This window comes from Microcoleus sp. LAD1_D3, assembly GCF_036702135.1.
Lineage (GTDB): Bacteria > Cyanobacteriota > Cyanobacteriia > Cyanobacteriales > Microcoleaceae > Microcoleus.
The window spans coordinates 1-49700 of the sequence record NZ_JAUBSB010000046.1; the positions used below are offsets into that span (position 1 = coordinate 1).

Annotated in this window: 28 protein-coding genes, 1 tRNA gene and 3 pseudogenes; 15 read left to right on the forward strand and 17 right to left on the reverse strand. The window is 45.5% G+C overall.

What is annotated here, in order from left to right; genetic code table 11:
- Window positions 1–137: 137 nt before the first annotated feature.
- Window positions 138–665 (reverse strand): annotated as a pseudogene (locus QUA74_RS21715) (winged helix-turn-helix domain-containing protein); the annotation flags it as partial.
- 136 nt (window positions 666–801) lie between these two features.
- On the opposite strand from QUA74_RS21715, the pseudogene QUA74_RS21720 reads away from it, so the two are divergent.
- A pseudogene (locus QUA74_RS21720) lies at window positions 802–1479 on the forward strand (Uma2 family endonuclease).
- Window positions 1480–1729: 250 nt separating this feature from the next.
- Here the strand turns inward: QUA74_RS21720 and QUA74_RS21725 are convergent.
- Together QUA74_RS21725 and QUA74_RS21730 are read right to left on the reverse strand one after the other, a co-directional pair.
- A complete protein-coding gene (locus QUA74_RS21725) occupies window positions 1730–2800 on the reverse strand; it encodes an ABC transporter permease (protein WP_333333377.1) in 1071 nt (356 codons plus the stop codon).
- 154 nt (window positions 2801–2954) lie between these two features.
- A complete protein-coding gene (locus tag QUA74_RS21730) occupies window positions 2955–4088 on the reverse strand; it encodes an AI-2E family transporter (RefSeq protein ID WP_333333379.1) in 1134 nt (377 codons plus the stop codon).
- A 413-nt stretch (window positions 4089–4501) separates the two neighbouring features.
- Between QUA74_RS21730 and QUA74_RS21735 the strand changes: the two genes are divergently transcribed.
- Window positions 4502–6289, forward strand: a complete 1788-nt coding sequence (locus tag QUA74_RS21735) for an efflux RND transporter periplasmic adaptor subunit (protein WP_333333381.1) — start codon at window positions 4502–4504, stop codon at window positions 6287–6289.
- Between the two features lie 340 nt (window positions 6290–6629).
- On the opposite strand, the gene QUA74_RS21740 is transcribed toward QUA74_RS21735, so the two are convergent.
- On the reverse strand, window positions 6630–10403 hold the full coding sequence (locus tag QUA74_RS21740; RefSeq protein WP_333333383.1) for a chemotaxis protein CheB: 3774 nt from the start codon (window positions 10401–10403) through the stop codon (window positions 6630–6632).
- A gap of 840 nt (window positions 10404–11243) precedes the next feature.
- On the opposite strand from QUA74_RS21740, the gene QUA74_RS21745 reads away from it, so the two are divergent.
- The 5 genes from QUA74_RS21745 (at window position 11244) to dpdE (ending at window position 17148) form a co-directional block, all read left to right on the forward strand.
- Window positions 11244–11579: a HEAT repeat domain-containing protein gene (locus QUA74_RS21745; RefSeq protein ID WP_333333385.1), complete on the forward strand. Its 336-nt coding sequence runs from the start codon at window positions 11244–11246 to the stop codon at window positions 11577–11579.
- Window positions 11580–11660: 81 nt separating this feature from the next.
- Window positions 11661–11732 (forward strand) — tRNA-Gly (locus QUA74_RS21750).
- 54 nt (window positions 11733–11786) lie between these two features.
- On the forward strand, window positions 11787–12734 hold the full coding sequence (gene trhO, locus QUA74_RS21755; protein WP_333333387.1) for an oxygen-dependent tRNA uridine(34) hydroxylase TrhO: 948 nt from the start codon (window positions 11787–11789) through the stop codon (window positions 12732–12734).
- A gap of 123 nt (window positions 12735–12857) precedes the next feature.
- On the forward strand, window positions 12858–13514 hold the full coding sequence (locus tag QUA74_RS21760) for a glutathione S-transferase (RefSeq protein WP_333333389.1): 657 nt from the start codon (window positions 12858–12860) through the stop codon (window positions 13512–13514).
- Window positions 13515–13812: 298 nt separating this feature from the next.
- Entirely contained in the window at window positions 13813–17148 is a 3336-nt protein-coding gene (dpdE, locus tag QUA74_RS21765; protein ID WP_333333391.1) for a protein DpdE, read from the forward strand.
- Window positions 17149–17411: 263 nt separating this feature from the next.
- Here the strand turns inward: dpdE and QUA74_RS21770 are convergent, their stop codons facing one another.
- The 7 genes from QUA74_RS21770 to gatB all read right to left on the reverse strand — a co-directional run bounded on the left by QUA74_RS21770 (window position 17412) and on the right by gatB (window position 23872).
- Window positions 17412–17750, reverse strand: coding sequence for a type II toxin-antitoxin system PemK/MazF family toxin (locus tag QUA74_RS21770; RefSeq protein WP_333333393.1), 339 nt, complete (start codon window positions 17748–17750; stop codon window positions 17412–17414).
- The gene (locus tag QUA74_RS21775; RefSeq protein ID WP_333185262.1) at window positions 17737–17961 is read right to left on the reverse strand and encodes a CopG family transcriptional regulator; all 225 of its coding nucleotides are present in this window, start codon (window positions 17959–17961) and stop codon (window positions 17737–17739) included. The genes QUA74_RS21770 and QUA74_RS21775 overlap by 14 nt, the downstream gene beginning before the upstream one ends.
- A gap of 135 nt (window positions 17962–18096) precedes the next feature.
- On the reverse strand, window positions 18097–19329 hold the full coding sequence (locus QUA74_RS21780; protein WP_333333395.1) for a pentapeptide repeat-containing protein: 1233 nt from the start codon (window positions 19327–19329) through the stop codon (window positions 18097–18099).
- Window positions 19330–19437: 108 nt separating this feature from the next.
- Window positions 19438–20076 carry a Uma2 family endonuclease gene (locus tag QUA74_RS21785; protein ID WP_333333397.1) on the reverse strand — a complete coding sequence of 213 codons (639 nt, stop codon included), beginning with the start codon at window positions 20074–20076 and terminating at the stop codon, window positions 19438–19440.
- A gap of 132 nt (window positions 20077–20208) precedes the next feature.
- Window positions 20209–20796, reverse strand: a complete 588-nt coding sequence (locus QUA74_RS21790; RefSeq protein WP_333333399.1) for a Uma2 family endonuclease — start codon at window positions 20794–20796, stop codon at window positions 20209–20211.
- Between the two features lie 43 nt (window positions 20797–20839).
- Entirely contained in the window at window positions 20840–22006 is a 1167-nt protein-coding gene (locus QUA74_RS21795; protein ID WP_333333401.1) for a pentapeptide repeat-containing protein, read from the reverse strand.
- A 363-nt stretch (window positions 22007–22369) separates the two neighbouring features.
- Window positions 22370–23872 carry an Asp-tRNA(Asn)/Glu-tRNA(Gln) amidotransferase subunit GatB gene (gene gatB, locus QUA74_RS21800; RefSeq protein ID WP_333333403.1) on the reverse strand — a complete coding sequence of 501 codons (1503 nt, stop codon included), beginning with the start codon at window positions 23870–23872 and terminating at the stop codon, window positions 22370–22372.
- Between the two features lie 178 nt (window positions 23873–24050).
- Here gatB and QUA74_RS21805 point away from each other — a divergent pair, with 178 nt between their 5' ends.
- From QUA74_RS21805 to QUA74_RS21820, 4 genes are all read left to right on the forward strand, one after another.
- Window positions 24051–24212, forward strand: a complete 162-nt coding sequence (locus QUA74_RS21805) for a hypothetical protein (RefSeq protein ID WP_333333404.1) — start codon at window positions 24051–24053, stop codon at window positions 24210–24212.
- 296 nt (window positions 24213–24508) lie between these two features.
- Window positions 24509–27784 (forward strand): PAS domain S-box protein, encoded by a 3276-nt coding sequence (locus tag QUA74_RS21810; RefSeq protein ID WP_333333406.1) that lies wholly within the window; start codon window positions 24509–24511, stop codon window positions 27782–27784.
- 371 nt (window positions 27785–28155) lie between these two features.
- The gene (locus QUA74_RS21815; RefSeq protein ID WP_333333408.1) at window positions 28156–31365 is read left to right on the forward strand and encodes an EAL domain-containing protein; all 3210 of its coding nucleotides are present in this window, start codon (window positions 28156–28158) and stop codon (window positions 31363–31365) included.
- A gap of 541 nt (window positions 31366–31906) precedes the next feature.
- Window positions 31907–33496: a glycoside hydrolase family 57 protein gene (locus QUA74_RS21820; RefSeq protein WP_333333410.1), complete on the forward strand. Its 1590-nt coding sequence runs from the start codon at window positions 31907–31909 to the stop codon at window positions 33494–33496.
- A 98-nt stretch (window positions 33497–33594) separates the two neighbouring features.
- Here QUA74_RS21820 and QUA74_RS21825 read toward each other — a convergent pair.
- Window positions 33595–33813 (reverse strand): annotated as a pseudogene (locus QUA74_RS21825) (hypothetical protein); the annotation flags it as partial.
- A gap of 348 nt (window positions 33814–34161) precedes the next feature.
- Between QUA74_RS21825 and QUA74_RS21830 the strand changes: the two are divergent.
- The 3 genes from QUA74_RS21830 (at window position 34162) to QUA74_RS21840 (ending at window position 36873) form a co-directional block, all read left to right on the forward strand.
- Window positions 34162–34956 (forward strand): ABC transporter permease, encoded by a 795-nt coding sequence (locus QUA74_RS21830; RefSeq protein ID WP_333333412.1) that lies wholly within the window; start codon window positions 34162–34164, stop codon window positions 34954–34956.
- 224 nt (window positions 34957–35180) lie between these two features.
- Window positions 35181–36044, forward strand: a complete 864-nt coding sequence (locus QUA74_RS21835) for an aldo/keto reductase (protein ID WP_333333413.1) — start codon at window positions 35181–35183, stop codon at window positions 36042–36044.
- Window positions 36045–36195: 151 nt separating this feature from the next.
- Window positions 36196–36873, forward strand: a complete 678-nt coding sequence (locus QUA74_RS21840; protein ID WP_333333415.1) for a GIY-YIG nuclease family protein — start codon at window positions 36196–36198, stop codon at window positions 36871–36873.
- 100 nt (window positions 36874–36973) lie between these two features.
- Here QUA74_RS21840 and QUA74_RS21845 read toward each other — a convergent pair whose 3' ends face one another.
- A complete protein-coding gene (locus QUA74_RS21845; protein WP_333333417.1) occupies window positions 36974–37822 on the reverse strand; it encodes a DUF3598 family protein in 849 nt (282 codons plus the stop codon).
- 18 nt (window positions 37823–37840) lie between these two features.
- Between QUA74_RS21845 and QUA74_RS21850 the strand changes: the two genes are divergently transcribed.
- Window positions 37841–38650 carry an SAM-dependent chlorinase/fluorinase gene (locus QUA74_RS21850; RefSeq protein ID WP_333333419.1) on the forward strand — a complete coding sequence of 270 codons (810 nt, stop codon included), beginning with the start codon at window positions 37841–37843 and terminating at the stop codon, window positions 38648–38650.
- A gap of 54 nt (window positions 38651–38704) precedes the next feature.
- Here QUA74_RS21850 and QUA74_RS21855 read toward each other — a convergent pair whose 3' ends face one another.
- The 4 genes from QUA74_RS21855 to QUA74_RS21870 all read right to left on the reverse strand — a co-directional run bounded on the left by QUA74_RS21855 (window position 38705) and on the right by QUA74_RS21870 (window position 49541).
- A complete protein-coding gene (locus QUA74_RS21855; RefSeq protein ID WP_333333421.1) occupies window positions 38705–40198 on the reverse strand; it encodes an IS5 family transposase in 1494 nt (497 codons plus the stop codon).
- Window positions 40199–40527: 329 nt separating this feature from the next.
- The gene (leuS, locus tag QUA74_RS21860; RefSeq protein WP_333333423.1) at window positions 40528–43086 is read right to left on the reverse strand and encodes a leucine--tRNA ligase; all 2559 of its coding nucleotides are present in this window, start codon (window positions 43084–43086) and stop codon (window positions 40528–40530) included.
- Between the two features lie 641 nt (window positions 43087–43727).
- Window positions 43728–48329, reverse strand: coding sequence for a HEAT repeat domain-containing protein (locus tag QUA74_RS21865; protein ID WP_333333425.1), 4602 nt, complete (start codon window positions 48327–48329; stop codon window positions 43728–43730).
- Window positions 48330–48626: 297 nt separating this feature from the next.
- Window positions 48627–49541 carry a hypothetical protein gene (locus QUA74_RS21870; RefSeq protein WP_333333427.1) on the reverse strand — a complete coding sequence of 305 codons (915 nt, stop codon included), beginning with the start codon at window positions 49539–49541 and terminating at the stop codon, window positions 48627–48629.
- Window positions 49542–49700 lie beyond the last annotated feature (159 nt).

Consider the following 49700-nt stretch of genomic DNA (forward strand, 5'->3'; position numbering starts at 1 on the left):
TGTCAGAAATATCCTTAATCTAGCGCCCATATATTGAGTTACCTTGGTAGACGTATTCCCTGTCTTTACTTATTTTAACATAGTTTGGTTTTTTCGCACCGACTTACTCAAGAAGTTTGTTTTTATCTGTGATTCACGCCTGGGTATTTCTCTTCTCTCGTTGCGCCTTCCCCAAAGATAGCCACACACATCTCCAAGCGAGTAGATGACACTCATCAATCAAATACACCACAAGCTTTCTCAATTCTATAGCTTCTCGGTGTTCTTCAAGAATCTCACAGATTTCTTGGTGCTTTTTTTGACGAGTTCTTCATCACGTTTTGGATTCTTTTTTTGAGATTTTTTCCAGATAAGCTAATCCCCGCTGAAGTGAAAAATTGGTAGTAGCTAGCTTTTGATTGAAATTCAATCTGATATCGCTCTGCTATATGATTTGATAATTCCGATAAATCCCAGTGGTTTTTATTGGTTAACCCTTGGATAATTTCGGCTCGTTCTTCAGGCTTAAGTTGTCCCCTCGAACCCTGATGATTTAAGAGCAACCCTTCACTTCCATGCAACGCATAATTGATTTTCCACTTACTGATAAATCGAGATGATACTCCCAAAATCTTTTGAATGGTTTCGCGGCAGACCCCTTCAATTAACATGCGGATAGAAGCTGAATCTTATAACAGTCCTGGACGCACAGTGTCCGTATATGGTGTTTTCTAGGGGCAATCCCCCCGCTTAAAAGCTCCTACACCTGGGTATAGTGCATAAGTCCTATTATAATAGGAATTAGTTTTGAGGAAAGCAGCAATGTTACAGTACAACTTGCCGAGGAACTTGCCCTCCGCCGATGAACTACCAGACTCAGATGGAACGCCTGTGGAGAACGAACTGCAATAACTAATACCAGGGTTGTTAAAAGCAATCTTGCTTATACTTTGGTCAGAACGCATGGACTGGTTTTTTGGGATAGATATGGGTATTTATCATCACCCCGACGAACCACCCATTGTCCCAGATGCTTTTTTAAGTTTAGGAGTAGAACGGTTTTATGATGAAGAATTGCGTCCCAGTTACGTGCTGTGGGATGAAAATGTTTTGCCGACTTTTGTGCTGGAAGTTGTTTCCCCAACTTATCGCAAGGAATACAGCACAAAACTAGAGAGTTATCAAGATTTAGGCGTACTTTATTACGTCATTTATTCTTCCCGCCGCCGCCGTAAGCCTCATTTGGAAGTACACAAGTTAGTCAATGGGAAGTACGATTTACAGTCAGGAAATCCAGTTTGGATGCCAGAAATAGGTTTGGGAATTGGTTGTGAAAGGGGAAATTATTCTGGGGTGACAAGGGAATGGTTGTATTGGTATGACGGCGATGGGAAACGCTATCTGACACCTGAAGAACAGGTGAAAGAATCAGCCCAGCGCGCCCAACAATTAGCTCAACGATTGCGGGAGTTGGGGGTAGATCCAGATAGTGTGAACTAATTGCAGTCAGTAATTCGCTTTTTGTGATGAGCTTCAGTTGCCCAAATCCACTTTAGTTCTTCTTTTGTTGGGCAGTGCGTGAGTCTCTGTTTTTAAGTGCGAAATCCGGGATTTTTCTCTCATATCCTGTCCGGTTGAATAGTTGTCATTCGCAAAGAAGTGAAGAATCTGGCCATTTCGGCTCTCACGACGACGTGAGAGCTTGACTCATGACAACCAAGCTTTATGGCAAATATTTTGAGAGTATTGTTTAATTCCTTTGAATGCTTCTCGGATCGAGAGCATCGCGCAACCCATCCCCCAATAAATTAAACGCCAAAACAGTCAAAATAATCAGTGTCGCGGGAGGCCAAACCAACCAAGGCTGCAATACTAAAATTGAAGCATTAGTAGACAGAGATAGCAAATTTCCCCAAGAAGGATCGGGCTGTTGAATTCCCAAGCCAATTAAACTCAAAACCGACTCCGCCACAATAAAACCCGGAACCGCCAATGTAGCCGAAATAATTACATAAGTAGCAGTTTGTGGCAAAACGTGGCGGACAATAATATAAATTGGATTGGCCCCCATTGCCCGCGCCGCTTGCACGAATTCTCGCTGTTTAATTGACAGTACCTGACCGCGAATCACCCGCGCTAAACCCGCCCAACTGATAAATGAAGTAATCAGCACAATCAATATAAATCGCTGAGCACTTGTCAATCCCGGTGGCAACACTGCTGCTAGCGCTACTAATAAATAAAGACCGGGAATCGTCATCAAGACTTCGGCGAATCGCATTAAAATACTGTCAATCCAACTGCCGAAATAACCAGATATTCCTCCAATTAACAATCCCAATGGAAAAGAAATTGCTATGCCAACTAAACCGATACTGAGGCTAATGCGGCTGCCATGTACTAAGCGACTGAATTGATCGCGAGCTTGTTCATCCGTACCTAAAAGGTTAATTTGACCTTCTCCTGTAGTACCAAAAAGGTGCCTATTTAATGGCAAAACTCCTAAAAATTTATAGGGGGAAGCTTTGACAAAGAAACCGAGAACAGAGGGTTTTTGCCAGTCTACAATTACCTCGCGAGCGCCCGTATTCGCATCTACTGGGCCCTGAGTAGTCGGATAAACGTGGGGCCCGATAAAGCGCCCGTCTGGGGTGCTTAAATAAATCTGAGTCGGCGGCAGCAATGAACCGTTTAATTGAGAGTCATAGGGGTCGTAAGGTGCCACAAATTCGGCAAAAAGTGCGACTGTATAAAAAATTAACAGTAGCACGGCTCCCAACCGAGCTAGAGGATTTTTTCTAAGATTTCGCCACCATTTCATAAGTTTTTAGGTTTGAGATTTTAAGTGGATTAGTAATAAAGACTAAAGTTCTTTGTAGGGACTTTAGTCTTTTCGTAAATGGACTCAGCCGCCAAAAGTTAATTCCTGACTTATAAAAGTTTTCATAACTGAATTACTTACTACAAAAATTAGACTACTTTTGTTCATCTGCAACCAAGATTATTCTACTTTCATCTTCTGGTATTTTTCCCAACTCCTCGCCGCTAAAAGGATTGTAGAAAAACGAGCCTGTTTGGGGTGGCAATTTGGGATTGAGTACAATTTCTACTATACTTTTTACAACCCCAGTGAGCGGAATTGCCAGGATAACTCCCAACAATCCTCCGACTCTACCTCCTAAAAGCAAAGCTGTGAAAATAACTACCGGGCTCAATCCGGTGAGATTCCCCATGATTCGGGGAGCTACTAAATTATCCTTGATTTGCTGGAGACCGATCGCCACTGCTAAGACTTGCAGCGCTAGCCACCAATCAATAAACGCTACAATTATACTAACAGTGCCAATTCCCAGCGTCGCTCCGATAAACGGAATTATTTCCGTCAATCCTATAAACACGGCAAACAACAGAAAAAACGGAACTTGCAGCCACCAAAAAGCCAGAGTCAGCGAGATCGCCATAAATAGTCCCAGCAATAACTGTCCCGATACAAACCGCTGGAGGTTTCGCTGCAAAGTCTCTGTTAAAACATAGCGAATGTCTGGGGAAAAAATGCTGGTCAAACCCTGCCACACTCTTTGCCCGTCTAGGAGCATATAAAAGGAAATCACCACAATAAAAATTAAGTCCAAGAACCAGTTAACAGTACCTACAACTAAGCCTAAACCCGTACCGGCGATCGCCTGGACTTCTCCCTGAACTCTAGCTGACAGTTGCTGCTCCAATATTTGCACGTCAAACGGTAAATTGCGATCGGCACTCCAGGCTTGAAATTCACCTAGCTGCAGGCGCCCCGACTCCAGCAATTCCGGGAACCTCACCCCCAACTGCCTCGCTTGGCTGAACACCGGCGGCACAATAGTTAAACCGATTACTACTACTACCACACCCGCAGTTAAATAAACCAGCCCCGCAGCTACTCCCCGGGGCAAAAATACTTGCAGTCTTTTTACTGCATAATTTAATAAAAATGCAATGAGTCCCGCGGTTACTAAAATGCTGACCAGTTCCCCAACATAACTGACAGCAGTCAGGGTAAACCATCCCGTCACTAGCACTAGCAGCCAAGTAATTAGAAACTGTTGGAGGGGAGAAAAGAGACTATTCATTTTGATTTTTTTTAAATAAAGTGGCACAACTTTTTCAGCAGATGTGCCGTATTATACAATAAACACATGAGAGTATAGATTAGGAATAATCAGTTCAAGATTAGACTGACTTTTGTGAGCATTGACAGATAGGTGACGGCCAAGCCACTTGGGGAGAGACAGTGCCAGCCCGATCGACCCCACGATCGGGAATCACGCTAATATTCAGTATGCCCCAGAGACCGATCAAATTAAATGTCGATCGCACAAACTTTGATCAAATATCGCCCTTCTCAGGTAAAAAGGCGCCACACTCACCCAAAAGGGGGACGCGGAACTGCTGACACCATCCGCTAAAATGAATCAAATATAAAAACCGCAATCTTTCTTTACAATAAAAAAACCAAAGGCTAATAGCGGCGAGAGGAACTACCGTGACCAATCAAATTTTTTCAGAAGCGGAAGAAAAGCAACCCCTTCCCCCCGTGCAGAGCGGACGCGACAAGAACTCAGCAGTGGATGTATCTGAAAGTGGAGTCTCAGAAAACTCTCGCTGGCAATTCTCCGGTGATGAAGATGAACGAGAAGTTCCCCTAGAAGCTCCTGAAATGGAGGGGGAACAGGTTTGGGAACCAGAAGTAACTGAAGTTGGGCCCCGCAAAGAAATCAGGTGGCCTGCCTTGTTGGCGGGCGCAGGGGTTGGCGTGGCTGCAACGCTGCTAGCAGTAAACTTGACTGGGGGCAAGCAGAGTTCACCTCCGGCAGTTCCAATTCCATCGGTAAACCAGCAGGCAATGCCTCCGACGGTGAAAGTGGCCTCTGTGGAATCTGCCCAGGTGGGTGAAACTTTGGAAGCGACGGGCACCGTGGCAGCCTATGACTTACTGCCGGTGCTGCCACAAGCCAACGGTTTGCAAATCAAGCAGGTGTTGGTGAATGAAGGGGATGCGGTAGAAAAAGGTCAGACGATGGCGGTTTTGGACGATTCGGTGCTACGATCGCAAATTGCCGAAGCGCTGGCGGGAGTACAATCGGCTAATTCTACGGTAGAACAAGCCGAAGCTCAGGTGCAGCAAGCTCAGTCAGCCCAACAAGAAGCCCAAGCCGGCGTTGCTCAAGCTCAAGCTGGCGTTGAAAAAGCCATCGCTGACGCAGCGCAAGCCAAAACAGGCGTCGGGCAGGCAAGGGCCGGTGTGGAACAAGCTAAAGCCGGTGTCACTCAAGCTAAAGCCGGCATTGCCTCCGCTCAGGCTAAATTAGATCAAGCTCAAAGAGAAGTAAATCGCACCCAAGATTTGGCGACTCAGGGAGTGATTAGTCGGCAAGATTTGGAAAGGCGAAAGACAGAGCGACAGACTGCTGTTCAAGATTTGAACAAAGCTAAAGCTGACTTGAATACAGCTTTGCAAGAACAGAATAAAGCAGCGGAAGAAGTGCAATCTTCTCTTGCTAGAGTAGCTACTGCTGAAGCTAATATCAGTACGGCTAGAGCAGCCCTCAGCAGCGCTCGTGCTAAAGTGAATACGGCCGGAGCGAGTGTCAGCAGTGCCAGAGCAAATGTCGGAAATAACGCAGCAAGTGTCCGCAGCAATGATGCACAAGTCAAACAGTTACAAACTCAACTAGAACAAACAATTGTTCGAGCGCCGGATAGTGGCACTGTGGCTGAAAGAATTGGTCGAGTTGGCGATGTTTCTTCGGGAAGTCAAAAACTATTTTCGATTATTCGGGGAAACAAGCTGGAACTACAATTGAAAGTACCGGAAACTCAGGTTTCGCAAGTGCGGCCGGGAACCGCAGTGCAAATTACTTCGGATTCTGACAAGCGGATTAAGTTGTCAGGAACTGTGCGAGAGATTTCGCCAGTAGTTGACCCGCAAAATCGGCAAGCTACGGTGAAGATTGATTTGCCGGCAAGCGAGTTTTTGCGATCGGGAATGTTTTTGCGCGCATCCATTTCGACGACAACGGCTCAAGGTTTGAAAGTCCCCGCTAAAGCTATTTTGCCGCAACCTGACGGCAGTTCTATTGTTTATAAACTTGTCGGCCAGGACAAGGTGCAGGCTCAACCGGTGGAAGTAGGGGAAATTTCCGGGGGTGCTGTGGGCGATTTGACTGCTGCTAAGGTGGTGGTTAAAAAGGGTTTGAAGGCGGGCGATCGAGTGGTTGTTACTGGGGCTGGTTTTCTTAAGGATGGCGCTGAGGTTAAGGTTAGTAAATAGTTATATCGATTCCGGTTGCACTCCTTATCATTGTTGACTGTTGACTGTTGACTGTTGACTGTTGACTCGATTTTATTATTGTGATGGAACCCGAATGATTGTTGACTGTTGACTGTAGAAGGAGGGGTGGAAAAACTCAATGGTTGAGTGTTAAATGTTGACTCGATTTTATTATTGTGATTCAACCGGAAACGATATCATATCAGGAGATAAGATTAGAAATAATATCAATCCCGGTTGCGGCGGAAGGATATCAAATCCGCGCTTCATCGTCCTGATAAAGTCGAATCAAGCTGCCAACAATAGCGCAATTTTCATTTTTTTGACTTACAGTCAACAGTCAACAGTCAACAGTCAACAATGATGGGATATCGGTTCGTAGCGGCAACCTCACGGTAAAGGTTGCCCCTTGTCCCTCACCCGCACTTGTTGCATAAACTGTACCGCCGTGGAGTTCTACTAAATGACGGACGATCGACAGTCCTAGCCCCAATCCAGAGTCTCTGCGAGAGTAGCTACTGTCCGCCTGACGGAAGCGATCGAACACATAGGGGAGAAAATCAGGGTGAATGCCTTTACCAGTATCGCTAACTTGGATTTGAGCCATGCCATCAATGTAGTCTAATGCGATGTCAATTCTTCCTCCGGCTGGGGTGAATTTAATCGCGTTTGAAAGTAGATTCCACAGCACCTGTTGTAAGCGACTTGTATCGCCCAAAATCTTTGGTTGTAAAGGACTTAGCCTGGATTCAATTTGAATATTTTTGGCTTCTGCTGCGAAACGAATTACCCCGATCGCATTTTCAACCAGTGGATTGATCTCAATTTCAGAAGCATTGATCCGAAATTGGCCTGTGGTAATCCGCGAAACGTCTAAGATGTCATCGATGAGCTGGTTTTGTGCTTTGGCCGCGCGCTCGATCGTTTTTAGCGCCTCCTGGGTTTTAGCCTCGTCAAATTTTTTCAGGCGCAGCAACTGTGCCCAGCCAATCATCGCATTGAGCGGCGTCCGCAGTTCGTGAGAGAGGACGGACAAAAACTCATCTTTGATGCGGTTGGCATCCTCAGCAGCCGCACGAGCCGATTGTTCTTGAATCCGAAGGCTGCGTTCTGTCTCCAACTGTTTTTGCTCCGTGATATCCTCGATCGCCAACAGAACCATCTGTGTATCGCCCATCGGAGGCATTTTGCGCCCATTGAGTCGCATTATTTTATGCCCGATCTGCTCAAAGTCATGCTCGACCTCAAAATTTTGAAACTGGGGATTGCCTGCCAGAATTTCTTTGAGGAGCGATCGCAACTTGGGAATATTCCACTGTCCATTACCGAGATCGAACACTGAGCGGTGCTCAGTTTGGCTCGGCCTCACGTGAAACGTCTCGTAGAAAGAACGATTGGCAGTGAGCGCCTGCAGGTTGAGATCTAACACTAGCAACGGTTGCACCACGGTTTCCACGATCGTTTCGGCGTAATTTTTCGCTTCCATCAAATGCTGGGCGCTCACTTTTAGAGCGTTGATATCCACCAACATCAGCACAGCCCCATCAATCTTGTGGTCGATCGTCCGGTAGGGTCGAATGTGCATATCGTACCAATGACCGTCTCGATCTTGAATCTCCTGAACTTTCAAATTGAGCGTGCGGATCACGTCTAAAATCAGTTGCTCTAAGTCCGGTACTATCAACTTGTGAGTGATGTCGCTCAAAGACCGCCCGACATCGCTAGAAATCAAGCTGAAGATACCTTCGATTGCGGGAGTAAACCGGCGGATTCGCAGGTCGCCTCCCAGCATCAGGATCGGAATATTGATGCTGGCCAGCAGATTCTCTAAATCGTTGCTCACCTGAGTCGATTCAACATTGCGCCGCTGCAATTCGTCATTAATCGTGTTGAGTTCTTCATTGGTTGCCTGAATCTCTTCTTTCGCCGTTTCGAGTTCCTCATTCATGCTTTGCAACTCTTCGTTGCTTGACAAAATCTCTTCGTTGGCGGCTCTCAAATCTTGATTAGCGGCTTGATGTTCTTGGACGATCGCTCCGAGATGTTGTTTAGCGGTTTTCAGTTCCTCTAGCAGCCTTGCAATCTCCAGACTTTCACCCTGTGAAGGATTAGAGTTGACTCTACCATTGTCAGCAGCAGGCAGTGCACATATCGTCGGGGACTCCTCTTGAAACAACACTAAAAAATAGTTTTTTGCCACACCGCCGGCTTGGAATGGAATCACCTTAATTCCGACCTGCCGGATGATCTCGCCCTCTTTAAGTTGCAAGCCTGCCCGTGCGATCGGCTGCTTCTGCTGTGAGGCTTCTTGAATTGCAGTTCGCAGTTCCACGCGCAATCCTTCTTTTGCCATTCTCAGCAAGTTAAAGCTCGCTTTACCGGGAGCCGGTTCTAGGTAGGCATTCGTCTGTCCTCGAAATTGCAGAATCTCGCTGGCTGTGTTAATCACGACCCCGACAGGGGCATAGTGATTCAAAACTATGCGATCGGCCTCTTTCTCCATTGCGATTTCGTCCAATCTTTCCGTCTGCAGCGGTGGAGGGTTGGGGGGTGTCAGAGGATAGTTGCTAGCATTTAAATCCATGCTGAGGGAATGCGATAGCAGTTTTTTAGTATAAATTTTATTCTTTTTGTCGAGTAGTGCAAACAATTCTGAAAACTCACCAACCGTTTCCGAAGTGCCTAACAGCAAAAAGCCCGCGGGCCGAAGCCCATAGTGGAACATTGGCAGCAGTTTTTTCTGCAACTCGCGTCCCAGATAGATCAGCACGTTCCGGCAGGTAATCAAATCCATCTGGGAAAATGGCGGATCGCTGATCAGGTTTTGTCTAGCAAAGACGCAGACTTCGCGCACGGGCTTAGCGATTTGGTATCCGCCCTCGACTTGGACAAAGAACCGATTTAGGCGTTCGGGTGAAATATCCGCGACTTGGGCCCGGGTATAAAAGCCAGTGCGGGCGATCGTGATCGCACTTTCGCTGATGTCTGTGGCATAAATCTGAATCGGCAGGTTAGTAGATCGAGATCCTAAAAACTCTAGCAAGCAGATGGCCATCGAGTAAGCTTCTTCACCGGTTGAACAGCCCGCAATCCAAATTCGGATCGGTTTTTTCGGCGATTTATTTTTGACGATTGCGGGAAAAACATTCCTGCTTAAGGCATCAAAGCTTTCGGGGTCGCGGAAAAAGCTGGTGACATGAATTAAGACATCGTGATACAGCGCCGTTACTTCTGCCGGGGTGTTTTGGAGATATTCGGCATAATCTTCGATCCGTTCCAGCTTGTAGAGCAACATCCGCCGATGTATCCGCCGGTTCAAGGTGGTTTGCTTGTAGTAAGTAAAGTCAACTCCTGTAGCCGTCCGCAGCAAACTGTAGATAATGGCGATCGCATCTTTACTTTCGATCGCACCTTCACTTTCGATCGCATCTTCGCTGTTGGTCAATTCTGTCGAAAGCCGATCGGCAATGTAGGGATGACCGCTGATCTCTGCTATTTTCTGGGCAATTTTTTCCGGTGTCAAGATAAAGTCTACCTGACTCGTAGCTGCGGCAGTATGCGGCATACTGCTGACTTGTGCCGATTCTTCAGATTGGGCAAAAGTAATACCGCCCGCGGCCTTAATCGCTTTTAACCCTAGGGCACCATCGCCGTCGCCCCCGGACAAAATGACGCCCATGGCTTTGTTCCCCCGTTCTTCGGCGAGGGACAACAGAAAAATATCGACGGACATAAATACCCCGTGTCCTCTGCCGCGAGGCGTTAGCTTCAGCACCGATTGCTTGATGGTGATGCTCACATTCGGCGGGATAACGTAGACTTGATTCGGTGCTATGAGCATCCCATCTGTCACCTCATGCACGGGCATCAGGGTCGATCGAGCCAGAATCACGCTCAACATACTTTCCTGAGCCGGCAACATATGCTGAATTATTACAAACGCCATGCCGGTATCGATCGGCAAATGGCTCAGTAATTCCATAAATGCTTCCAATCCACCTGCAGATGCTCCTATTCCGACTACAGGAAATAAGTCGTTTTGATTGTTCTTCTTTTGAGCAGTTTTGATACCAGCTTTAGGTTGAGATTTCTTGGAATACTTATTCTGACTCATTTTTTCTACCAGATATGTTGCTGGCGGCGTATGATAGTTATCAGGCGTTTATATTTCATATATATATATATATATATATATATATCAAAATGAATAATGAGTCATCTACCTGCCGATATAATCTCTACGCGAACTCGGCCGATGCGTTCCAGCGATTTTAAAATCCTTATTTGGGAGTTCCCCCTTTCCTAGCGGGGGACAAGATTGAAACGGGAAATCCCTTAAAAATTATACTAATTGAACTGTGAAGAGTGGAGAATCAGTTAACTTTGCAGATTCTGCGATCGTAGCAATTCTATGGATGTTTGCGATCGAGTGGAGTTCCCTAAATGCCCTAACTCATCAATAAACTTCCAACCGGAATCTTTTGGGTTCTTCTCAAGCAAGAGAACACCCTACAGAACCGTAATTAATCTCGTTTTTATGCAGGTTTTGGGGATTAAGAGCGGGATAGCTTCGCTTCACGCAAATTCGCTAGCGCCCCGTCGATATAAACTATCTCTGGATTATTTCTTTAACTGCTTCATAACTTCTTGCTGGGGCGTTTTTACCTTGTGATTCCTTTCGAGAGCATCGTGGATTAGCGGTTGCCAATATTGATCAAATTCAGCAATTACTTTCTGAACTTCTTCTGGTGTTGGAGTTTGAGGCTGTTAATAGGCAGACACAATCTAATAACTAAACTTGTTATTTTCCCACAATCCGGCACTTTTTGCTAAAAGATTAAAGAAAAGTAACAAAAATCTATTTTAATTGACTTAGAGAAATTAGGGAAATCCAAGCAGCGCTGCAAAGTTCGGATTCTCAAGACAGGCTACCGGGGGTAACGGCGGTGAGAAAGTGCGATGCTGCGGTGGCGCTACGGATGTTGCTGAGGAAAGTGAAGGATGGGGAGTTTATGGTGCGATGTTCGTGGCGATGGGATGCCGGCAGACTCAAACTGCGGAAGCTTTGGCGGCGCTGTTAAAAATGATGCAGTTCGATCGCGATCCGAATGTGCCTGCAGAAGCCGCTAACTCTTTGTCAATGTTCGGAAGCGAGGCGATTGCTGATTTAGTGGCAGCTTTTCGTGGCGATGACAATTTGCTCGTCCGCCGCAGTATCATGGCTCCGTTGTGCGATCGGCGATCGGCCAAAATTGATTGTCAAAATGCTATACTCAAAATCCGAAAATAGTTGTACAATGTTTTTCTAGTCGTTTTTTACCGCTGCGCCTCCAAAGTGAAAGCAGGTGAAAGCAAGTAAAAAACACTAAGCGCGGGCGTAATTCAGTGGTAGAATGTCAGCTTCCCATGCTGAACGTCGTGGGTTCGAGTCCCACCGTCCGCTTTGACTGAATTTTCATATAATTATGAAAATTAATTAGTGCTATAAATTCAATCTATGGCTTATTTCTTAACCGCTGCTTTATATAAGTTCGTTGAACTACCTGATTTTGCTGAGCTGAAAGCACCGCTACTCGATTGTTGCAACAACAACAACGTCAAAGGCACTATCTTGCTGGCCCAAGAAGGCATTAATGGCACGATTGCTGGCTCGTCTGAGGGCGTACACGCAGTGCTGGGATTCTTGCGTAGTGACCCGCGTTTTGCGGATCTGGTACACAAGGAATCTTTCTCGGAAAAAGCACCTTTTTACCGCCTGAAAATACGCTTGAAGCGCGAAATCGTCACGATGGGGGTACCGGACATTAATCCCCGCCTCATGGCTGGCAAATATGTTAAGCCTGATGAGTGGAATAAGCTGCTTGACGATCCCGATGTTGTCGTAGTTGATGTTCGTAACGACTTCGAGGTATCTATGGGTACTTTTGAAGGCGCTATTAATCCAAAAACAAAAAGCTTTTCCGAGTTACCTGAATGGGTGCTGCGGGAAACGGCTTTACGCAATAAACCCAAGGTGGCAATGTTTTGCACGGGTGGTATTCGCTGCGAGAAATCGACTGCTTTTTTGCGGAGTCAAGGTTTTGAGGAAGTCTATCATCTCGAAGGCGGAATTTTAAAATATTTGGAAACGGTACCGGAAGCAGAAAGTCGTTGGGAAGGTGAATGCTTTGTCTTTGATGAACGGGTTTCTGTTGGTCAGGACTTAAAGCCGGGAAACTATGAACTTTGTCGCGGTTGTCGTCACCCGATTAGTCAGGAAGATAAGGCTTCTGAATTATTTGTGCTTGGTGTGAGTTGTCCTCATTGTCATGACTCAAAAACTGAAACCAAAAAACAAGCCTTATCTGAACGTCAACGTCAGATTGAGCTTGCTAAGGGGCGCAACCAAGTACATATAGGCGCGCGCTACGATGCGAAAGAAAAAGTAGATGGTGCGATCGACTAATATTATTATTCACTAAGTTTAAAGAAACCCCGTTTCTACGAAAAATCTTGTTTAGCGACAAGAAATCTACGAATAAACGGGGTTTCTGACCCGAAAAACCCGATCGTGCGATCGACTAATTATATGTCAGCAACATACCCGATTTTGTATTCCTTCCGCCGCTGTCCCTATGCTATGCGCGCGCGCTTGGCCTTGATGGTTAGCAATCGGGTGTGTGAGTTGCGGGAAGTTGTTTTGCGAGACAAACCACCAGAGATGTTGGAAGTATCTGCCAAAGGTACAGTACCAATATTGATTGATGTTGACGGGCGCGTACTGGATCAAAGTATCGATATCATGTTGTGGGCATTGAGACAACACGATCCTGAAAAATGGTTGATGCCACAGCAAGGTTCTCTTACAGAAATGCTGGAACTAATCGCTCTATTTGATGATAGGTTTAAATATCATCTTGACCGTTATAAGTACCCCGATCGCTATCCAGATGTTGATGCCCAAGTACATCGTTATGAAGGTTCTTTATTGCTGGATCAACTCAACTCACAGTTAAGCACCACTAAATACTTATTTGGTAACAATGTAGCATTGGCTGAAATGGCGATCGCACCTTTTGTTCGTCAATTCGCTCATACCGATCCAGCTTGGTTCAACGAACAGCCTTGGCCTCCGCTACAAGCTTGGTTAGCAGGGTTTACAGACTCGGAAATTTATAGCAGTGTTATGCAGAAATATCCGAAATGGGAATCCGGTAATCTAGGCGTTATTTTTCCTTCTTCGTAATTAGTTATTCAGGACTTACGCACTCAAGGGCTTTGAATCAAGGGTTTGAGATTGTTTCACTACGTTCTCTTCGGACAGAAAATCGTAGTACGTGCCTAAGTCATATTATACTTATTCGCTGTCAGCATATTTATTCAATGCCCAAAATTTTAGTTATCATGCTAAACTTATTTTTTTCAGAATACAAGATTGACTGTCATTTGACTAGAAAAGTGACACAGGCAAAAATCGCATTTTGCTAAAAGTTTTAACTGGAAAGAATTGATTGTAATCTAGTAAGTATTGTCAGGTTGTAATTATGATTGATGTTGGTTCGTTAGTTCGATCGCCCAGAAACGATTTGGGCGTCGGAAAAGTTGTCGAGGTATCGCGTACCGATGCCGTAGTTGAATATTTTTGCTCAGTAAAAAACCGCATCCGCAAAACTGTGCCCTTAAGTCTACTGCAAGAAGCCATACTTCAGCGCCAAACCCGCTGCTACCTCTGGAGTACAAGTCACGAAAGGTGGATTATCGGTCGAGTTTATGACTGGGATGAAGATAAATTAGAGTACGAAATTGACCTCCCCGACAGCCAAAGTTTGCAAGCTGTCGAAACCGAACTTTATGTCCGCTGCAATATCCCGATCGCCGATCCGATCGACATTTTAGCAGTCAAAGGTCAAGAAACGCCGTATTTTCACGATCGCCGATTGGCATTCGTTCAATCTGCGATCGAACAGCGGGCCGTCAGCCGCGGCATGACGGGTTTAATTTCTGCTAACATAGACCTCTATCCGCACCAAGTTGAAGTCGTGCGGCGCGTCCTAGAAGACCCGATCGTGCGCTATTTATTGGCAGACGAACCAGGACTCGGAAAAACAGTAGAAGCCGGGACAATTCTCCGCCAATTTCTGCTAGATGAACCCAACGGACGCGCTGTGGTACTGGTTCCCAAATACCTGCTCGAACAGTGGCGGCAGGAGTTGGAAAATAAATTCTATTTGTCTCATTTTGCTGACAGAGTGCAGCTTGCTGCTGTTAGCGACATCAATCAAATTAGCCGCAACGCTAACCTGGATTTTCTGATTATTGATGAAGCGCATGATGTGGCAGCAATGGCAAATTCGAGCGATCGCGCTCAGCAGCAGTCGTTTGAACTCTGTCAGAAACTAGCTCAAAAAAGCAAAAATGTATTGTTATTATCTGCAACGCCAGTTCTAGGCCACGAGCAAGATTTTCTAACGATGCTGCACTTGCTAGATCCCACAACTTACCGTCTTGATGACCTGGAAAATTTCAAAGAACAGGTGCAAAACCGTCAAGAAATCGGTCGCGCTTTGCTAAATTTTCGAGAAAATGCCAAGCCTGCTGTTTTGCAAACAAAACTCGCTCAACTTCGCACTATTTTTGCCAAAGATGATTATTTAATCGGATTAGCAACTGAGTTAGAAAGTTGTTTGAAAACGGAAGAAACCGCAGAACAGGCTCGGCTTGTCCGAACTATTCGCACTCACGTTAGCGATACCTACCGCCTGCATCGTCGCATTCTTCGCAACCGCCGCGATGCGGTGGAAGATGTGATTTTCGATCGAGATGCTGTCCCCAAAACTGAGTACGATCTGAATGATGAACAGTGGTCGGAAATTCAAACCGTACTCGATAAATGGCGCACAGTCGCTCCCAAGTCGAGCGAATATCAGAGAATTTTTCTGCTGTTTTTCCGCGCTTCTGGTACTTGGCTGAATGTTTTAGAACGGGTTGTCAAAGCTCGCTTGGAGAAAAAATCGACTCCTGAACTCGATCGCGAATTTGGACAAAATGACACGGCGGTTTTGACCAAAACTGCGCTATTTCCAGAAGAAAAGGAAATACTGGAAACCTTGCTCAACACCCTAGAAAAGCCCCAGGAAGGACTCGATCGACTGAGTTTGTTACGAATCGCCATTCTCCGATTTCTGGCAGTGGCTTTGAAGGTTCCGCGCGAGTATCACAGCAAACCTCGCGATTTGCTGTCGAGAATCCAACAGCAAATTAAACGGCCGATTCCGGGCGAGCGTTTCCCGAAAATTGTGATTTTTACCAGTTTTACGGCAACTTGTAAAGAGATTGCGGAAAATTTAGCGAAAATCTTTGGTAAAAATGCGATCGCCAGCCATGACACGAGCAAATCGGCTGATGATGTTGAGGCTAGTCTCAAGCGGTTTAAGACTGAACCACATTGTTTTATCTTAGTGTGCGATCGATCGGCGGAAGCAGGGGTAAATCTGCAATTGACAGATTGGTTAGTTCACTTCGATTTGCCGTGGTTTCCCAACCAGTTAGAACAAAGACTCGGCAGAGTCGATCGCATTGGCAGCAAAATGGGAGTGCAATTTTGTTTGTTTGCAGGCCCGGATTTGCCAGAGAGTCCCCACGAAGCTTGGTTTCAAGTTTTAAAAGATGGGTTTGATATCTTCAACAAATCTATTGCCAGCCTTCAGTTTTATGCTGAGGACAAAATTCTCAAACTTGAAGAAAAGTTGTTTGCTGAGGGAGGCAAGGGCTTATCCAGCGAAATTGAAGCGATTAAAACTGAAATGGAACAAGAGAAAATCAAAATTGACGAACAGTACGTTCTCGATGAAATTGATACTCTTGATGACAGCGCATCTCAGTATTTTGAACCTCTCGACAACTGTGACGCTAAGCATAAAGAAATGCAGCGGGCTACTGAAGGTTGGTTGTGTCAAGCTCTTCACTTCAAACAAATCGAACATCCGAGTATATCGGGGTTGATGCGCTATAAACCTACTCAAAAAACGTTAATTCCCTCGAAAGATTTGATGACCAGATTGGTTCCTTATTGCCAGCAATATGGTAGTTACAATCGCCGCATAGCTTATCAGAATGCTGATGTCGCTCTTTACCGAATTGGTGAGGGATTGATCGATGCACTTGGCTCTTATATTCGCTGGGACGATCGCGGTCAAGCTTTTGCAATGTGGCGGCATGATGAAAGTTGGGATGCTGCGCCTGGGAAGGAGTGGTTTGGCTTTCAGTTTAATTATTCAATCCAGACTGATGTGCAGCCTGCTGACAAAGTTTTGCAGGCACAAAACATCGAAAATTACAACTTGAAAGCTTTGCAGCGCCGCGCTGATGCTCTGTTTCTCCCAACTTTTGAAACTGTGTTTGTAGATGCTCGCAGCGAAGAAATTTCACTGGTGGAAGATGCGGAACTTCTGGCGATTTTGCAGCGGGCTTATAAGGGGAAAGGCGGGCCGAATCGGGATTACAATTTGTCGAAAAATCGCACGTCGCTGATTGACAGTTTTGTCGATCCGCTAGAATGGGATGATTTTTGTCAAAAGGGACGGGTGGTATCGGAGGAATTGCTGCGCGGGCGATCGGCTTTTGTGGAAATGTGCGATCGATCTGCTGTCAGTGCAGCAATCCAACTCGAAAACCGGGTGAATCAATTGCAGTTGCGCTTGAATCGACTTTCTAAATCGGAACAAGCTTTAGCATCGGTTTTAGCTGATGAAATCAGTACGGAAAGTTTGTTGAGTCAAGCGGTTTTAGCTGGTATTCGCCGCCCGCACATGACTCTTGAGTCTGTGGGATTCATTGTGATTTCTGGGCGTCCTCCTGTAAAGTCGGAGGATGAAGGATAATTTGTTTGGGAGGGCGATCGCTCTTTTTGACCCGATTCGGAAGCACAGGCGAGACGCCCGTGCCACGATGGACGGATATGGATAAAAGGGCGATCGCGCTGGGCGTTGCTGAATAACGGTATGATTTCCGGCAGATCCCCCACTTCTGAATCAAATTCAGTCACTGAAAATCCCAGTGGCAAGAAAGAAGTAGGGGATCTGGTTTGTGTTTTCATACTTCGGATCAGCAACGCCGAAAAAGTTATGTTGCGGATATATGACACTTAATCAACCTCTAAATGCAGTTTGAGAGCAGCATTTACCAACTGCATGATTTCCTCACTCAAACTTCCTACTGCATCGCTGCTGATTCGCTGTTTAGAAATTGTCCGTACTTGCTGTGCTTGCACTTTAGAAGGTTTGGGCAAACCGCTATCCTCTGGATTTAGCAACACCTCGAAAGGGTAGACACGGGTTATATTAGAGGTAATTGGTAGAATTGTAACTGTATTGGCAGCACGGTTATTAGCGTCATTGCTCACCACCAATACGGGACGGCGTTTATCTATCTCAGAACCAACTGTAGGACTGAGATTAGCGTAGTAAATTTCACCACGTTTCATCTGTCAATCCATCGGCAACTGTTACATCCCAAGCGGAGTCTACTTCACTAGATGCTTGTCGGTAAGCAGATTCTAATTCTTGATTTCGCAGCAATTCCAAAGCTACTTCAATTACTTGGGAGGGCGATTTGCATCCTTTAGCAATTTTGTAAGTTTCAATAAACTGTAGTAGCGATTGTGATAAGGAAATTGATATTTTTTCAGCTTGCATTATCTTAGCAATTGGTAATTACAAAGATTTTTACTCAATTATAGCACAAGCAGTAAACCAGAGTAAATTTTACTATTTACATCCCGATCGCCCTTTTTGTGGCGAGATGGATGAAAGGGATCTCGCACTTACGGACTAAACCTCCTCAAAAATTGCGCCTCGCTGCTGTAAATTCACCTGCATCTCCTCATCCATTCCTGAATTGTTCCCGAATCTGGCTGACTCAACCTTCGCACCGCTGAAATTAGTATTTGTTAAGTTCACTTCCAGCAGATTTGCGCCGCTCAAATTGGCACCGCTGAGGTTAGCTAAAGCTAGACTTGCTTTGTGCAAATCGGCGCCACTTAAATCAGCATTTCCTAAGAAAGCGCCACTCAAATCTGCACCACCGAATTTGGCCTTTTGCAGGTTGGCGTCGCTGAAATCGGCATCGTTTAAGGTTGCACCCCGGAAATTTGCCCGATCGAGATTTGCGCTGCTAAAATCCACTGCACTTAAAGTCGTTCCGCGCAAGGTGCTACCCGCGAAATCTAGTGCTGGATTGAGATTGGCGATTTTTGCCAACTCCACAAAGTTGTCGGTTTCAGCAGAGATAATGCGATCGACTATTTCCTGCAATTCCGATTCAGCTTCCGGGACAATTTCCACTTCGCGCGGTTCAACCGGAGGCAAATTGTAGGAAAATAGCGCCCAACTGAGAGCAGGTTGGAGTTTATGTGTTTGCAGGTATATAGTCAGGATTCTTTCTAAAACCGAATGTTGATTTGGCGTGATTTCGTGTGGCCACAAACCCTCAGCATCTGTGAGATTAATATCTTCTTTAGCAACTTCAAAAGCCGCTGCCATCCGAAATTTTTGGGCAGCTAATTCTCCCAGCTTAACACTTTTTAGCAAACCTTTTAATACTGATTTCCCTTGTTCTACTGCAAAAATCCAAGCTGGGGTTGTATCATCGCTGATTGTGGAAACGTGACAAAATATGCTCTCTGTTTCCTTTGTTTTGTCCGGCTTCTCGCCGCCCTGAACTCCCCGCTGACTTTCCGTCACTAAAATTTCTGCACTACTTTGAATGGGCAGCGTTTCTTCAATTGGCAAAAGCTCGAAATAACCGACTAACTGACGTGATGCTACGGGTATTTCGCAGTTTTCTAGATAGAGTTTGAGCGTCCCGCCTTGCAGACCAAATTTGACGCGACCACCTAGCAGGGGTTCCCAATGCTCGTTAAAATTCAGGCTCAAGTGAATATCGAACTGCTGGGTTTGGGGTGCAACAGATGGAACTGGAATTGCTTCTAATTGCATCCACAAGCAATCTGGGTATTTGTTGTGAGACTCTAGCGATCGCATATCGGGTAGAATTGCTGGCACTACCAGCCTGTAATTGATATTTAAATTAGTTTATCATCTCTACTTTATCACAACACAGCTTTTTTTCGTGAGCTAAAATTGTAAATTTTGTTTAATTTAATCCGCAAGTCATTGGTTTTGCTGAATTTGGCTTTTTACCCAATTCCGAAATGCTTTTACTAATTCCAAATAGTCCATTCTTTCTGCTTGTTCCAAAAATATGACAATCTCTAATATCGGTAAGCTGGGAAATGCTAAACTGATCTCGCCCTCAACGTATTCTCCATTTTCTAATCTGTTGATTCTGAGTCGCGACCCATTATAAATCCAAACTTCCGGCACTCCCAGATCCGCATAAACCTGCAAACTATTTTCCGAACGGCTGGTAATATCAATTTCCACCACTAAATCCGGCGGCGGATCTTGATTCATGTCGATTCTTTTTTTGCCTTTAACTGCACTAACATTTTGGATGTAAAAACATTCATCAGGTTCTACACCGCTAAGTTCAGGACGCTTGAAAGTTGTGGAACCCCGGGGGGCAATATTGAGTTCCAATTCTTCTGCTAGGGTTTCAACAAATCGACCCATTACTTTTTTGTAAAGTTCGTGTTCTGGAGAAGGTACCATAATTTTCAAATTGCCGCGATTATATGTCAGTCGAATTTGCCGATCGCCGATTTCGGCAAGCAAATTTTCGTAGGTTTGCCAACTGATACCCGATAGCTGGACAATTTGTTCGGGCGGGGAGAGAGTTTGAGCAGTCATAGTGCTACTTTGATAAAGAGTTCGTAGGCGCAAGCCGGGGCGTAGCCATCGCACTTTTGCATTATATCATCGAAAAAAGCTCGATCGCTCTTTAATTACTGAGTTAAAATATGCGCTATCGAGCCAGAATGTTTAGTCACCACTCTGCGCCGGAAATACCGAAGACAAATCTAGAGACAACTCTGGAAAACCCGGAATTGCCACCGTCTGATTTGGCAAAACAACTCGTTGCAATTGATAACTATAACTCCCGTTTTGTTTCTGATAAGGTTCGCTGTGCATTTCCAGTTGATTATCCACCAAATTAAATATCCAATAATTAGAAATCCCAGTCTCAGCATAGAGAGACAACTTGATTGTGCGATCGTACTTCAACGTAGAATCGGAAACCTCAATTACCAACAAAATATCAGCAGGCTGCGGGTGAGAAGAGAAATAACGATCGGCTCGATTGCGGGCAATAACCACATCAGGCTCTGGTTCGCTATCAGCAGACAAAATAATTGGCTCTTGTGCGCGCACGCGAGCGCGTCTTGCCAGTAAAATGATTAACTCCTCAACTAAAAGACTGTTACAAAAAGAGTGCAGCCTACCTTTAGCAGCCATAATGATAATTTCTCCGCGAATCAATTCAACTCGGTCATCGGGTTCAAAAAATCCCAGTTCTTCCAAACGGTGATATTCGGCGATCGAGAATCGTTTTGCAGTTACGGCAGTCATAGCTTTTCTTACCCTCTACAATTACCAACCTTTCCAATTAATTTTACTCAAAAATCCCGCCCCGTGCCCTCAATTCAACCTTCAGGGCTTCCGAAATTCCCAAACAACAAAAAAACTTCGCATTGTCAACCACGGTATTTGTCAAATCAGCGCGGCTCAAATCAGCACCATTTAAATTCGCACCACTCAAATTAACACCGCTCAAATCAGCATTCTTAAAATCAGTATTTGTCAAATTTGCATTTACTAAAATCGCATTCGGTAAATAAGCACTGCTCAAATTGGCGTTGGTTAAATTTGCACCGCTCAAATTAGCCCTGGGCAGCTTTGTCCGCAAATCTGCACCGCTCAAATTGGCGCTGCTGAGTTCAGCATCCCGCAAATTAGCATTGCACAAATTAGCATCAATTAAAATAGCAGCGCTCAGCAAAGCACCGCTGAGATCCGCCAAAGTCAAATCGGCGCCTCGGAGGTTAGTTTCGCGTAAATCCGCACCGTTAAAATCAGTGTAGTGCAAGTCAAAACCGCTTAAGTTAGCCCCGGCAAAATCCTCAACCAGGTTCAAACCCACTGTTTCTGTAAGTTGTAGAAAACTCTTATTTTTATCAGTTAAAAACAGTTGCCGGACGATCGCCAATTGCTGCTGTCGGTACTGGTTAGCCTTCTCGTAATCTGCTAAATACTTGTAAGCAAGCTTCAAATTCTTGAGAGCATTGCGCTCAATGCGATCATCCTTGCTGGCGCGCGCGATCGACAACTGCTCGTCATAACATTTGATCGCACCAGGCAAATCTCCCTTAGCATCGTAAGCTAGCGCCAAATTGCCCAAAGTTTCCAGCTCAGAGCGCCCGTCGCCCGTTTCCCGCGCGATCGCCAAACGCTGCTGCTGGTAATCAATAGCACCAGAAAAATCCTCCAGAGCACAGCAAGCATTGCCCAGATTTCCCAAAGCATTCGCCTCGCCCCGGCGATCGCCAATTTCCCGCGCTAACACCAAATGCTGCTGGTAGCAGTCGATCGCCTGAGCATAATTTCCCAGCGCTTCGTAAGCTACGCCCATATTACCAAGCGCCGCACCCGATCGCCGCTTATCGTCCATTGAGCGATACAGCCCCAGCGCTTCCTGCCAAGAACCCAGCGCCGCCTCAAATTGACGCGCCTGATATTGCGAAATCCCCTGCTTGATTAGCTCGCTAGCTTGTTCGCTCATACTGTCAAAATTAGTTAATAACTAAAGTTGATATTAATCGACTCAAAGCGGTAATTGCTAATCGGTCATCAGTAATCGGGAATCGGTATGGCCAATCCCCCTCTCCCCCATCCGTATTTTCACGTCCGTGCAAAAAAAAAGACAAAAAAAAGAGAGAGCTACCTAAGTAACTCCCTCTGCCATCAGGGTGCATCTACATAACACAATATAACACGAGCGGCATGAGGGGTGTCACCCCCAAACGTGAAGATGTTGTAAAGAAATGTAGATTAATTATAAAGTTACGATCCCGCGAGAAGGGCGAGCTCGGGAAAAACCGATCGCCCGCCGTTGTATCCGCTACACGACCCCCTTAACGATTGCTTAGCCGGGGCCGTTAAGCTTCGCCACCAGCAGCTCATTCGTCAGTTTGGGATCAGCCCGGCCGCCCGTTTCCTTCATCACCTTGCCGACAAAAAAGCCCAGCAGCTTAGTTTTACCGCCTCGGTACTGTTCGAGCTCCTTGGGATTGGCTGCCAACACGGCATCGATCGCTTGATCGATCGCCCCAGTATCCGAAATTTGAATCAAACCCTTGCTCTCAACGAACTTCTGAGGCGAACCACCGTTTGCCAGCAACTCCGGCAAAATATCCTTAGCGATTTTGCCGCTGATCGTGCCAGCATCAATCAGCGCCAGCAGTTCCGCTAAATCCTGCGGTTGGAAAGGAATTTCTGCGATCGCCAGTTTTTCATTTTTCAGATAAGCAGTAATATCGCCCATCACCCAATTGGCAGCTTGTTTAGCCACAGCACCGGCGGCGATCGATTTTTCAAAATACTCCGCCACCGCTTTGTCGTCAGTCAGCACCCGCGCGTCATAGGGAGAAAGAGCGAGCTCAGTTTCGTAGCGATTGCGCTTTTGGGCCGGCAATTCCGGCAGTTGAGCTTTCAAATCCTGCAATTGCTGGGCCGAAACTTCGATCGGAGGCAAATCCGGTTCCGGGAAATACCGATAATCGCTCGCGCCTTCCTTAACCCGCATACTGAAAGTACACTGCTTGTTTTCATCCCAAAGCCGCGTTTCTTGGACGATGGTTTCGCCATTTTCCACAGCTTGAATTTGCCGCTCGATCTCGTAATCGATCGCCCGTTCGATCGCATTAAAAGAGTTCATATTTTTAATTTCCACCTTCGTGCCGAACTCTTTTCTGCCAACGGGGCGCACCGAAATATTCACGTCGCACCGGAGCGAACCTTCCTGCATATTCCCGTCGCCTACACCGATGTAGCGCACGATCCGGCGCAATTCTTGACCGTATTCGGCAGCTTCCGCGCCCGATCGCAAATCCGGTTCCGAAACAATTTCGATTAGAGGCACACCGGCACGGTTGTAATCCACCATTGAATAAGTTGAACCGCTCAACCGATCGCTGCCGCCGTGAACCAATTTTCCGGCATCTTCCTCCATGTGCAAGCGAGTGATCCCGATTTTTTTTCTAGTAGAATTTCCCGTCTCATCCACGAGTTCAATTTCTAGCCAACCGTTAGTAGCGATCGGCAAATCGAACTGAGAAATTTGATAATTTTTCGGCAAATCGGGATAGAAATATTGCTTGCGGTCAAACTTACTGTAAGGTGCGATTTCGCAGTTGAGAGCCAGCCCTGCTTTCACCGCATACTCCAGAACTTTTTGATTTAATACTGGCAACACTCCAGGCATTCCCATACAAATTGGGTCAATGTTAGTATTTGGGGCATTGCCAAATTCTGTAGAAGAACTGGAGAAAATTTTAGTATTCGTACTCAATTGACAATGAGTTTCGAGACCGATAATGGCTTCGTACTGAGTTTGGTTTTTTATCGAAGAGGGTGCAGCAGCAGTCATAAGCGATTTAAAAGACTGAATAACTTTAAATTTTATTTTAGCTTTTTATTGACCAAAGTGATTGGAGAGTATTTGTAGGTAGGGGCGGTTTCATTGGTATCAACAAGCGCGTCACACCCTTAGTTCAGCAGGTTTTAACCCCTGCCGGACTTTGAGAAAGCGTGTTTAGTTGAGACAAATGGGCATCTGCATACGCAACACCCTGCTACAGATTGGCGATCGACCCAAGCCCCCAGCCATGCCGATCTCCTTGCGATCGCCCCCAAACAACAACTCTGTGCAAAAATATACTGAGCGCCTGCTCCTGCCCGCACCCTTCCCTTACCCAGGAGAGTTTTAGATCGATCCACCACAATTGCCGATCAATCTGCACGCCAAATCCTTTGAGTGGCAGTTTTTAATAACGCCGCCCGCCTCCAACGATCGGCTTCACCCACCAACTAAAAATTAAAAATGTATAATTTAACAGGAAATTACATATAGCGATTCTCAGATAAATGAGGTATACAGAAACCCTTTATTGTCAAGCTTTCCAGGTCAAAGTTCGTACCTCACCTTTTTGAGAAAGGCTATATTTTTAATTTATAAGCTTTAATTTTGAATTCTCAAAGTAACACTTGCCTAAGTGTCAAAACTATGCCTGAAATTCCAGTTGAAAGTGCAGCACTGTTTCAAAACAGCATCACTGAGCTAGAGCAGGCGGAATCAGCCCTCGAACTCGCTTGGAACGAACTCGAAAAACAAACAGCAGAAACCATTGCTCACATTGCCAAAGCCGGCTCAGCAAACACACAGGAAATCAGCGACCGCTTTGCCGAGGCTAAGCAACTTCGGCAGCAACTTCAAACTCAAATAAAAAAAGCCCACTCGCGGCGGGAATTTCACCTAGAAAACTCACCAATGGCAGTTGTAGAGTGGGATCAAGAATTTCGGGTAGTGCGGTGGTCACCAATGGCAGAACAAATATTTGGCTGGAGTGCAGCAGAAGTAATCGGCAAATACTGGCACGAATGGTCAATAGTTCATCAAGAAGACTTCGAGCGAGTGTGCGCCGTCACAAGTCAACTGTTACAAAGCAGAGAACGCCGCAATGTTTGCCACAACCGCAACTATACCAAAGATGGCTCGGTAATTTACTGCGAATGGTACAATTCTGCACTAATTGATGAATCGGGAAGAGTAGTTTCAATTCTCTCTTTTGCCAAAGACATAACCGATTGCCATCGCGCTCAAGAAAAACTGCATCGGCGCGAACAAGCTTTCAGCGCCCTCGCCAAAAATGCGACCGATATCATCGCCCGGTTCGATCGAAAACTGCGCCTCCTTTACATCAACCCAGCAATAGAATCAACAACCGGAAAACTCGCCGCAGAATTGATTGGCAAAACCAACCAAGAATCAGGAATGCCGCCCCACTTGTGCAACCTGTGGGACGAGACTTTTCTGAAAGTTTTTGGCACCGGGAAACAAGAAACCATAGAATTTGAGTTTCCCACTCCCGAGGGCATAAAACATTACCACTGTCGAGTCATTCCCGAGTTTGCGGAAGACAATTCAGTCGCCACACTCTTATCCATAGCCCGCGACATCACAGAACTAAAACAAGTCGAATCCCAGTTGCGACAAAGCGAATCCAAATTTAAAGCCATAGTTGATTCTAACATGATCGGCCTAATTTTTTGGGATCTTAACGGCAGCATTACAGATGCCAACGCGGCTTTTTTAAACACGGTAAATTATACGCGGGACGAGCTGCTTGCCGGAAAAGTTAACTGGCAAGAAATGACACCGCCAGAATACGTGCGTTTAGATACAGAAAAAGTTGCAGAACTGAAGGCTAGAAATACGGTTGTCCCCTTTGAAAAAGAATTTATACGCTCCGATGGTAGCCGCGTTCCGGTAATATTGGGCAGCACATTTTTAGAAGGGACGAAGCAGTTAGGCGTCAGTTTTGTACTGGACTTAAGCGAGCGCAAACAGGCAGAATCAGAACTGCAAAAACATCAACAACTTTTAGAGAGTATCCTGACAACTATCCCCAACTTTCTTTACATTTATGATGCAGTAGAAAACAAAAATATTTATGCAAATGAATCTGTCACAGCCATACTCGGCTACACTGTCAAAGAATGGCAAGATTTGGGTAGAGATGCTGTCGCTAACTTAGTTCATCCCGAGGATTTGTTAAAGCTAATTACAGGTATCGAGCGACTAAAACACAGCACCAATCCCTATGAAACGGATGACAGAGACTACAGAATCAAACACAAAAATGGGGAATGGCGCTGGGTGCACCATCGCTCTACAATCTTCAAAAGAACCCCAGACGGACAAATGAGGCAAATTATCGGTTCCGTACTCGACATCACCGATCGCAAACAAGCCGAAGAATCATTAAAACAGCAAAAAGAATTGCTGCAAACTATCTTCGACAACGTGCCGATCATGATCGCCTTCTTGGGCAGCAGCGGTCAAATAAACTGGGTAAACCGCCACTGGGAACAAGTGCTAGGCTGGAGTTTTGCAGAAATCAAAGACCGCGATATGTTGGCAGAATTTTATCCGCAGCCAGAATACCGTCAATACGTTTTGGATGAAATCCAAGCAGCAAATCAGCACTGGAGCGACTTCAAAACACAAGTTAGAGACGGGCGAATTATCGACACTTCTTGGGCAAATGTTCGTCTTTCCGACGGCAGGTGTATCGGCATCGGTCAAGATATCACCGAACGCAAACGAGTAGAAGCTGAACTTAAAGAACTCAACGAAACTTTAGAAGCTCAAGTTGCCCAGCGTACCGCAGAATTAGAGACTTTTTTTGATGCTTTGCCCGATCGCATTTATGTGGTTGAACGCGCCAATATGCGCCAGTCTTTTGTCAACAAAACAGTTGCCAAAATTTGCGGTTTCAACAGCAGGAAAGAGATGCAGGGCAAAACAGTTTTTGAATGTTTTCCCGCAGAACTCGCAGAAAGATTTTGCCGGGAAAACTTGCAGGTATTGGAAACAGGCGAAACTCTGCACTTTCAGGAAAAATTTGTGAGTTCCGGTGGCCATTCCTACTACGATACTTTTAAAATTCCCCTCAGAAATCTCGACGGCGAGGTTTATGCTTTAATTGGCACTTCTCGCGATATCACTGAGTTGGTAGAGACAAAACAAGCTTTGTCAGAACGCACAGAGCAATTAGAAGCTGCCAATCAAGAATTAGAATCTTTTTCTTACTCAGTTTCCCACGACTTGCGCGCACCTTTGCGACATATTTCAGGTTTTGTAGAAGCGTTGAAGCAGCGGCTAGAATTAACTGAGGCTTTGAGCGATCGCAAGATAGTTCACTATATGGAAATAATTGAAGACAGCAGCCAAAAAATGAGCCTATTGATTGACGGTTTGCTCGCCTTGTCGCGGGTGACTCGCACCGAGTTGAGGCAAATTCCGATCGATTTGAGCCGTTTGGTACAAAATGCGATTAAATTGACTAAACCCCCAACTGTCGCAGATCCGGCCCAAACTCCCCACAGCGTTGAATTTGCCGTCGGAAATTTGCCGAGGGTAATGGGAGATCCAACCTTGCTGCAACAGGTGTTCAGCAACTTGATTAGCAACGCCGTCAAGTTCAGCCGCGGACGCACTCCGGCTACAATAGTTATTGAGGCCTTACCTGATGGAACGATTTTTGTCAAGGATAACGGTGTGGGTTTTCCGATGGAATATGCCGAGCGACTGTTTGGAGCCTTTCAGAGGCTGCACTCCCAGAGGGAATTTGAAGGTACGGGCATCGGTTTGGCGATCGTCCAGCGGATTATTCACCGCCACGGCGGCACGGTTTGGGCCGAAAGCCTACCTAGTCAAGGAGCTACCTTTTACTTTAAACTAGGGCAAACAATCTCAAACGGTAATATAGATTCATAAGTTAAGTGTATAAGAGTTTTAAATTCTGAATTTAAAACTCTTATACACTTAAATAAGTCACAATCGGTGAGAGCATCAGAATTTTGGTGTGACAGGAGTGTTCATGGTTAGGGATGGAAGCGAAAGATCTAGGCTTGGCTGTGAAAGATGCTCGTACTCCTAAAAAACGCTATTTTAAAAATTGGGATGCTCCCCAATCGGTTCGGCCAGCCCTCGACTGCCAGTGCTAAATAAAGGTTTTGAGAGTAGAGTATATAATTGATTGTGCTAAAAATAACTAACAATATCGAGATAAAATTAACAACCAAACTCAGTCTCAAAAAATACTAGCAAAAACACGAATAACCAATTAAAAACATCCCGAATACCTTATGTTAGATATAAATCAGACCAACTATCTACTAAAAATGGTAGCGGAATCAACATTAAAATTGTTGATTATCGAAGACATGGCAGAAGATATGGAATTAATAGTGCTCGCCTTAGAAGCGGGGGGAGTAAATTTTAATTACGACACTGCCGAAACAGCAACAGAGTGCAGAAAACTGCTCGATAATTGCACGTACGATGCTGTACTATCCGATTACCGCCTCCCCGGCTTCAACGGTTTAGAAGTATTGAAATTAATGCAGGAATTAGGGCAAGACATACCCTTGATTTTAGTAACGGGAAGTTTGGGAGAAGAAGCGGCAGTTGAGTGCATCAAAGCCGGAATGACCGATTACGTATTAAAAGGGCGGCTGTTTAGGTTGCCAACAGTCTTAGAACGATCGCTCCAAGAATACAAAATGCGGCGCCAGCAACAAGAAGCGATCACCCAAATTCAGCGGCAAGCTCAGCGAGAAGCGATCGTCAACCGCATCCTCCAAGCCATGCGCTTCACCCTTGTACTCGACGAAGTGCTGCAAACCACCGCAGATCAACTGCACGAAGCTCTTGAAATCAGCGCCTGCGCCATCTTGCAGCCAGATGCTGAAGGCGGCATCAGAATTCGTTACATCAGCAAAGCATCCAACAGAGAACGGTTCGTCGGGTTAAATTGCAAAGTGGCCGAGCACTACAGATCGGGGCTCGCGGCCGGGGAAACCCTGATCATCGACGAGTTATCGACACTGTGCCTGTCCCTGCAAGAATCTGCAGAGTGTGTAGGGTTTCGCGCCGTCGCGATCGCCCCACTGCTCTACCAGCGGTCATTTGTGGGAGGAATTAGCCTCTATCAGTGCGATCGGGCGCGCTCTTGGAGCGTCGAAGAACTGTCGCTACTCAAAGCCATAGCCGATCAGTGCGCGATCGCGATCCACCAAGCTGAACTCTACCAACAAGCCCAAACCGAACTCGCAGAACGCAAGCGCGCCGAAGCAGCAGTTTGCGGCATCCAGCAGCAGCTAGCCACAATGGCAGCCAACATTCCCGGCTCAGTCTACCGCACCGTGCTGCATCCAGATGGCACAATGTCCATGCCCTACATCAGTCCGGGCGTGCGCGAAGTTACTGGGTTCGGGGCCGAAGAAGTGATTTCGCACCCGGAACTCTTGACCGAAATCATCCATCCAGAGGACAAAAGCTCGTCTGACAGCCGCGTAGCAGCATCGAGAGCGAGTCTTTTGCCGTGCGATCGCCAGTACCGCATCGTTCTGAGATCAGGGGAGGTCAAGTGGGTGCAAGACAGCGCCAAATTTTCCAAAAACGACAACGGCGACGTAATTATAGACGGAGTAGCCCTGGACATCAGCGATCGCAAACAAGCAGAATCAGCCCTGCGCCAAAGCGAACAGCGATTTCGCTCGCTGATTGAAAACGCCACAGACATCACGATCATTCTCGACGCCGAAGGAATCTTCCGCTACATCAGCCCTTCGGTTAAGCGAATTTTAGGATACGCGCCCCACCAGGCGATCGGCCGCAGCGCCTTAGAAATAGTTCACCCTGACGACTGCGCCACGATCACCGAAACCCTCCACAAAGCCATTAAAAACCCCAAAAGAAGCCAGTGCCCAGTTGAGTACCGAGTCCGCCACCGCAACGGTTCCTGGTGTTATGTAGAAGCTGTAGCCACCAACTTGCTGTATGATCCCGCAGTCCAGGGAATCGTGATTAACTGTCACGACATCACTCAGCGCAAACTCGCCGAAGAACAACTGCTGCACGATGCTTTTCACGACGCCCTCACCGGATTGCCCAACCGATCGCTATTTACCGATCGGCTGGAACACGCTCTGAGGATGGCAAAACGGCGCAAAGACTACTTGTTTGCGGTGCTGTTTCTCGATTTAGATAGATTTAAAGTAGTCAACGATTCCCTCGGCCACGCCATCGGCGATCAACTGCTAGTATCGATCGCGCGGCGTCTGGAAGCTTGTCTGAGGGCCGGAGATACAGTAGCCCGCCTCGGAGGAGACGAGTTTGTGCTGTTGTTAGAAGACATCGAGGGCATCAATGAAGCTACCACCATTGTCAACCGCCTGCAAAAGAAAATCACCTCCCCTATCCTTCTAGACGGACACGAAGTATTTATCACCGCCAGCATCGGCATAGCTTTGAGTTCTGGCGAATACCTGGAACCGACAACCCTGTTGCGCGACGCCGACACAGCAATGTACCGCGCCAAAGAACTCGGCAGATCCCGACACGAAGTTTTCAACAGTTCCATGCACGCCCACGCTTTGCGGCTGTTGCAGCTAGAAAACGACCTGCGGCGGGCGATCGAATCAATTAGAGAGCCGATCAGAGAAGAAGAATTTCCCGCATCCTGCGAATCAGTCTTACCTCCCTTATCCGCAGCGCCCCAGTTTATTATTCACTACCAGCCGATCGTGTCGATCGCCAATAACACAATTACCAGTTTTGAGGCCCTAGTGCGCTGGCAGCATCCAGAACGCGGCTTAGTTTCCCCCGGTGAATTCATCACCATCGCCGAAGAAACCGGCTTGATCGTACCCCTGGGCCGCTGGGTACTTCGCACAGCTTGCCACCAAATCCGCCAGTGGCAGCAGCTATTTCCCAGCAACCACCCCTTGAGCGTTAGCGTCAACATTTCTGTCAAACAGTTTTCTCAGCCAGATTTAATCGAATACATCGACCAAGTTCTCGCAGAAACTCACCTAGACGGCAGCAGTTTAAAACTAGAAATTACCGAAAGCGTACTCATAGAAAATTCCGAATCAGTAACAGCAATGCTGGTGCAGCTCAGAACCCGAAACATACACTTGTGCATTGATGACTTCGGCACCGGCTATTCATCGCTTTCCTACCTGCACCGCTTCCCCACCAATACCTTAAAAATAGACCGCTCTTTTGTTAGCAGGATGGGAGGTGAGTTCGATTTCAGTAAAGGAGGGATTGACCCGACCGAAATTGTGCGGTCGATCGTTACTTTGTCCCACAATTTAGGCATGGATGTAGTAGCCGAAGGAGTCGAAGAAGCTTCGCAACTATCTATACTAAAAGGGTTAAAATGTGAGTACGCCCAGGGATTCTTTTTCTCAAAGCCAGTAGACTCTCAAACAGCAGCAGCCCTAATCCGACAGCAAGCAGAAAATCAGAATTTGCTGACATTTAGTTTGTTAGAGAAAGGCCATTAAAAAAACACGGCATTTTGTGAGTCCCGTTTCAGCATAAAATCTTAAAATATTTTAAAACAGTCCCTAACTGGCGTCAGTTAATAACTACGGCATCCAAATCACTGTCAACGACCCATGTCTAAAGATACTGGGCTTCCAGCCTCAGACTTAAACGATAGTTGACCAGATGTGTAGCTGCGTACTACGTTAACGGTAAGAGTTAAATACCTACCAGGGAGTGTTCTCGCTAGTTCCTTGCCAAGCGAAATTTAGGATTAAATAGACTTATTGGGTTAAATCAGTGTCCTAAATATAGTATCGGCCCTTAACTAAGGCGCAAGCTAACATTACCCATCTTATAGAGGCTCCTGATGGAGCGAACATTATGCGTACAGGATTGCGAGGTTTGATGTGGTAATTGTCCCACTGAAAGTACATTACAAAAGTACACTCCCATCTAGCGATCCTCGTGTAATGGAAAGATTCACGGCGCTTCAAACCGCCTAGCCGTTTCCCTCTCAGGTCTAAAGACACGCTCGTTTCCCACTTACCAAATTTTTTTATGACTATTGGCTACCTCGCCCTCGTTCTCCACGCCCACCTGCCCTTTGTCCGCCACCCCGAAAGCGACTACGTTTTAGAAGAAGAATGGCTGTTTGAGGCGATCGCGGAAACCTACATTCCCCTGCTGCAAGTCTTTGAAGGGCTCAAGCGCGACGGCATCGACTTTAAAATTACCATGAGCATGACGCCGCCCTTGGTGGCAATGCTGCGCGACCCCTTGCTGCAAGACCGCTTCGACGACCACTTGGCCAAACTCGAAGAATTAGCGGATCTCGAAATCGAACACAATAGCGGCAACGGTCACCTCCGCTATTTGGCAGAACATTACGCCGCCCATTTCTCTCAAGTCCGCAACTTTTGGGAAAAGTACGATCGAGATTTAGTCAAAGCCTTCAAAGAACACCAAGATACCAACAACCTCGAAATCATCACCTGCGGTGCCACCCACGGCTACCTACCGCTGATGAAAATGTACCCCGAAGCAGTTTGGGCACAAATTCAAGTAGCCTGCGACAACTACGAAGCAAACTTCGGCCGCAGACCAAAAGGCATTTGGCTGCCCGAATGCGCCTACTATGAAGGCTTAGAGCGGATGTTAGCCGACGCAGGCCTCCGCTACTTTCTCACAGACGGTCACGGCATCCTCTACGCCCGCCCGCGTCCCCGCTACGGCAGCTACGCCCCGATTTTCACCGAATCTGGAGTAGCCGCCTTCGGCCGGGATCACGAATCCTCGCAGCAGGTTTGGTCTTCCGAAGTCGGCTATCCCGGCGCGGCCGAATACCGCGAATTCTACAAAGATTTGGGTTGGGAAGCTGACTACGATTACATTAAGCCCTACATCATGCCCAACGGCCAGCGGAAAAATACCGGGATTAAATATCACAAAATCACCGGTCGCGGATTGGGTTTAGGCGATAAACAGTTGTACGATCCTTACTGGGCAAGGGAAAAAGCCGCCGAACACGCCAGCAACTTTGCTTTCAACCGGGAACGGCAAGTCGAGCACCTCAACGGCATTATGCAGCGTCCGCCGATTATTGTTTCGCCTTACGACGCGGAACTTTTCGGTCACTGGTGGTACGAAGGGCCTTGGTTCTTAGATTACCTGTTCCGCAAGAGTTGGTACGACCAAAATACCTACGAGATGACGCACTTAGCCGATTATTTGCGGGGAAATCGGACTCAGCAAGTATGCCGCCCGTCTCAGTCTAGTTGGGGTTTCCGGGGTTTCCACGAATATTGGCTCAACGATACCAATGCTTGGATTTATCCGCACTTGCACAAAGCTGCGGAACGGATGATTGAGTTGGGAAGCATGGAACCTGCGGATGAATTGCAGTGGCGCGCTTTGAACCAGGCGGCGCGGGAAGTGCTGCTAGCTCAATCTTCTGACTGGGCATTTATCATGCGTACAGGGACGATGGTGCCCTATGCAGTGCGCCGGACTCGATCGCACTTAATGCGCTTTCACAAGCTTTACGATGAAGTGAAAGAAGGGAAAGTTGATTCGGGTTGGTTGGAGAAGGTTGAGGAGATTGATAATATTTTCCCTGAAATTAACTATCGCGTTTATCGATCGCTTTAAGTCTCGTTTCCCCTTTCATCCTGTCCCCCCAGCCCTGCTTAAGGGAGGGACAGGATGTTAATTACAATTAGGCGTTGCTCAATCAAGGTATGATAAACTTATAATGCGGTCGCGGGCGCAGAGAATGATTGCTTTGATTTTGATCTTTGATTTTGATACGGAATTGGAACATCTGCAAATTTTAGATAGTGAATTAGTAATAGAATTGAATATCTTAGAAAGTTGTTGTCTAATTTAGAATAACAAGAGTTTTTCGTTTTATGCGCGCTATCCGGGTGCCTTAATCTTGTATCTTTACCCTCAACTCTTATCATATAGTAATCCTTGCAGGAGTCCTAAATTTTAGGATGGCTATATTTGTCAAATCTTTATAAGATTAAGACTTGTAACATATTAGTATTTCCCATTAATCAAGCAATTGTTGGTGTCAAAACATCAATTATTCTTAATAATTGCCAAAAGATAGTGGGTGAGAATAGACTGAAATTAACAATTGTAATCTTTGTTTAAATATTGTTAGATAAGTTAATAATCCGTGTTAGTCCAACAACTTAACTAAGGGGTCTAAATAATTTAAAATTATAGTGAAAAGAGCAGCCAGTACAGCAGTTAAGTTCACACAAGCTTTACAATAGGATGAAATCTAAGTATTTCAACGGCAAAAAATGGCGACAAACATGGGACGATATTTGCACGTACTGAAATTGTTCTGGGGTGCGGCGATCTCCGCGGAACTAGAATACCGCATCAACTTTGTCCTCGCGGCCCTCAGCAGCCTCGGGAATCTTGCGGGCAGCTTGTTTGGGCTGTTTTTGTTCTACCGTACCGGCTACAGGTTTTCGGGCTATTCATGGGAAGAGGCTTTAGTTGTACTCGGTATTTTCACGATTTTGCAGGGGTTTTCGTCAACGTTTCTAGCACCTAATCTCAGCCGTATTGTCGATCGAGTCCAGCAAGGTACTCTCGATTTCGTACTCCTCAAACCCATCAGTTCCCAATTCTGGCTATCTGCAAACACAGTTTCCCCTTGGGGAATCCCAGATTTAATCTTGGGAACCGTATTGCTGCTGTATGCTGCTAACAAATTGGGAGTAGAAATCGGCAACTATTTTTTAACAGCAATACCGCTGTTCTTCGGAACTATTACTCTTTACAGTATATGGTTTATGTTAGGGGCAACCAGCATTTGGTTTGTCAAAATTTACAACGTTACCGAAGTTCTCGAAGGATTGTTAGAAGCGGGTAGATTTCCAATGGCAGCTTATCCCGCAGCTTATCGATTTTTCTTCACTTTCGTAGTTCCCGTTGCCTTCTTGACGACTGTGCCTGCAGAAGCCATGCTGGGGAGAGGTGAAATCGTTTGGATCGCAGGGGCGGGAATATTGGCGATCGGGCTGTTATTTTTCTCCCGCTACTTCTGGCAATTTGCACTCCGCTTTTACACCAGCGCTTCCAGCTAGTTAAGTCGGTAGGTAAGCTGCAGCAGATCTAGATTGTCTATTATGTTTGAGAGGGAGAGGATTTGAGACGGGGGAATAGGAAATTGAAATATACATTTTCAAGGCACAACAGCTTATCTAAAAAATATTTTTTTCTATTTACTTAGATAGTTAAATAAATGTAAGATTTCAACCTATCCTGGAAATGTAAACTGGAAATAAACCACGCAAACGAAGGCAAACCAATGAAAAGAAAAAAACTGGGTAACAGTAATTTTACTATCAGCGCGATCGGTCTTGGAGGTATGCCAATGTCCTTAAGTAGCCGGCCGCCCGAATCGCAATCTATTGCGGTAATTCACCACGCCCTCGATTTGGGTGTCACCCTAATTGACACCGCAGATTCCTACTGCCAAGATGAATCCGACAAACACCACAATGAGCAACTGATTGCCAAAGCTTTGGAACAGTATACCGGAGATACTCGGGCCGTTACTGTCGCCACTAAAGGCGGCTTAATGCGGCCTCAAGGTGCATGGACGCGCAACGGCAATCCCCATCATTTGCGCCAGGCAATTCGCGAAAGTTTTGAAGCGTTGGGCGGTCAGAAACCGATCGACCTTTGGCAATATCACTCGCCCGATCCCGCTTATACCATCGAAGCAGCCCTAGCACCTGCAAAAGAAGCCGTAGAAGCAGGAATGATCCGATTTATTGGAGTTTCCAACTTTTCTGTAGAGCAGATCAAACGCGCCCGCGATACAGTAGAAGTTGTCTCCGTGCAGAATCAATATAATCCTTGGCACAGACAGCCAGAATCAGACGGCGTACTGGAATATTGCGAAACCGAAAAACTGACATTTTTTCCTTGGAGCCCTTTAGGAGGAAGCCGCCGCGCCACAAGCTTGGAAGATATGCCTGCGATCGCCAAATTAGCAGCAGAAAAAAACGTTTCTGTTTACTGTATAGTATTAGCTTGGTTGATGGCAAAATCGCCCTGTATCGTTCCAATTCCCGGTGCGACCAAAGTATCGAGTATTGAGGACTCTGTGCGGGCGCTCGAAGTTAAATTGACTGACGAGGAATTGCAACAAATTGCCGTAAGTTAAGTATATAAGGGCAAAAAAAACAATAGAACAGGCTTTCCGGCCTGTTCCACCAAGAGAACTTTATTGTGGGGAGTAGGGGTTGGGCATCTTGCCCGCCCCGGAAAGTGGGATTTAATGAGTAAAGTTGACATTTTTTGAGGAATTGGGTTTTATGGAAGCTAATCAAGTGAATGCCGATCGAGACGTAGCAATTGAACATCAAAACGTACCAGTCGCCCATGAAGGACTGCACAACTTTTTATACAGTTCCGACTCAGAACACAGCGCAGATGCAGCAATTTCTGAATTAGAAAATGACGGCACGCAAGTAATGTCGATCGATACGTGGCGCGATTTGGCAACTAACGCGAAAGTCGCCGGCGTTTACGCTGTAATGGACACTTCCCGCCACACTCAGTTTATAGGTTATTCGCGAAATATCCTGCTTTCAATCAACGGTCACATCGCCCAAAATGGCGTAGAAAAGTGTGCTTTCCTGCGTGTGCAAACTTTCAAATTCCCGAAGCGGGAAGAAATGGAAAGTTTGCGGGATGCTTGGATAGCAGAAATTGGCAGCATTCCGCCTGGAAACGGTGCTGACAGCGAAATGTGGGCGGCTACGGTAGGCCAAGCAGCGCGATCGGCAATGTCTGCGGAGGAACAAAAAGCTTATGAGGAAAAGAAGCTGAAATTGCGGAAAGCAATGGCAGATTCTACTCTTACCAAAGAGTTAGAAACAGCAGCCAAAAGTGAGGGCGAACAGGCTAAGGATTTGGAAGCTGCTGTTAACAATGATGACTGGAGTGCCATGATTCAATCGCAAACCCAGGAAACAAAGTCCGGCGAATAAAATTCGCTGCTACTTAAACTTTCGTCTACTATAAATGGGGGCGGGTTTATGTAGATTTTTGGTGGAAATTAAAGAGGGTTGGTGAACCAGCCCCTACTAATTAATGACTAATTTTGCGTTCAGTAACTAAAGTCAAACTTACCCATTCACCGCGCTCATTGTAACTGCGAATCATCCGAAACCGCAACTCAGGTTCTACCAACCAACCGGCCTCAAAAAATATAGGTTTTCTCAATTCAATCTTGACAGGTAAAGTGCAAGAACCGCCGTCAGGAAGCAGAATAACTTGCACGGGCGAAGCACCTTCGTTAAAGTGCAGAACTGAACCGTTAATCCTGGCGCTAGAACTGATAACAGTAGCATTACTGCCAAAAGTAATTTTCTGCAGTAGGCGATCGCCACTTTCCAAATGCAATTGCAGTTTGGTAGAATAAAAGTCAGGAGAACGCGAATCTGGATAGATTGTCACGGCCTCGCCCTGCCACTCTCCCAGCAAATCCTCAACAGTTAAAGGCGGACGTTCCGGGACATTTTTATCCGGCTGTTTTTCTCGAATTAAGGTAAGCTTTGATAAATTGCCGTCGGTATTGTATAGCTGAACGAAGCGCAACCGGCGATAATTGTAGATAAAACCAAACTCGGCACCCGACTCAGAATAAGGCGCTAGTTGAATAGTTCCCTGACAAAAAGCTCCATTCTCAAAAAATAGGATATCTCGTCCCAAACTTTGATATTCTCGAACAAGTTCGCTCACTTCCGGTTCGCCGACACCGCTAGGATTTGGGGAAAAGCGACGGAGTTTCAATCGCACAGTTTTGTTGTCATTTAGACCTTCGAGAGAAATAATGCTAGGAGTATCTTGAAGTACCTCTCCCCGTGGCGATAACTGGGTAAAAGAACCGTGCCATTCTCCCAAGTTTTGCAGAAAGTTTTCCCATTGTGATACCATATTTTTACCTGTGGATATATGTCTAAAAATAGAATTATAACTCTGCTTACGGATTTTGGATTAAGCGATGTTTATGTGGGAGTGATGAAAGGTGCGATCGCCCAAATTAACCCGCAGTTAAAAGTCATTGACATTACGCACCAAATACCTTCTCAAAATATTGCGGCGGCGAGGTTTTGTTTGATGACTGCTTTTGCTTATTTTCCGCCGGAAACCGTACACGTTGCTGTCGTCGATCCGGGGGTGGGAAGCAAGAGACGCCCGGTTGCGATTAAATGTGCTAATTGCTTTCTTGTCGGGCCGGATAACGGGTTGTTTAGCGGGGTGTTGAGTCGGGAAAGTGCGATCGCCTCTGTCGAACTCACGAATTCTCAATACTGGCGATCGCCTCAACCGAGCAGCACTTTTCACGGTCGCGATATTTTTGCAGCAGCGGGCGCTCACTTGGCGAACGGGGTGGCGTTGGAAGACTTGGGAGAGGCGATCGACCCTGCAAGTTTAGTCGAGTTAGAGATACCAAATTGTGCCGTTACAGCCACAGGTGCAGCAGGCTGCATTCAATATGTCGATCGCTTTGGCAACCTAATTACTAATATCCCGAATAATTGCATTATAGGTAACAATTGGTCATTGACAATTAGCAATAGTTCTGATGCAATTCGCATCCCCAGCGGTAAAACCTACAGCGACACCGAACCGGGCGATTTAATTGCCATAACTGGTTCTGACGGTTGGCTAGAGATTGCCGTTAACGGCGGCAGCGCTCAATCAGTATTAAAATTGGAATGCGGAGCGATCGTGCAATTGCTTTTTGAAACTAACAATTAAATAGGGTTTGCTGAATAATTGATCGCAGACCACTAGCAGGAGTGATCGATATATTCAAACCGAGTTAAAGATGAGTTTTTCCTGCCTGATTTTGAGACAAATATAAGCGCAAGTTATGTTAAGTCCAAAAACAGGCTTTGTTTGATCCGCTCGACATAAAAACACATAAAAAACCCGGCGCCACCAGGTAGAAAGGTTCATGACTAAAAAAGTGATAGCAATAGTTGTTTGTGAAGTATTATCAAGTTTTGCCATGATTCGATTGAGACCGAATCTTCGTTTACCTTCCCCGAATTTACCCTCAATCGCATTCCTAATTCTGTCATCTTCCAATGCTTGCTTCTTTTTTTCTTTACTAACATTTACGGGAGGTCTTCCTAAAGGCGGCCCACTGATTCTAATGCCTTTTTCATGACACCAAGCTCGGTTTTCTCTGGTACGATAAATTCGATCTGCATGAACTGACTCTGGATAGTATCCCGTGAATCTATAATAAGCTTCTACTTGTGCTTTTAGGTCTCCTGATTCGTTGAAATTATCCCAGCTCATCCGGTCTAAAAATACATATCCTTCAAAACTGCTCGCTGATAGTTTAGCTCCAAATTCTACACTTTTTCCGGCTTTTCCTCTGACTATGGGACGGATATGGGGTTGGCTTAAACTTACTATTCTATCCTCAATGCTCTGTTTATTATTGTCAAATAACCATTGCTGTTGGCGATAAACTTCTGTGAGGACTAGCAAAGTTTTATATTGCTTTTTATTCAGACCTTCTAAGGTCGAACCTGAATCAATTAGCTGTTCAATATGAGCCAAGTTTCTTTTAATATATTGGAGTTGTTTTTTAATTGCTTGTCTTTTTTTATTTCGGGAGGGTCTTCTTTGTTTGGCTATTAATAAGTAATCTTTTCGAGCGAGATTACGGTAGGTTTTGGGTTTTTTATTGGTTTGATATTTGATCTGTTTATACAGGATGTCTATAATTTTTTCGGTATGAACTCTGGCTCCGCTTAATAGTCCTAAGTCGGTCGGGTAACTAATGTCGGCTGGGGCGCAGGTCGCATCTATGATTAATTTTCCGCTATTGACTGACTTATTTTTGGCGTCCGAATCCTTTTTTTTTCCCGTTTTAACTGGGGTGAGGGAGCGTATTTTTTCAACCATTCGCTCGTTCACTTTATTAATTAGGTTGGGACTAATTCGTTGCCGAAAGTGAACTAATAGTGATGGGTCAAATGGCAGCTCGTTACTGTAACTTGATTGACCGATAAAGTATTGCAGATACGGGTTTTCCCGGATTTGTTCGACTGTCTCCCGATCGCTAATTCCGAGTTTTTCTTTGATGATTAATGCCCCCAACGCCATCCGAAAGGATTTGGCCGGTGCCCCCATTTCTGTGGGGAAGTTTTTAGCATATTCTGCTTCAAATTCTGACCACGGGATAAGTTCGGCCATTTTTACCCAACGGTTAAGGAGTGACAATTTTCCACAGGAGGGGAGTTCAAAGTCGGAAGGTGAGTGGGTAGCAAGCTCAGCTTTTTTGTACACGTTCGCAGGTGGTGATGCACGGGTTTTGACCTATTTTACCTGTTTATCTTGCACTTTTTTCTCGCTCGCGCTATCGAAACCCAGACCACGCAATAGGTGATCGATTATTCAGCAAGCCCTAAATAGGACTTTAGCATGGGTACTCAGAAACCGGGTTTTTTACGAAAATACTTTGTTAGAATCAGCAGATTCCCTAAAAAACCCGGTTTCTTTGGCGGAGTGCGTAAGCCATAGTCGGGAAATTTTTAGATTACTCATTTTTGGACGGGCTAATTTTTAAATGCAAGTATTAAAAACCCGGTTTCTTCAATAAACCGGGTTTCTCATCTTTATCCCGCTACCACGAAATTAACCAACTTTCCAGGCACCACAATTACTTTTTTAATCTCCTTACCTTCAAGGTGACGCTTGGCCAATTCCGATTCGCGAGCAAACTTTTCCAAAGCAGCTTTGTCAGCACCTGAAGGCACTTGAATTGTGCCGCGAGTTTTGCCCATAACTTGAATTACAAGCGTAATTTCATCGGTAATTAGGGCAGAAGTATCCACACTCGGCCAAGTTTGCGTATGCACCGATTCACTGTTACCAGTATTGTGCCACAATTCATCAGCAATATGCGGCGCAAAAGGCGCTAATAAGCGAATCAAAGTGTTAATTCCTTCTGCATAAATTGGCGAATTTTTACATTTAGCATCATTCAAAGCATTGCTGAGTTTCATCATTTCAGAAACAGCAGTATTGAACTGATAATCGCCCTCCAAATCTTCGCTCACTGCCTTAATTGCAGTGTGAATTGCCCGTCGCAAATCCTTCTCAGGTTTACTTAATTCAGCATTCTCTCCTGCTTGAGCGGGGGTGGCAGGGACTCGTCCACCAAACTCTGTAACCACGCGCCAAACGCGATTTAAAAAGCGAAATTGCCCTTCCACATCAGCGTCGTCCCACTCCAAATCCTTCTCTGGCGGCGCTTTGAATAAAATAAACATCCGCGCCGTATCTACCCCATATTTGCCCATAACTTCCAAGGGGTCAACGCCATTGTATTTTGATTTGGACATCTTCTCGTAGAAGACTTCCAAAGCTTCGCCAGTTTGAGGATCTTTGGGATTTGCGGGGTCTATATCTGCTGGGGGAACGTATTTGCCAGTAACAGGATTTTTATAGGCCATTGCTTGCACCATGCCTTGAGTTAACAGGCGTTTAAATGGTTCGTCACAATTGATTAAACCCCGATCGCGCAAAACCTTGGTAAAGAACCGCGAATACAGTAAGTGCAAGATTGCGTGTTCGATGCCGCCCACATATTGGTCTACGGGCATCCAATCATTTGTCTTCGCCGTATCGAAGACTTGCTCTTGATTTTGAGCATCGGGATAGCGCAAGAAATACCACGAAGAATCGATAAAAGTATCCATCGTATCTGTTTCTCGCTTGGCCGGAGTGCCACAACTCGGACAAGGAACGTTTACCCATTCTTCCATCTTTGCCAAGGGCGAACCTTTGCCCGTAAATTCTACATTTTCCGGCAACAATACGGGCAAATCCGATGCGGGTACGGGGACAGTTCCGCAGGTGGGACAGTGAATTACGGGAATCGGAGCGCCCCAATAACGCTGTCTAGAAATCAACCAATCTCTCAAGCGGTATTGGATTCGGGCTTTGCCATAACCTGCATTTTCGGCATGGTGAATAATCGCTGCTTTGCCTTTAATTGAATCCATGCCGTTGAAGCTTTCGGAATTAATCATAATTCCGGGTTCGGTGTAAGCTTCCGTCAGCGGAATCTCATCATCAGCCACAATTACTACTTTAATTGGCAGTTGATATTGATTGGCAAATTTGAAATCTCGTGTGTCGTGGGCGGGTACTCCCATGACTGCGCCGGTGCCATATTCGTATAGCACATAATCGGCAATCCAAATGGGAATTTCTTCGCCGTTGAAAGGATTGATTGCTTTGCCGCCTGTGGGGATGCCGCGCTTTGGTTTGTCTTCGGCTGTGCGATCGATCTCGCTTTGCAGTGCAACTTCTTTGATGAAGGTTTCTACGGCGGCTTTTCTGTCTGCGGTTGTCACGCGCTGAGTTAGTGGATGTTCCGGCGCTAAAACAAGGTAACTGACGCCGTAAACTGTATCGGGACGTGTGGTGAAAACGGCGATTTTTTCATCCATTCCGACGATGGGAAATTCTAAGTAAGCGCCGACTGATTTGCCGATCCAGTTGGCTTGCATTAATTTGACTCTTTCTGGCCAATCTGGCAATTTGTCTAAGTCGTTTAATAACTGTTCGGCGTAATCGGTAATTTTGAGGAACCACTGCCGCAATAATTTGCGCTCGACTTTGGCACCGGAACGCCAAGAACGACCTTCGTTATCTACTTGTTCGTTTGCTAAGACTGTTTGGTCGATCGGGTCCCAATTAACTGCGGCTTCTTTTTGATATGCTAATCCTGCTTCTAAAAATTGTAAGAAAATCCATTGAGTCCACCGATAATAATCGGGAGAACAAGTTGTAACTTCTTTTGTCCAATCAAAGGAAATGCCGAGACGGCGAAATAAGCCTTTCATTTGGGCAATATTTTCATACGTCCATTTTGCCGGGGGAATTCCGCGCTCGATGGCGGCATTTTCTGCAGGCAAACCAAAAGCGTCCCACCCCATCGGATTGAGTACGCGATAGCCTTGCATTCGCTTGAGTCTGGCAATTACATCGATGATTGTGTAGTTGCGGACGTGGCCCATGTGCAGGTTTCCCGACGGGTAGGGGAACATGGATAAGGCATAAAATTTAGGCTTTTGGGTATCTTCTGGCATCTGGTCTAAGTTTTGCTCAGCCCATGTCTGCTGCCATTTTTCTTCTATGGATTGGGGGTTATATCTGGAATCCACAACAATTGCTCCGTGCAGGGTTTAGTAATGTTTGCTTCAGTATTTTTACACATTCAAGGGGCTTCGATTCTGATTTTTCTGAGCTCCAAGGATTTTGGCTCTAATCTCTGTATTATATATTGTAGTATATGTAATTTTAGCTGGGGGGCGATCGACCAAATATCCCCGTTCGCCCTGAAAAGAATAAGACTTACGCACGGGTGGTCAGAAACCGCGTTTTTACCAGCAGACTTCGTTACAGTCGGCGAAGCCGCAAAAAACCCGGTTTTTTTGGTCTTGATGCGTAAGTTTTAAAAGAATAAATAACCCCAATTCCCAGAAACCAGATTTCTGAGATAAACCGGGTTTCTTAGCATTTATTCCGGCTTAAATGCTATCGGACTCGCACAGCAATGTACCTTTCAATTTGTCATCGGGTCGGGGCGGGTTTACGAGATTATGGGTTTCAGGCAATTATTGTTGGTGAAACCCGCCCCTACATAAATATTTTTTAACCCGCAATTTATCATTGGTAATTGATAATTTTGTAGGGGCGGGTTTTACCAACCATCTATGTTTAAAACCAATAATCTCATAAACCCGCCCCCACCCAACGACTCCTAAAATTATAAAAAATGGCGATCGGCGATCGAATATATCGCTCATTGGCGTTCTAATTTTGACAAGTTTTTCTGGGCAAAGTTGCGGAGTGTTTCGTCAGGATCGTTCTGTGCGCGATCGCGCACAATTTCTAAAGTTTCAGGGCGATCGGAATATAGTTCAATAATAGCTGCAAGAGCTGTTTGCCGGGGATTATATTGCCAACTGTACTTGCGAGCGAAGGGGTCTTTGATAGCAAGATCGCACAAGAACTCAAATAATTCCGGGTCATCTTTCCAGCCCCGTGCTAATTCTCGTACTGCTGCACATCGCACATACCAATCATCGTCTGAGTGAGCAATTTGTTTGAGAATGGGTAAGGTTTCTGGGTCATCTTTCCACCCCCGTGCTAATTCTGGTATTGCTGCTTGTCCCACAGCCTCATCATCGTCAGATTGAGCCAGTTGTTTGAGAATGGGTAAGGTTTCTGGGTCATCTTTCCACCCCCGTGCTAACTCTTCTACTGCTGCTTGTCGCACAAGCCCATCATCGTCAGATTGAGCCAGTTGTTTGAGAATGGGTAAGGTTTCTGGGTCATCTTTCCACCCCCGTGCTAATACTTCTACTGCTGCACCTCGCACAGCCCAATTATCGTCTGAGTGAGCCTGTTGTTTGAGAATGGGTAAGGTTTCTGGGTCATCTTTCCACCCCCGTACTAATTCTTGTACTGCTGCACCTCGCACAGCCCAATTATCGTCTGATTGAGCGCGTTGTTTGAGCCAAGGTAAGGTTTCTGGGTCATCTTTCCACCCCCGTACTAATACTTGAACTGCTGAATAGCGCACAAGCCAATTATCGTCTGAGTGAGCCTGTTGTTTGAGAATGGGTAAAGTTTCTGGGTCATCTTTCCACCCCCGTGCTAATTCTTTTACTGCTGCATATCGCACATTTTCATTATCGTCTGAGTGAGCAAGTTGTTTGAGAATGGGTAAGGTTTCTGGGTCATGTTTCCACCCCCGTGCTAATACTTGAACTGCTGCTTGTCGCACACCCGAATCATCGTCTGATTGAGCAAGTTGTTTGAGAATGGGTAAGGTTTCTGGGTCATGTTTCCACCCCCGTGCTAATACTTGAACTGCTGCACGTCGCACATCCCCATTATCGTCTGATTGAGCCAGTTGTTTGAGAATGGGTAAGGTTTCTGGGTCATCTTCCCACCCCCGTGCTAATTCTTGTACTGCTGCACGTCGCACATCCGAATTATCGTCTGATTGAGCCTGTTGTTTGAGAATGGGTAAGGTTTCTGGGTCATCTTTCCACCCCCGTACTAATTCTTGTACTGCTGCATATCGCACATACTTATCATCGTCTGATTGAGCGCGTTGTTTGAGAATGGGTAAGGTTTCTGGGTCATCTTTCCACCCCCGTGCTAATTCTTTTACTGCTGCACCTCGCACATTTGAATTATCGTCTGATTGAGCGAGTTGTTTGAGAATGGGTAAGGTTTCTGGGTCGTCTTTCCACCCCCGTGCTAATTCTTCTACTGCTGCATATCGCACAGCCCAATTATCGTCTGATTGAGCCAGTTGTTTGAGCCAAGGTAAGGTTTCTGGGTCATCTTTCCACCCCCGTGCTAATTCTTGTACTGCTGAATATCGCACATCCTTATTATCGTCTGATTGAGCGCGTTGTTTGAGAATGGGTAAGGTCTCTGGGTCATCTTTCCACCCCCCTGCTAATACTTGAACTGCTGCACGTCGCACATCCCCATTATCGTCTGATTGAGCGCGTTCTTTGAGAATGGGTAAGGTTTCTGGGTCATCTTTCCAGTTCCATGCTAATTGTTTTACTGCTGCTTGTCGCACACCCGAATCATCGTCTGATTGAGACTGTTGTTTGAGCCAAGGTAAGGTTTCTGGGTCATCTTCCCACCTCCGTGCTAATTCTTGTACTGCTGCACGTCGCACATCCGAATTATCGTCTGATTGAGCAAGTTGTTTGAGAATGGGTAAGGTTTCTGGGTGATCTTTCCACCCCCGTGCTAATTCTTCTACTGCTGCTTGTCCCACAGCCCCATCATCGTCTGATTGAGCCTGTTGTTTGAGCCAAGGAAAGGTTTCTGGGTCATCTTTCCACCCCCGTGCTAATTCTTCTACTGCTGCTTGTCGCACATACTTATCATCGTCTGATTGAGCCTGTTGTTTGAGCCAAGGAAAGGTTTCTGGGTGATCTTTCCACCCCCGTGCTAATTCTTGTACTGCTGCTTGTCGCACATACCAATCATCGTCTGATTGAGCCAGTTGTTTGAGAATGGGTAAGGTTTCTGGGTCATCTTTCCACCCCCGTGCTAATTCTTGTACTGCTGAAGGTCGCACACCCGAATCATCGTCTGATTGAGCCAGTTGTTTGAGCCAAGGTAAGGTTTCTGGGTCATCTTTCCAAGTGGCTGCAATTGCTGGTACTGCTTGTCTGGGAATTTGATAAACTAGGCTGTGATATTCTGGAGATGTAAAACGAGTTATATTTTCGTATTTAGTTAACTCTTTAACTCGATCGCGCAAGTGACTAGCAATTCCCTCAATAGTATTTCTATTCCTCACTTCATCCAAACACTTCGCGGCCAAAAACAGATTACTAAACTTTTCCGCTTCCCCATTCTGAGTCATTAAATACTCGATAATTTCCCCTGTGAACAGTTCATTAATCGAACCGGCAATCAACCGCAGCACTTCGTGCCAAGACTCCTCTTGCCAGTGTTCACCAAACACCTTGGTTTTGAGATATTCCAGATCTATTTTGCGTTCTCTTTCAAATTGCCAAACAAAATCCGCAGCACAAAAGTATTCCAAAAACGTCCGGTGAACAAAAGCATAATAATCTGCACCCAAAAAGCACAAAATAAAATTGCGAGTCCGTAGTTGCTCGACTATCAACTTAGCTATCTTGGGAGAATCTTTGATTTTAATAACTTGCAAATAATCATCAATAATCTCTTGCAATCGTGGCGCGGCAATTAAATTTCCAGCTAAACCCCTAGCATTTGCTTGCATTTCCGCCGCAACTAGCCGCAGCATAGCTTGTTTGTCTTTGAAGTCAATCACCACATCAAAACGTTCATCATTGAGAGCTTTATCCAAATCCCACTGTTGCAGCAAAACTCGCGAACATTGATGGTACAACTCTGCTCTATCTCTCGGCAATTCTTGATAGCGATTGAGAATCGCCATCATCGTTAACAACAAAGGATTTCCCGCCAATTCTCGAATAGCCTGAGATTCAGCAATCGCCCGACGTAGCCTTTCTTGCTTTTGAACCCGGTCTTTTAGATTATTAAAAGTCAAATTATGCCATTTTTGCAGAAAATATTCAATTTGCGAATCAGTCAAATCTTGTAGCATGAAATGCCGAAAGTTTGCGTCACGAAGCTGCTGGGGCTTGTAACCAATGACGCGAGAAGTCACCAACACTCGCACGCGAGGATAGTTCCTGGTAAAGTTAATAATCTCGCGAACAGCTTGCTCTCGTTGCTGCGGATCAAACACTTCATCTAACCCATCAAAAATCACCAAAGCGTCGCCAGCAACTAGGCGTGCTTGCAATAATTCCCGCTCAATATTGCAGATTGAATTGCTAGCTTGATGGAAAAAATCCAGAAAATCAGTACACTGATTGGAGTTGCAATCTTGCATATACTTCCGCAACTCAATCAGTAACGGAATCGGCTGCGAAGTCCAATTTGGGACTGGTTGTTCAGCCCATTGAAGAGCGAGATACTGAACTAAACTCGACTTCCCAGAACCCGGATCTCCCAAGATTACTAAATATGGGTAATTTTGTTTATCCTCTACTAATTCTAGTACAGAACGAGGAGCTGATTCAGCATAAACTTTTTTGTAGCGTTCCCAATTTTCGGGTAAAATATCTTCAGGATCTAGTTGATCGCTATCAATGAGTCGCTGTTGATAAGATTTGGGCAACTCATGAATTTGTGGCATAGCTTCGCCAACTTCCCGCACATCTTGAGCCACAAAAATATTCCACAATTGCAGTTGATAGCTGTAACCCGAAGTTTCAACTGTATCTAATCTGAGATAACCGTAATTATTTTTAATTGCGTCGCGATACCGCCGCCAACTAATATCAGCAGTTTCTTCCAGTGCTACAGCACCTTTTGGCGCAGCGAGTAAATTTTGTAAAGCCAGGGATTCTTGCCCAAGTGCGAGTGCTTTGCGCCGATACCGTTTAGCTAATTGTTTCCAATCAAATTCATCAGGTAGCGGTAGTAGATGTAGAGTTTCCCAAGTTTGTGCTAACTGATGACTATCTGGGAATTGTTCAGCATTTTGAAAGGGCTTTCCCAATTCGGCGAGTACGGCTGGATGGCGAATAAATTGATCTAAAGAGTCAGTATATTGAATCACTTTCGTTTCTGATTCATCTGCATCTTCCAACTCTTGCTGTACCAGTAGCAAAAACTGTGTCAGCGATGCTATGCAGGCTTGGATGAGGGTGTCTTGAGTTGAGTCTGCAATTTGAGCGTCATTTGTGGAGAAAAGTCTGACAACGAAATTATCGAGATTTTCGCGCATCAGTTTTTCCAGCAGAGTTTTGTAGATAAACCCGACTGTATTTGTGGAAATTCCTGACATTGCTAGCAAATCCATAATGGCTGCCTCATTCGTTCTGTCTTATTTTACCACAAATTTTAGCTCCTCCAAATCTCCCTTCATAAGTCCGAGAGTCCGACAGGGAATGAATTCCCTGTCTCAAAGCTAAAGTCCTCTTAAGAAAACTGAAAAGAACACTTTTTCTCATTTATTCTCGTTCCTAGGCAAAGCCTAGGAATGTTTTCTTGTCCCCCCCTTGTTAAGGGGGGTTAGGGCGGATCTAGACTTTAATACAAACAAAAAAGACTTTCGCTTTAATGTTAAGTTGTCACTAATCGACCAAACCTAGGAATGTTAAAGTAAAGGCTCGGACTGGTATTTTGCGATGATTGCCCTCGCCTGATTGCGAATATCATCACTCACATCAGCCTGACTATCCACCACAGATTGTAATTTTTCAATGAGCTGATTCTGCGTCTCTGGAATTTGGCGAAAATCCCTCATATCTTCACAACACTTAGCAGCTAGAAAAAGATTACTAAAATCATTCGATGCTCCCTCTTGAGCTAGTAAATACTTAATAATTTCTCTAGCAAAGCTGACATCAAGTTTCCCGACAATCAAACTCAGAACCTCATGCCAAGATGAATTATGCCAACGATTAGCAAAAACATCTTGTTTCAGTTCTTCAATGGTAATATTCTGTTTTTTCTCGAAAGAAACGACAAAATGCCAAGCACAGAAAAATTCCAAAAAAGTCCGATGAACAAATCCATAAGCATCACCACCTAAAAAACACAAAATAAAACTTCGCGCTGTTAAATCCTCTCGCAAAACTTTAGCGACTAACGCAGGATCGGAAATTTTTTCAGATATCAAATACTCAGTTAGTATTGCGTCTAAATTTTTATTGTTGATGAGTAAATTGGCGGCATCCAAGGTGTCAGTAGTTTTTTGCATTTGGTGAGCTACTAAGCGCAACATTTCCTGCTTTTTAATATAATCAAGGTAATTATTTACCAAAGGATCTAAAGGACTACTATCTTGCAAGTTTTTGCTGCCATCCCAACGCTGTAATAGTACCTCTGAAGCGCGTTCATATAGAGTAGCCCTATCTCTTGGCAGTTCCTCATTTCGGTTCAAAATTGCCATCATGGTTAACAGCAAAGGATTTCCGGCTAATTCTTGAAAAGCTGAGGAATTATTAATTGAAGCTAGGAGGCGATCGCGTTTTTGATTTCCTTCATTTGGGCAATCTTCAAAAGCCAATTTGTACCATTGAGTGACAAAGGCAGTAATTTGATCTAGATCTAAGTCTTGCAACATAAACTGCTTAAACTTAGCACTTTTGAATAGACCTCTTGCAAAATAATTTTATGATATAATGGAAAGTTTTGCTTGACTGGATTGAATCCCAACTATTAACTT

Coding starts and splice junctions, on each gene's coding strand:
- QUA74_RS21805 (WP_333333404.1), top strand. CDS start 24,051: ATGGGCATCTGCATACGCAACACCCTGCTACAGATTGGCGATCGACCC.
- QUA74_RS21845 (WP_333333417.1), bottom strand. CDS start 37,822: ATGGTATCACAATGGGAAAACTTTCTGCAAAACTTGGGAGAATGGCAC.
- QUA74_RS21770 (WP_333333393.1), bottom strand. CDS start 17,750: ATGAAACGTGGTGAAATTTACTACGCTAATCTCAGTCCTACAGTTGGT.
- dpdE (WP_333333391.1), top strand. CDS start 13,813: ATGATTGATGTTGGTTCGTTAGTTCGATCGCCCAGAAACGATTTGGGC.
- QUA74_RS21790 (WP_333333399.1), bottom strand. CDS start 20,796: ATGACTGCCGTAACTGCAAAACGATTCTCGATCGCCGAATATCACCGT.
- QUA74_RS21815 (WP_333333408.1), top strand. CDS start 28,156: ATGTTAGATATAAATCAGACCAACTATCTACTAAAAATGGTAGCGGAA.
- QUA74_RS21730 (WP_333333379.1), bottom strand. CDS start 4,088: ATGAATAGTCTCTTTTCTCCCCTCCAACAGTTTCTAATTACTTGGCTG.
- QUA74_RS21850 (WP_333333419.1), top strand. CDS start 37,841: ATGTCTAAAAATAGAATTATAACTCTGCTTACGGATTTTGGATTAAGC.
- QUA74_RS21840 (WP_333333415.1), top strand. CDS start 36,196: ATGGAAGCTAATCAAGTGAATGCCGATCGAGACGTAGCAATTGAACAT.
- QUA74_RS21760 (WP_333333389.1), top strand. CDS start 12,858: ATGTCAGCAACATACCCGATTTTGTATTCCTTCCGCCGCTGTCCCTAT.
- QUA74_RS21810 (WP_333333406.1), top strand. CDS start 24,509: ATGCCTGAAATTCCAGTTGAAAGTGCAGCACTGTTTCAAAACAGCATC.
- trhO (WP_333333387.1), top strand. CDS start 11,787: ATGGCTTATTTCTTAACCGCTGCTTTATATAAGTTCGTTGAACTACCT.
- QUA74_RS21795 (WP_333333401.1), bottom strand. CDS start 22,006: ATGAGCGAACAAGCTAGCGAGCTAATCAAGCAGGGGATTTCGCAATAT.
- gatB (WP_333333403.1), bottom strand. CDS start 23,872: ATGACTGCTGCTGCACCCTCTTCGATAAAAAACCAAACTCAGTACGAA.
- QUA74_RS21740 (WP_333333383.1), bottom strand. CDS start 10,403: ATGAGTCAGAATAAGTATTCCAAGAAATCTCAACCTAAAGCTGGTATC.
- QUA74_RS21865 (WP_333333425.1), bottom strand. CDS start 48,329: ATGGATTTGCTAGCAATGTCAGGAATTTCCACAAATACAGTCGGGTTT.
- QUA74_RS21775 (WP_333185262.1), bottom strand. CDS start 17,961: ATGCAAGCTGAAAAAATATCAATTTCCTTATCACAATCGCTACTACAG.
- QUA74_RS21830 (WP_333333412.1), top strand. CDS start 34,162: ATGGCGACAAACATGGGACGATATTTGCACGTACTGAAATTGTTCTGG.
- QUA74_RS21785 (WP_333333397.1), bottom strand. CDS start 20,076: ATGACTGCTCAAACTCTCTCCCCGCCCGAACAAATTGTCCAGCTATCG.
- QUA74_RS21725 (WP_333333377.1), bottom strand. CDS start 2,800: ATGAAATGGTGGCGAAATCTTAGAAAAAATCCTCTAGCTCGGTTGGGA.
- QUA74_RS21820 (WP_333333410.1), top strand. CDS start 31,907: ATGACTATTGGCTACCTCGCCCTCGTTCTCCACGCCCACCTGCCCTTT.
- QUA74_RS21835 (WP_333333413.1), top strand. CDS start 35,181: ATGAAAAGAAAAAAACTGGGTAACAGTAATTTTACTATCAGCGCGATC.